General features: G+C 70.1%; 54 protein-coding genes, 1 pseudogene and 1 riboswitch (1 of these 56 running past the window's edge). Of the genes and pseudogenes, 33 read left to right on the top strand and 22 right to left on the bottom strand.

Annotated features, from left to right (window positions below):
* The 11 genes from ACY0MJ_RS20440 to ACY0MJ_RS20390 form a co-directional block, all read right to left on the bottom strand.
* Positions 1-452, bottom strand: partial view of a transporter substrate-binding domain-containing protein gene (locus tag ACY0MJ_RS20440; protein WP_462640387.1) — the 5' portion only. It extends 352 nt beyond the left edge of the window; only the first 452 of its 804 coding nucleotides appear in the window; it begins with the start codon at positions 450-452; its stop codon lies off the left edge, out of view.
* Between the two features lie 31 nt (positions 453-483).
* Positions 484-1,209 (bottom strand): amino acid ABC transporter ATP-binding protein, encoded by a 726-nt coding sequence (locus ACY0MJ_RS20435; protein ID WP_462640386.1) that lies wholly within the window; start codon positions 1,207-1,209, stop codon positions 484-486.
* A complete protein-coding gene (locus ACY0MJ_RS20430; protein ID WP_462640385.1) occupies positions 1,206-1,877 on the bottom strand; it encodes an amino acid ABC transporter permease in 672 nt (223 codons plus the stop codon). The genes ACY0MJ_RS20435 and ACY0MJ_RS20430 overlap by 4 nt, the downstream gene beginning before the upstream one ends.
* The gene (locus tag ACY0MJ_RS20425) at positions 1,874-2,557 is read right to left on the bottom strand and encodes an amino acid ABC transporter permease (RefSeq protein WP_462640384.1); all 684 of its coding nucleotides are present in this window, start codon (positions 2,555-2,557) and stop codon (positions 1,874-1,876) included. Before ACY0MJ_RS20425 ends, ACY0MJ_RS20430 begins: the two co-directional genes overlap by 4 nt.
* Positions 2,554-3,477, bottom strand: coding sequence for a ribokinase (rbsK, locus tag ACY0MJ_RS20420; protein WP_462640383.1), 924 nt, complete (start codon positions 3,475-3,477; stop codon positions 2,554-2,556). Before rbsK ends, ACY0MJ_RS20425 begins: the two co-directional genes overlap by 4 nt.
* Positions 3,474-4,244: a FadR/GntR family transcriptional regulator gene (locus ACY0MJ_RS20415; protein ID WP_462640382.1), complete on the bottom strand. Its 771-nt coding sequence runs from the start codon at positions 4,242-4,244 to the stop codon at positions 3,474-3,476. Before ACY0MJ_RS20415 ends, rbsK begins: the two co-directional genes overlap by 4 nt.
* Positions 4,245-4,257: 13 nt before the next feature.
* Complete coding sequence (locus tag ACY0MJ_RS20410; protein WP_462640381.1) at positions 4,258-4,788, bottom strand: RpiB/LacA/LacB family sugar-phosphate isomerase; 531 nt, start codon at positions 4,786-4,788, stop codon at positions 4,258-4,260.
* A gap of 124 nt (positions 4,789-4,912) precedes the next feature.
* On the bottom strand, positions 4,913-5,374 hold the full coding sequence (locus tag ACY0MJ_RS20405) for a carboxymuconolactone decarboxylase family protein (RefSeq protein ID WP_462640380.1): 462 nt from the start codon (positions 5,372-5,374) through the stop codon (positions 4,913-4,915).
* A gap of 80 nt (positions 5,375-5,454) precedes the next feature.
* Positions 5,455-6,327, bottom strand: coding sequence for an RNA polymerase sigma-70 factor (locus tag ACY0MJ_RS20400; RefSeq protein ID WP_462640379.1), 873 nt, complete (start codon positions 6,325-6,327; stop codon positions 5,455-5,457).
* Between the two features lie 159 nt (positions 6,328-6,486).
* A complete protein-coding gene (locus tag ACY0MJ_RS20395; protein ID WP_462640378.1) occupies positions 6,487-7,710 on the bottom strand; it encodes an MFS transporter in 1,224 nt (407 codons plus the stop codon).
* A gap of 47 nt (positions 7,711-7,757) precedes the next feature.
* Positions 7,758-8,783, bottom strand: coding sequence for an AraC family transcriptional regulator ligand-binding domain-containing protein (locus ACY0MJ_RS20390; protein ID WP_462640377.1), 1,026 nt, complete (start codon positions 8,781-8,783; stop codon positions 7,758-7,760).
* 79 nt (positions 8,784-8,862) lie between these two features.
* Between ACY0MJ_RS20390 and ACY0MJ_RS20385 the strand changes: the two genes are divergently transcribed.
* The 10 genes from ACY0MJ_RS20385 (at position 8,863) to ACY0MJ_RS20340 (ending at position 18,377) form a co-directional block, all read left to right on the top strand.
* Positions 8,863-10,485, top strand: a complete 1,623-nt coding sequence (locus ACY0MJ_RS20385; RefSeq protein ID WP_462640376.1) for a carboxyl transferase domain-containing protein — start codon at positions 8,863-8,865, stop codon at positions 10,483-10,485.
* Between the two features lie 4 nt (positions 10,486-10,489).
* Complete coding sequence (locus ACY0MJ_RS20380; protein WP_462640375.1) at positions 10,490-11,626, top strand: acyl-CoA dehydrogenase family protein; 1,137 nt, start codon at positions 10,490-10,492, stop codon at positions 11,624-11,626.
* A 31-nt stretch (positions 11,627-11,657) separates the two neighbouring features.
* Complete coding sequence (locus ACY0MJ_RS20375; RefSeq protein ID WP_462640374.1) at positions 11,658-12,437, top strand: enoyl-CoA hydratase/isomerase family protein; 780 nt, start codon at positions 11,658-11,660, stop codon at positions 12,435-12,437.
* Between the two features lies 1 nt (position 12,438).
* Positions 12,439-13,080, top strand: coding sequence for a DUF4126 domain-containing protein (locus ACY0MJ_RS20370; protein WP_462640373.1), 642 nt, complete (start codon positions 12,439-12,441; stop codon positions 13,078-13,080).
* On the top strand, positions 13,080-15,071 hold the full coding sequence (locus ACY0MJ_RS20365; protein ID WP_462640372.1) for an acetyl/propionyl/methylcrotonyl-CoA carboxylase subunit alpha: 1,992 nt from the start codon (positions 13,080-13,082) through the stop codon (positions 15,069-15,071). The genes ACY0MJ_RS20370 and ACY0MJ_RS20365 overlap by 1 nt, the downstream gene beginning before the upstream one ends.
* Positions 15,072-15,181: 110 nt before the next feature.
* Complete coding sequence (locus ACY0MJ_RS20360) at positions 15,182-16,102, top strand: 2-hydroxyacid dehydrogenase (RefSeq protein WP_462640371.1); 921 nt, start codon at positions 15,182-15,184, stop codon at positions 16,100-16,102.
* 4 nt (positions 16,103-16,106) lie between these two features.
* Complete coding sequence (locus ACY0MJ_RS20355; RefSeq protein ID WP_462640370.1) at positions 16,107-17,015, top strand: hydroxymethylglutaryl-CoA lyase; 909 nt, start codon at positions 16,107-16,109, stop codon at positions 17,013-17,015.
* Positions 17,016-17,017: 2 nt separating this feature from the next.
* Entirely contained in the window at positions 17,018-17,521 is a 504-nt protein-coding gene (locus ACY0MJ_RS20350) for a YbaK/EbsC family protein (RefSeq protein WP_462640369.1), read from the top strand.
* A complete protein-coding gene (locus ACY0MJ_RS20345) occupies positions 17,518-17,739 on the top strand; it encodes a DUF1289 domain-containing protein (RefSeq protein WP_462640368.1) in 222 nt (73 codons plus the stop codon). The genes ACY0MJ_RS20350 and ACY0MJ_RS20345 overlap by 4 nt, the downstream gene beginning before the upstream one ends.
* The gene (locus tag ACY0MJ_RS20340; RefSeq protein WP_462640367.1) at positions 17,736-18,377 is read left to right on the top strand and encodes a 2-hydroxychromene-2-carboxylate isomerase; all 642 of its coding nucleotides are present in this window, start codon (positions 17,736-17,738) and stop codon (positions 18,375-18,377) included. The genes ACY0MJ_RS20345 and ACY0MJ_RS20340 overlap by 4 nt, the downstream gene beginning before the upstream one ends.
* A 107-nt stretch (positions 18,378-18,484) precedes the next feature.
* Here ACY0MJ_RS20340 and ACY0MJ_RS20335 read toward each other — a convergent pair whose 3' ends face one another.
* On the bottom strand, positions 18,485-19,585 hold the full coding sequence (locus ACY0MJ_RS20335; RefSeq protein ID WP_462640366.1) for an ABC transporter substrate-binding protein: 1,101 nt from the start codon (positions 19,583-19,585) through the stop codon (positions 18,485-18,487).
* A gap of 224 nt (positions 19,586-19,809) precedes the next feature.
* Here ACY0MJ_RS20335 and uvrA point away from each other — a divergent pair, with 224 nt between their 5' ends.
* The 6 genes from uvrA to ACY0MJ_RS20305 all read left to right on the top strand — a co-directional run bounded on the left by uvrA (position 19,810) and on the right by ACY0MJ_RS20305 (position 30,141).
* Positions 19,810-25,680 carry an excinuclease ABC subunit UvrA gene (gene uvrA, locus ACY0MJ_RS20330; protein ID WP_462640365.1) on the top strand — a complete coding sequence of 1,957 codons (5,871 nt, stop codon included), beginning with the start codon at positions 19,810-19,812 and terminating at the stop codon, positions 25,678-25,680.
* A 121-nt stretch (positions 25,681-25,801) separates the two neighbouring features.
* Positions 25,802-26,848 (top strand): histone deacetylase family protein, encoded by a 1,047-nt coding sequence (locus ACY0MJ_RS20325; RefSeq protein ID WP_462640364.1) that lies wholly within the window; start codon positions 25,802-25,804, stop codon positions 26,846-26,848.
* A 32-nt stretch (positions 26,849-26,880) separates the two neighbouring features.
* Positions 26,881-27,423, top strand: coding sequence for a hypothetical protein (locus tag ACY0MJ_RS20320; protein ID WP_462640363.1), 543 nt, complete (start codon positions 26,881-26,883; stop codon positions 27,421-27,423).
* 100 nt (positions 27,424-27,523) lie between these two features.
* Positions 27,524-28,486, top strand: a complete 963-nt coding sequence (locus ACY0MJ_RS20315) for a tripartite tricarboxylate transporter substrate binding protein (RefSeq protein WP_462640362.1) — start codon at positions 27,524-27,526, stop codon at positions 28,484-28,486.
* A 78-nt stretch (positions 28,487-28,564) separates the two neighbouring features.
* The gene (locus ACY0MJ_RS20310; protein ID WP_462640361.1) at positions 28,565-29,332 is read left to right on the top strand and encodes a gamma-glutamyl-gamma-aminobutyrate hydrolase family protein; all 768 of its coding nucleotides are present in this window, start codon (positions 28,565-28,567) and stop codon (positions 29,330-29,332) included.
* Between the two features lie 2 nt (positions 29,333-29,334).
* On the top strand, positions 29,335-30,141 hold the full coding sequence (locus tag ACY0MJ_RS20305; protein ID WP_462640360.1) for a gamma-glutamyl-gamma-aminobutyrate hydrolase family protein: 807 nt from the start codon (positions 29,335-29,337) through the stop codon (positions 30,139-30,141).
* Between the two features lie 7 nt (positions 30,142-30,148).
* On the opposite strand, the gene ACY0MJ_RS20300 is transcribed toward ACY0MJ_RS20305, so the two are convergent.
* From ACY0MJ_RS20300 to ACY0MJ_RS20290, 3 genes are read right to left on the bottom strand one after another with little or no spacing between them, the layout of a single operon-like run.
* A complete protein-coding gene (locus tag ACY0MJ_RS20300) occupies positions 30,149-30,934 on the bottom strand; it encodes an HAD family hydrolase (protein WP_462640394.1) in 786 nt (261 codons plus the stop codon).
* Positions 30,935-30,948: 14 nt separating this feature from the next.
* Positions 30,949-32,151, bottom strand: coding sequence for a S41 family peptidase (locus ACY0MJ_RS20295; RefSeq protein WP_462640359.1), 1,203 nt, complete (start codon positions 32,149-32,151; stop codon positions 30,949-30,951).
* 59 nt (positions 32,152-32,210) lie between these two features.
* A complete protein-coding gene (locus ACY0MJ_RS20290; RefSeq protein WP_462640358.1) occupies positions 32,211-33,851 on the bottom strand; it encodes a peptide chain release factor 3 in 1,641 nt (546 codons plus the stop codon).
* Between the two features lie 84 nt (positions 33,852-33,935).
* Here ACY0MJ_RS20290 and ligD point away from each other — a divergent pair, with 84 nt between their 5' ends.
* The 3 genes from ligD (at position 33,936) to ACY0MJ_RS20275 (ending at position 37,454) form a co-directional block, all read left to right on the top strand.
* Positions 33,936-35,165: a non-homologous end-joining DNA ligase gene (gene ligD, locus ACY0MJ_RS20285; protein ID WP_462640357.1), complete on the top strand. Its 1,230-nt coding sequence runs from the start codon at positions 33,936-33,938 to the stop codon at positions 35,163-35,165.
* A 28-nt stretch (positions 35,166-35,193) separates the two neighbouring features.
* A complete protein-coding gene (locus ACY0MJ_RS20280) occupies positions 35,194-36,639 on the top strand; it encodes an MFS transporter (protein ID WP_462640356.1) in 1,446 nt (481 codons plus the stop codon).
* Positions 36,640-36,782: 143 nt separating this feature from the next.
* Positions 36,783-37,454, top strand: a complete 672-nt coding sequence (locus tag ACY0MJ_RS20275; protein WP_462640355.1) for a hypothetical protein — start codon at positions 36,783-36,785, stop codon at positions 37,452-37,454.
* Positions 37,455-37,496: 42 nt separating this feature from the next.
* On the opposite strand, the gene ACY0MJ_RS20270 is transcribed toward ACY0MJ_RS20275, so the two are convergent.
* Together ACY0MJ_RS20270 and ACY0MJ_RS20265 are read right to left on the bottom strand one after the other, a co-directional pair.
* Positions 37,497-38,573: an ATP-dependent DNA ligase gene (locus tag ACY0MJ_RS20270; RefSeq protein WP_462640354.1), complete on the bottom strand. Its 1,077-nt coding sequence runs from the start codon at positions 38,571-38,573 to the stop codon at positions 37,497-37,499.
* A gap of 405 nt (positions 38,574-38,978) precedes the next feature.
* Positions 38,979-39,087: pseudogene (locus tag ACY0MJ_RS20265) on the bottom strand (6-hydroxy-3-succinoylpyridine hydroxylase); the annotation flags it as partial.
* A gap of 220 nt (positions 39,088-39,307) precedes the next feature.
* A riboswitch (S-adenosyl-L-homocysteine riboswitch) is annotated at positions 39,308-39,380 on the top strand.
* 62 nt (positions 39,381-39,442) lie between these two features.
* Here ACY0MJ_RS20265 and ahcY point away from each other — a divergent pair.
* From ahcY to metF, 3 genes are all read left to right on the top strand, one after another.
* Positions 39,443-40,876: an adenosylhomocysteinase gene (gene ahcY, locus ACY0MJ_RS20260; protein ID WP_462640353.1), complete on the top strand. Its 1,434-nt coding sequence runs from the start codon at positions 39,443-39,445 to the stop codon at positions 40,874-40,876.
* 106 nt (positions 40,877-40,982) lie between these two features.
* Positions 40,983-41,726: a TlyA family RNA methyltransferase gene (locus ACY0MJ_RS20255; protein ID WP_462640352.1), complete on the top strand. Its 744-nt coding sequence runs from the start codon at positions 40,983-40,985 to the stop codon at positions 41,724-41,726.
* A complete protein-coding gene (gene metF / locus ACY0MJ_RS20250; RefSeq protein ID WP_462640393.1) occupies positions 41,723-42,550 on the top strand; it encodes a methylenetetrahydrofolate reductase [NAD(P)H] in 828 nt (275 codons plus the stop codon). Before ACY0MJ_RS20255 ends, metF begins: the two co-directional genes overlap by 4 nt.
* Here the strand turns inward: metF and ACY0MJ_RS20245 are convergent.
* A complete protein-coding gene (locus ACY0MJ_RS20245) occupies positions 42,540-43,133 on the bottom strand; it encodes an ATP-dependent Clp protease proteolytic subunit (protein ID WP_462640351.1) in 594 nt (197 codons plus the stop codon). The two genes, metF and ACY0MJ_RS20245, sit on opposite strands and share 11 nt — an antisense overlap.
* 50 nt (positions 43,134-43,183) lie before the next feature.
* A complete protein-coding gene (locus ACY0MJ_RS20240) occupies positions 43,184-44,068 on the bottom strand; it encodes a fructosamine kinase family protein (protein WP_462640350.1) in 885 nt (294 codons plus the stop codon).
* A 130-nt stretch (positions 44,069-44,198) separates the two neighbouring features.
* Here ACY0MJ_RS20240 and ACY0MJ_RS20235 point away from each other — a divergent pair, with 130 nt between their 5' ends.
* On the top strand, positions 44,199-44,807 hold the full coding sequence (locus ACY0MJ_RS20235) for a CAP domain-containing protein (protein ID WP_462640349.1): 609 nt from the start codon (positions 44,199-44,201) through the stop codon (positions 44,805-44,807).
* A 42-nt stretch (positions 44,808-44,849) separates the two neighbouring features.
* Here the strand turns inward: ACY0MJ_RS20235 and ACY0MJ_RS20230 are convergent, their stop codons facing one another.
* On the bottom strand, positions 44,850-45,755 hold the full coding sequence (locus tag ACY0MJ_RS20230) for a 23S rRNA (adenine(2030)-N(6))-methyltransferase RlmJ (RefSeq protein WP_462640348.1): 906 nt from the start codon (positions 45,753-45,755) through the stop codon (positions 44,850-44,852).
* Positions 45,756-45,991: 236 nt separating this feature from the next.
* On the opposite strand from ACY0MJ_RS20230, the gene rplM reads away from it, so the two are divergent.
* From rplM to erpA, 5 genes are all read left to right on the top strand, one after another.
* A complete protein-coding gene (rplM, locus tag ACY0MJ_RS20225) occupies positions 45,992-46,429 on the top strand; it encodes a 50S ribosomal protein L13 (protein ID WP_462640347.1) in 438 nt (145 codons plus the stop codon).
* The gene (rpsI, locus tag ACY0MJ_RS20220) at positions 46,426-46,818 is read left to right on the top strand and encodes a 30S ribosomal protein S9 (RefSeq protein WP_201166276.1); all 393 of its coding nucleotides are present in this window, start codon (positions 46,426-46,428) and stop codon (positions 46,816-46,818) included. The genes rplM and rpsI overlap by 4 nt, the downstream gene beginning before the upstream one ends.
* A gap of 139 nt (positions 46,819-46,957) precedes the next feature.
* Positions 46,958-47,680 carry a DUF6776 family protein gene (locus ACY0MJ_RS20215; protein ID WP_462640346.1) on the top strand — a complete coding sequence of 241 codons (723 nt, stop codon included), beginning with the start codon at positions 46,958-46,960 and terminating at the stop codon, positions 47,678-47,680.
* A 37-nt stretch (positions 47,681-47,717) separates the two neighbouring features.
* The gene (locus tag ACY0MJ_RS20210) at positions 47,718-48,128 is read left to right on the top strand and encodes a bactofilin family protein (RefSeq protein WP_462640345.1); all 411 of its coding nucleotides are present in this window, start codon (positions 47,718-47,720) and stop codon (positions 48,126-48,128) included.
* A gap of 60 nt (positions 48,129-48,188) precedes the next feature.
* On the top strand, positions 48,189-48,563 hold the full coding sequence (erpA, locus tag ACY0MJ_RS20205; RefSeq protein ID WP_462640344.1) for an iron-sulfur cluster insertion protein ErpA: 375 nt from the start codon (positions 48,189-48,191) through the stop codon (positions 48,561-48,563).
* Here the strand turns inward: erpA and ACY0MJ_RS20200 are convergent.
* Positions 48,560-49,666, bottom strand: coding sequence for an anhydro-N-acetylmuramic acid kinase (locus ACY0MJ_RS20200; RefSeq protein WP_462640343.1), 1,107 nt, complete (start codon positions 49,664-49,666; stop codon positions 48,560-48,562). The two genes, erpA and ACY0MJ_RS20200, sit on opposite strands and share 4 nt — an antisense overlap.
* Positions 49,667-49,694: 28 nt before the next feature.
* The gene (locus ACY0MJ_RS20195) at positions 49,695-51,038 is read right to left on the bottom strand and encodes a peptidoglycan DD-metalloendopeptidase family protein (RefSeq protein ID WP_462640392.1); all 1,344 of its coding nucleotides are present in this window, start codon (positions 51,036-51,038) and stop codon (positions 49,695-49,697) included.
* A 196-nt stretch (positions 51,039-51,234) separates the two neighbouring features.
* Here ACY0MJ_RS20195 and tyrS point away from each other — a divergent pair, with 196 nt between their 5' ends.
* The 5 genes from tyrS to dtd are packed head-to-tail and all read left to right on the top strand — an operon-like array spanning position 51,235 to position 54,598.
* On the top strand, positions 51,235-52,470 hold the full coding sequence (gene tyrS / locus ACY0MJ_RS20190) for a tyrosine--tRNA ligase (protein ID WP_462640342.1): 1,236 nt from the start codon (positions 51,235-51,237) through the stop codon (positions 52,468-52,470).
* Positions 52,471-52,511: 41 nt separating this feature from the next.
* Entirely contained in the window at positions 52,512-52,802 is a 291-nt protein-coding gene (locus ACY0MJ_RS20185) for a type II toxin-antitoxin system VapB family antitoxin (protein ID WP_462640341.1), read from the top strand.
* Positions 52,802-53,209, top strand: coding sequence for a type II toxin-antitoxin system VapC family toxin (vapC, locus tag ACY0MJ_RS20180; RefSeq protein WP_462640340.1), 408 nt, complete (start codon positions 52,802-52,804; stop codon positions 53,207-53,209). Before ACY0MJ_RS20185 ends, vapC begins: the two co-directional genes overlap by 1 nt.
* 31 nt (positions 53,210-53,240) lie before the next feature.
* Complete coding sequence (locus ACY0MJ_RS20175) at positions 53,241-54,158, top strand: cation diffusion facilitator family transporter (RefSeq protein WP_462640339.1); 918 nt, start codon at positions 53,241-53,243, stop codon at positions 54,156-54,158.
* The gene (gene dtd, locus ACY0MJ_RS20170; RefSeq protein WP_462640338.1) at positions 54,158-54,598 is read left to right on the top strand and encodes a D-aminoacyl-tRNA deacylase; all 441 of its coding nucleotides are present in this window, start codon (positions 54,158-54,160) and stop codon (positions 54,596-54,598) included. Before ACY0MJ_RS20175 ends, dtd begins: the two co-directional genes overlap by 1 nt.
* Positions 54,599-54,812: the final 214 nt, after the last annotated feature.

The following is a 54,812-nucleotide window of genomic DNA, read 5'->3' as shown; positions in this document are numbered from 1 at the left end:
GTGGTGCTGCGGTTGACGGCGATGCTCTTGCCGGCGAGGTCCGCCATGCTCTTGACATTGATGCTCTTGATGCCGCCCACCACCGAGAGCTGGGGCGCGTAGGGGATCGAGTAGTCGACGACCTTGGCCCGCTCGGGCGTCCAGGCCAGCGTGGAGATGATGATGTCCGCCTTGCCGGTCTGCAGGTTCGGGATGCGGGTGGCGCCGACCGTGGGCACGATTTCGAGGGCGACGCCGAGGTCATGGGCCAGGAGCACCGCCACGTCGTAGTCCGAGCCCGTCGGCTTCATGTTCGCGTCGGTCATGCCCGAGGGCGGCACGGCCAGGTCGATGGACACGCGGATCTTCTTGGCCGCGCGGATGTTGTCCAGCGTGTCGGCGTGGGCGCCGACGAACGCCATGGACAGGGATGCCAGCAGCAGTGCGCGGCGGAACAGGTTCTTCGGGCTCATGGTGTCTCCAGTGGTTGCGGACAGGGAAAGCTCAGAGGCCGGTGCCGAGGAACTCTTGCAGTTCCGCCGTCTCCGGCCGGTCGAACATGCCGGGGCCGCCCTGTTCCCAGACGCGGCCCTTGTGCATGAAGAGGGTGGTGTTGGCGACGTTGCGCGCGAAGGCCATCTCGTGGGTGACCAGCACCATGGTCATTCCGCCGGCGGCCAGGTCGGCCATCACCTTCAGGACTTCGCCCGTGAGCTGCGGGTCGAGCGCGGACGTGACTTCGTCGAACAGCATGACCTTCGGCTCCATCGCCAGCGAGCGCGCGATCGCCACGCGCTGCTGCTGGCCGCCCGACAGCTGCTCCGGGTAGCTGTCGGCCTTGTCGGACAGGCCCACCTGCGCGAGCACGCGCTCGGTCAGCTCCCTGGCCTCGGCGCGCGTCTTGCCCCGGCTGTGGCGCGGCGCCAGCGCGATGTTCTCCGCGGCGGTGAGGTGCGGGAACAGGTTGTAGCTCTGGAACACGATGCCCACGTCGAGCCGCAGCTGGCGCAGGTCCAGCTTGGGGCTGCTCACGTCGTGGCCGCACACCTGGATGCGTCCCTGGTCGATGCGCTCCAGCCGGTCGATGCAGCGCAGCGCCGTGCTCTTGCCGGAGCCGCTGCGGCCGATGATGGCGAACACCTCGCCCTTGTCCACGCTGAAGCTCACGCCGTCGAGCACCTTCAGGGCGCCGAAGCTTTTATGGACGTTCTCGAGCTCGATCATGCTCATGTCGCCGCCACCTCCACGCGATGGGCCACCAGCAGGCGGCGTTCGAGTTGCCGGCTCCACCACGACAAGGGGAAGCAGAGCAGGAAGTAGAGGCCGGCGACGAGCATGTAGACCAGGAAGGGTTGGAAGATGGAGTTGTTCACCACCTGGCCGCCGCGGGCCAGCTCGACGAAGCCGACCACCGAGGCCAGGGAGGTGTTCTTGACGATCTGCACCATGAAGCCCACCGTGGGCGGCGTGGCGATGCGCAGGGCCTGCGGCAGCACCACGAGGCGCATGCGCTGCGCCTTCGACAGCGCGAGGCACTCGGCGGCTTCCCACTGCGTGCGCGGCACCGACTGGATGCAGCCGCGCCAGATCTCGCCGATGTAGGCGCTGACGAAGATCGTCATCGCGAGGCCGGCCGCCACCAGGGCGGGCAGCGTCAGGCCGGCGATGCTCAGGCCGAAGTACGCCAGGAACATCAGGATCAGCAGCGGCGTGCCTTGCACCAGTTGCACGTAGCCCATGGACAGCCAGCGCAGCCAGCGCAGCGGCGAGATGCGGCACAGGGCCACGACGAAGCCCACCAGCCCGCCGCCCACGAAGGCCATGAGCGAAAGCACGAGGGTCCAGCCCGCCGCCTGCAGCAGGAACACGAAGTGGTTCGCGTTGAAGGCGCCGTTCACAGCGGCGTCCCCAGCTTGCGGCGGCGCGTGAACAGCGCCTGGCCGGCGGCCCAGAAGGCCGTCCGCATCACGAGCGACAGCAGCAGGTAGAACACCGCCACGACGGCGTAGGTCTCGAAGGACCGGAACGTGTCCGACTGGATCCGGTTGGCGATGGCCGTCAGCTCCTCGGCCGAGATCACGGACGTGATCGACGTGGCCAGCATCAGCAGCACGAACTGGCTGGTGAGCGCGGGATAGACGCGCTCCATCGCCGGCCGCAGGATCACGTGCCAGTAGATCTGCACGCGCGAAAGCGCCAGGCATTCCGCGGCTTCGATCTGGCTGCGGTGGATCGACTCGATGCCGGCGCGCATGATCTCGGTGGTGTAGGCGCCGACGTTGATGACCATCGCCAGCACGGCGGCGACGAAGGCGGGCACCTTCAGGCCGATGCTGGCGAGCCCGAAGTACACCAGGAAGATCTGCACCAGCAGGGGCGTGTTGCGGATCGCCTCGACGTAGGCCGTGCAGGCGCGCGCCACGAAGGCGTTGCGGCTGCCCCGGCCGATGGCGCACAGCGTCCCGAGCAGCAGGCCGAGCAGCGTCGCGGCCGCCGACAGCTTGAGCGTCAGCCACGCGCCGTGCAGGAACAGGGGCCAGTACGCGAGCACGCTGCTGAAGTCGAACTTGTAGGTCATCGCGATGGCAGGGAGGAAGGGCCGGCCACCGCCTGCACGGCCTCCAGCTCGTGGCGGCGCGGGATCGACGCCTGCGCACCGGCCCGGGTGACGCACAGCGTGGCCGCCTGGATGCCGCGCATCACGGCGGCGTCCGTCGACTCGCCGGCGACGCGCGCCGCGCACATGGCGCCGATGAAGGTGTCGCCCGCGGCCGTGGTGTCGACCACCGGCACGGACAGCGCGGGGAAGTGGCGGCAGCCGGCCTCGTCGGCCACGACCACGCCCTGGGGGCCCAGCGTCACGATGGCCGTCGCCGGCCCGCGCCGCTGCAGCGAATACGCGGCCGCCGCCGCGCTGGCGGGATCGGTCACCTCACGTCCGGCCAGCTCGGCGGCCTCGATCTCGTTCGTCACGATGATGTCGACCAGCGACCAGAGCGCCTCCGGCAGCTGGCAGACCGGCGCCGGGTTCATCACCACTGTCGCCCCTTTCGCGCGCATGATGCGGGCTGCCGTCACCACTTCGTCCATCGGCACTTCGCACTGCAGGAGCAGGTACTGGCCGGCGAGCGCCTCCGGGTCCGCCTTCAGCAGGGCGTTGGCGCCGGGGATGATGGTGATGCGGTTCTCGCCCGCGTCGTCGACCATCACGACGGCCACGCCGGTGCTGCCGGGGGCGGTGCGGATGTTCGCGGTGTCTATCCCGTCGTCGGCGAGCGCCTGGCGCAAGGTCCTGCCGAAATCGTCCTCGCCGACGCATCCCGCCATGGCGACGCGCGCGCCCTGGCGGGCGCAGGCGACGGCCTGGTTCGCCCCCTTGCCGCCGGGGTTGGCGAGGAAGGAGAGGCCTTGCAGCGTCTCGCCGCCGCGCGGTGCGCGTGCCACACGGACCATCAGGTCCATGTTCATGCTGCCGAAGACGACGATCTCCGGGGTCATGCCCGTTGGGCGCTGCGCCTGGCGCCGCGCGCTTTCTCTTGCGCCGCCTCCGCATCCGCGCGCAGGTTCGCGCCGATCTCGAAGTGCTCCGCCAGCAGCCGGTCCGCCTCGTCCGGGTTCCGGCGCTGGATCGCCATCAGGACCGACTCGTGGTGGTCGATCAGGTACGCATCGACCTGCGGCACGCCCGCGATCACTTTCCTGCGCTCCAGGTGCGAGGCCTGGAGCAGCTTGGCGACGGCGGCGTAGACGCTGGAGAGCGCCGGCGAGTGGGCCGCCTCCACGATCATCGAGTGGAAGTGGAAGTCCGCCGTACCGCCTTGCGCCGGGTCGTCGATGGTTTCCTTGATCGCCTGCAGGGCCTGCGACAGCCGTTCCAGGTCCGGCGCGAGCGCACGCACGCACGCGAGGCGGATCGCCTGGCGCTCGATGGCGATGCGGGCCTGCATCACGTCGTCCACGGCGCCCGGTTGCTGGGCGAGGACCAGGCTGAAGTAGTCCGCGAGCGCCGTGAAGTTCGGCTCGCGCACCACCGTTCCGTAGCCGCGCCGCGTCTCGACCGCGCCGAGCGTGGACAGCGCCGTGAGCGCCTCGCGGATGACCGGCCGGCTGACGCCGAGCGCGCCGGCGAGGTCGCGTTCCGGCAGCAGGCGGTCGCCGGCCTTCAGGCGGCCGGACATCAGCTCGTCGCGCAGGAAGGACAGCACGCGGTCGTACCCGTCCTCGTGCTCGTCGGCCTGCTGGGTGATCCGGATCGGCTGGGTCATCGCGGCGACCGGTTCACGCCTTCGGCGTGCCCTGCAGCAGGGCGCGCGCGGATTCCCGCTCCAGGTCGCCCAGCTTTTCGACGCGGCGGCGGAAGTGTTCTTCCGTGCTGAATTCCGAGGCCAGGAAAGTCTCGATGACGTCGCGCGCCACCTGCGGCCCGATGATCCAGGCGCCCAGGCACATCACGTTGACGTCGTCGTGTTCGACGGCCTGGCGCGCCACGAAGGTGTCGTGGCAGACCGCTGCCCGGATGCCGGGGATCTTGTTGGCGGCGATGCAGGCGCCCGCCCCGGTGCCGCAGACGAGGATCACGCGCCTGACCTTGCCTTGGCGAATGAGGTCGATCGCCTGGCGGGTGACGTCCGGGAAATCGACCGGCGCATCGGAATTCGGGCCGACGTCGATCACCTGGTCGCAGTGCTGCGCGAGGACGTCCTTGACGAAGCCCTTCAGGAGGAATCCAGCGTGGTCGTTCGCGAGGCCGATCGCCGGCCATCGTGGCACCGCGATCGCGTGCGGTGAGCGTGATTCGTCCCGTGACATGCAGCTGGCCCCCTTGTGGCACGGCGCAGCCCGCTCGCGGGGCTGCCTGACCGTGGTCTTACCAAGGGTAGGCCACCGAGGCGTGGCTTGTCAACAGTGGATGTCCCGGGGAGACGCCCGCGCCTCAGCCCCCCGTGTACGGCGTTTCGGGCACCGGCATGTGGAAGCTCGCATTGAGCATGTTCCAGTTCCGGATCGCGCCGACGGAGAAGGTGAGGTCGGCGATCTGTTCGTCCGTCAGGTGGCCCTTCACGGCCTCGAAGTCGGCGTCGCTGGGCGTGCGGTGCGGCACGGCGTTCACCGCTTCGGCCCAGTTCAGCGCGGCGCGCTCGGCCTCGGAGAAGAAGCGCGTGGCCTCGCGCCAGCCGGCGACGGCGTTGACGTGGCGCGGGTCCATGCCCTGCTTCAGCAGGTCGGCCCAGTGCATGTCGATGCAGAAGGCGCAGCCGTTGATCTGGCTGATGCGCAGGTTCACCAGTTCCTTCAGGCGCTTGTCCAGCGAGCTGCCGGCGGCATGCGAGAACTGGCTGGCGGCGCGGGCGGCCTTGGGCGCGAGGGCGTGGTAGTTCAGTCGGGGTGCGGTCATCGTGGGCTCCATGTCATTGGAAGGTTGTGGGAATACCTCCTAGACGACGCGGGCCAGCCGCTTGTGACAGCCCGCGTGCGTCAGGCCTGGATGTTCGCGAGCTTGTCGGGGTTGCGCACCACGTAGATGGAGACGATGCGCTCGCCGTCGGTCACGACGGCCTGGGCCGATTCGAGCCGGCCGTCGATGTAGCGCAGGAGCCCCGGCTCGCCGTTGACGGTGGCGATGCGGTAGGTGATGCGCGGGCCGAACTTCAGCGCATGGGCCCAGTACAGGTTGGTGACCCGCTCCGCGCCGTGCATGCCGCCCGGCACCGAAGGCACCTTGCCGCCGCCGTCGCCGATGGTCTGTGCGTTCTCGGCCAGCAGCGCGCGGATCGCGTTGCGCTCGCCGCTGCGCGCCGCCTGCACGAACTTCTCCAGCAGGCGCAGGTGCGTTTCCGCCGGCACCTGGAAGCGCGGCCGCTCGGCGCGCACGCGCTCGCCCGCGCGATGCACGCTCTGCCGCACGGCGGCTTCGCTCTTGTCGAGGATCGCGGCGATCTCGTCATAGTCGTAGTCGAACACCTGCCGCAGCAGGAAGGCCGCGCGCTCCTCGGGCGCGAGGCGCTCCAGCATGTGCAGGAAGGCCACCGAGAGGTCGCCCGCGAGCTCCGCCGCCGATTCGGGTGTGCGCTCGTCCACTTCCACCAGCGGCTCGGGCAGCCACCAGCCGACGTAGGCCTCGCGCTCGGCCTTGGCGGCGCGCAGCCGGTCGATGGCCAGCCGCGTGGTCACGGTGACGAGCCACGCCTCGGCCGACTGCAGGCCGGCCGTGTCCGCGGCCTGCCACCGCAGCCAGGCCTCCTGCACCACGTCCTCCGCGTCCGCGCGCACGCCGAGCATGCGGTAGGCGATGCCGAAGAGCCGCGGGCGCAGGGATTGGAAGGTGTCGTGGGTGGCGGTGGCGGACATGGGGGCTCCGGTGGGGACGATCTCATCCCAAGACGGATGGATAGTGCAACTTGTGACACGCGGCTGGGCGACATCGCATGCTACGTCCAGCGCCAGGATCGGGCCTGCTCCCTCTCCCAGAGGGAGAGGGAGGAAGACCGGGTTGTGCCGCGCCGGCGCCTACGTCGGCTTCTTCGCCATCAGGAACAGCACCGACCCCGACCCCGCCACCAGCGCCAGCAGCGTGAAGCCCATGCGGTAGTTCCCCGTCGCGTCCGCGAACGCCCCCGCGATCAGCGGCCCGGCGACCTGGCCGATGGAGACCAGGATCCCGGACAGCCCCAGGATCATCCCGATCGCCTGCAGGCCGAAGTAGTCCGCCCGCAGCGCCTGCATGAAGGGCCCGCGCAGGCCCCAGGCCACGCCGTGGAAGATGGCGAAGCCGCCCAGCATCAGCGGGTGCACGGCCCACGTGAGCATCAGCAGGCCCACCATGTGCGACAGCATGCAGCCGGCGGCCACGTAGCGCTTGTTCCAGCGGTCGCCCATCGCGGCGCCGAGCAGCACGCCGCAGGCCTGCGAGAGCGTCATCAGCGTGATCACGAAGCCGGCCTGCGCGAGCGAGTAGCCCAGGCCTTCCTTGATGTGCGAGATCGCGTGCACGTTCACCGAGGTCACCACCAGCAGCGCGAACGCATGGCCCAGCCCCAGCAGCCAGAAGGCGCGCGTGCGCAGCGCTTCGCCCGCCGTGAACGAGCGTTCGGCCGGCGGCAGGCTGCCGCCCAGCGTGGGCTCGGGCGCCGGCGCGGGCGGCACGCCGTCGATGGTCTCGCCGATCTCGGCCGGGTTGCGCCGCACGACGCGCACGAGCGGCAGGCCGGCGACGAGCAGGATCAGCCCCGAGCAGAACGCCACCGGCCGCCAGCCGTAGTTCTGCATCGCCCAGCCCACCAGCGGGGCGGAGATGCCGCCGAAGGCGAGGCCCAGCCCCATGAGCGACAGCGCCCGCGCGCGCCGGCGCCGGAACCAGTGCACCAGGGTGACCGAGAAGGGAAAGTAGCCGCACAGGCTGCCGCCGATCACGATCAGCAGCACCGAGCCGTAGAAGCCGGGAAGCGAATCGAGCTGGCTGAAGCAGAAGAAGCCGAGCGACAGCACGAACACGCCGATCTGCATCATCGAGCGGGGCCCGAGGCGGTCCACCATCCAGCCGAGCGCCGGCCCCAGCACCGCGCCTTCCACCGACTGCAGCGCGGCGCCCGCGGCGAGCACCGTCTTGCTCCAGCCTTTCTGCTCCGACAGCACGGCGACGTAGGCGCCGAAGGCCTGCACCAGGAACGACGAAAGCAGGAACTGCATCGCCGCACCGGCGAGGGAGATGCGCCAGCCGTAGAAGATTTTCAAGAGCGGACCGCGGGGGAAAAACGCCCGCCAGTGTAGCGGCGGGGCGCTCAGCGCGCTTCGCGGAAGGCCGCCGGCGTCACGCCCGCCCATTGCCGGAAGGCGCGGCCGAAGCTCTTCTCGTTGCGGAAGCCCACGGCGGCGGCCACCTGCTTGAGCGGCCGGTCGGTGCGATAGAGCAGGTCGCGGGCGCGCTCCAGCCGCACTTCGTCCTTCAGCTGCTGCAGGCTGGCGCCTTCCTCCTTCAGCTGCCGGTGCAGCGTGCGGGCCGACACGTGCAGCAACTGCGCCAGCGCCTCGGCGCTGTGGCTGCGCTCCGGGTGCGCGGCCAGCGCCTGGCGCACCTGCGGCACCAGCAGGCGGTCGCGCCGGTACTGCAGCACGGTGATGGCGAGCGCCCGCTGCAGCATCTGCGCCAGCGCCTTCTCGTCGCGGCGCAGCGGCAGCTTCAGGTAGCGCGCGTCGAAGGCGATGCCGGCTGCGGGCGCGCCGAACTGCAGCGGACCGGGGAACATGTGGCGGTAGGCGTCGGCGTGCGGCGGCGCCGGGTAGGGGAAGCGCGCGCCCTGCAGCGGGATGCGCGAATCGACGTACCAGCAGGCGAGGCCGTGGATGTTGCGCAGGATGAAGGCGATGCCCAGCTCGCGCACCTCGGGCGGCAGCGGCATGTGCTCCTGCAGGCTGATGATGGCGCTGCTGCCCTCGACCTGCAGCGCGAGCTGCACGTCGTCGGTGAGCAGCCCGTGGTGGCGGCACCAGCGCTTGAGCGCCACTTCGAGGTCGGGCGCGGTGAGCGAGGCGCGGGCCAGCATGCCGTAGCTGCCCCAGGGCAGGCGGCGGCGGAAGGCGCCGAGGCCCTCGTCGTCCAGTTCCTGCATGGCGGCGGCCGAGAGGATCTCCATCTGGCGCGAGGTCATGCGCGCGTCCGGTTTCGCCAGTTGCGCTGGCGTGATCTGTGCCAGTTCCAGCGCCTGTTCGGGGCTGCGCCCGTGGCGCCGGTAGGCCGCCGCGATGGCTCGGGCGAAAGCCATGGGCGTGGCGGCGGCCGGGGTGGCGCTGCGGCGGGGCGCGGACATGGCGCCAAGTGTAGCTGGCTGGCAGGATTTGCAACTCGCCGGGCAAGCGCTGGGCGGAGGGAGTGGCTAAGCTCGCCCCATGACGATCCTGGAGACCCAGCTCAATCCCCGGTCCGCCGAGTTCCAGGCCAACGCGGCCGCGATGCAGGCGCTCGTGGAGGACCTGAGCGCGCAGGTGGCGCTGCACGCGGCCGGCGGCGGCGAGGCGGCGCGGCGCAAGCACGAGGCGCGCGGCAAGCTGCCGCCGCGCGAACGCGTGCAGTTGCTGCTCGACCCCGGCACGCCCTTCCTGGAGATCGCGCCGCTGGCCGCGCACGGCATGTACCTGGAAAAGGGCGGCACGATGGCCGCGCCTTGCGCCGGCATGATCGCGGGCATCGGCCGGGTGAGCGGCGTCGACTGCATGATCGTCTGCAACGACGCCACGGTGAAGGGCGGCACCTACTACCCGATGACGGTGAAGAAGCACCTGCGGGCCCAGGAGATCGCCGCGCAGAACCGGCTGCCCTGCATCTACCTCGTGGATTCCGGCGGCGCCAACCTGCCGAACCAGGACGAGGTGTTCCCCGACCGCGAGCACTTCGGCCGCATCTTCTACAACCAGGCCAACCTGTCGGCGCAGGGGATTGCGCAGATCGCGGTGGTGATGGGCTCGTGCACGGCGGGCGGCGCCTACGTGCCGGCGATGAGCGACGAGACGATCATCGTCAAGGAGCAGGGCACCATCTTCCTGGGCGGCCCGCCGCTGGTGAAGGCGGCCACCGGCGAGGTGGTGAGCGCCGAGGACCTGGGCGGCGGCGACGTGCACACGCGGCTCTCGGGCGTGGCCGACCACCTGGCGATGAACGACGCGCACGCGCTGGCGCTGGCGCGCCAGGCCGTGGCCACGCTCAACCGCGGCAAGGTGCCCCCGGTGGAACTGCGCAAGCCGGTCGCGCCGAAGTACGATGGCCGCGAGCTGTACGGCGTCATCCCGACGGACGCGCGCAAGCCCTTCGACGTGCGCGAGATCATCGCCCGCATCGTCGACGGCTCCGAGTTCCACGAGTTCAAGGCGCGGTACGGCACCACGCTGGTCTGCGGCTTCGCCCACCTCGAGGGCATGCCGGTGGGCATCATCGCCAACAACGGGATCCTGTTCTCCGAGTCGGCGCAGAAGGGCGCGCACTTCATCGAGCTGTGCTGCCAGCGCAAGGTGCCGCTGGTGTTCCTGCAGAACATCACCGGCTTCATGGTGGGCCGCAAGTACGAGAGCGAGGGCATCGCCCGCCACGGCGCCAAGCTGGTGACGGCGGTCGCCACGGCCAGCGTTCCCAAGTTCACGATCATCATCGGCGGCAGCTACGGCGCCGGCAACTACGGCATGTGCGGCCGCGCCTATTCGCCGCGCTTCCTGTGGATGTGGCCCAGCGCGCGCATCTGCGTGATGGGCGCCGAGCAGGCGGCCAGCGTGCTGGCGACCGTCAAGCGCGACGGGATCGAGTCGCGCGGCGGCCAGTGGAGCGCCGAGGAGGAGGCGGCGTTCAAGCAGCCGATCCTCGACCAGTTCGGCCGCCAGTCGCATCCCTATTACTCCAGCGCGCGCCTGTGGGACGACGGCGTGATCGACCCGGCCGACACCCGCCGCGTGCTGGCGCTGGGGCTCTCCGCGTCCATGAACGCGCCCATCGGCGAGCCGAAGTTCGGCGTCTTCAGGATGTAGCCCCATGCAGCATTCGATCTACGACACCCCCGAGCACGAGCTCCTGCGCGACCAGGTCGCGCGCTTCATCGCGCGCGAGGTCGAGCCGCACGCCGACCGCTGGGAAGAGCAGGGCTTCGTTCCCCGCGAGGTGCTGCGCCGCATGGGTGCGGCCGGGATGCTGGGCCTCATGTTCGAGCCGGAATACGGCGGCGGCGGCGCCGACGCGCTGACCAACCTGGTGTTCGCGGAAGCCTTGTCGCAGTCCACCTACGCCGGCTTCATCATCACGGTGCTGGTCCACACCGACATGGCCGGGCCGCACCTGCACCATGCCGGCAACGCGGCGCAGAAGGACAGGTATTTGCGCAAGGTCTGCGCGGGCGAAGCCATCACCGCCGTGGCCATCACCGAGCCGGGCGCCGGCTCCGACGTGGCGGGCATCCGCACGAGCGCGAAGCGCGATGGCGACCACTGGGTGCTGAACGGCACCAAGATGTTCATCACCAACGGCGTGCACGCCGACCTGTACTTCGTCGCGGCGAAGACCGGGCCGGGCAAGCGCGAGGTGTCGATGTTCATCGTCGAGAAGGGCACGCCCGGCTTCAGCGTCGGCCGCGCGCTCAAGAAGACGGGCTGGCTCTCCTCCGACACGGCCGAACTGGTGTTCGACAACGTGCGCATTCCCGCCGCCAACCTGCTGGGCGAGGAGGGCAAGGGCTTCTACTCGGTCATGAAGAACTTCCAGACCGAGCGGATCGCATTGGCCGCGATGGCCGTGGGCCACTGCCAGCAGGCGCTGAAGCACACGCTGGACCACGTGCGCCAGCGGCAGGCCTTCGGCGGGCCGCTGTGGGACCGGCAGGTGATCCGCCAGCGCCTGGCCATGCTCGACGCGAAGACGCGCGCCGCGCGCCAGTTCATGTACCACTGCGCCTGGCGCGTGACCCGGGGCGACGACATCGTGCAGGACGTGTCGATGCTCAAGGCGCTCACGGGCGAGCTGGTCAACGAGGTGGTGCAGGCCTGCCAGCAGTTCCACGGCGGCATGGGCTTCATCCGCGAGACCGCCGTCGAGCGGCTCTGGCGCGACGCCCGCGTGCTGGCCATCGGCGGCGGCGCCACCGAGGTCATGCTGGAAGAAGCGGCCAAGCGCTACTGAAGCGCGCAACGACACACAAGGAGACCATCGCATGCTGCAGCAATCCATCGCCGGGGGCGTCGCCACCGTCACGCTCGACCGGCCCGAAGTCCGCAACGCCTTCAACGACGAACTGATCGCGCGGCTCACGCTCGCATTCCACGAGCTCGGCGAGCGCGACGACGTGCGCTGCATCGTGCTGGCGGGCAACGGCCCGGCCTTCTGCGCGGGCGCCGACCTGAACTGGATGAAGCGCATCGCCAGCTACACGCGCGAGGAGAACATCGAGGACGCATCCAAGCTGGCCCGCCTGCTGGAGATCATCTTCCGCTGCCCCAAGCCGACGGTCGCGCGCGTCCACGGCGACGCCTATGCGGGCGGCACCGGGCTGGTGGCGGTCTGCGACATGGCGGTGGCGGCGGACACGGCGCAGTTCTGCCTGAGCGAAGTGCGGCTGGGCCTGATCCCCGCGACCATCAGCCCCTACGTGATCCGCGCCATGGGCGCTCGCGCCGCGCACCGCTGGTTCCTGACCGCGGAGCGCTTCAGCGCGGCGGAGGCGCTGCGCCTCGGCTTCGTGCACGAAGCGGTGCCGGCCGTCGACCTGGACACCCGGGTAGGCCTGCTCACGCAGGCGCTCGTGGGTGCCGGCCCGCAGGCGGTCAAGGCCTGCAAGAAGCTGCTGCACGACGTGGCGGGCCACGAGATCACGGCGGGCCTGGTGCGGCGCACGGTGGAAGGCATCGCCGACATCCGCGCCAGCGAGGAAGGCCGCGAAGGCATCCAGTCCTTCCTGGGCAAGCGCAAGCCGAACTGGTTGTCGGGAAGCTGAGATGCCGGAGTCGCTGGCCCACCTGCTCGACACGCCGCAGCTGCTGGCGCTGGCGGCGGCGCTCGGCTGGGCGAGCGGCTTCCGCCTCTATGCGGCGGTGTTCCTGGCGGGGCTGGCCGGCTGGCTGGGATGGGTGGAGCTGCCGCCGGGTCTGCACATCCTGCAGCATCCCGCGCTGCTGATCGCGAGCGGCTCGATGCTGCTGGCGGAGTTCTTCGCCGACAAGATCCCGCTGCTGGATTCCATGTGGGATGCGGTGCACACGTTCATCCGCATCCCGGCCGGCGCGGCGCTGGCCGCGGGCGCGCTGGGCGCCGACGGCGAGGCGATCACCTGGATCGCGGCGCTGGCGGGCGGCAGCCTCGCGGCGACCAGCCACGCGACCAAGATGACGACGCGCGCGGCCGTCAACCTCTCGCCCGAGCCCTTCTCCAACACGGCGGTGTCGCTGGCGGAGGACGGGCTCGTCGTGTTCATGCTGTGGCTGTCGGCCACGCATCCGGTGGCCTTCGCCATCGTCCTGGCGGTGAGCATCGTGCTCGCCGTGGTCCTGCTGGTCGTGCTCGTGAAGGTGCTGCGCACCGTCCTGCGCGGCCTCGGTCAATTTTTCAAGGGGCGGCCATGGCCGCGGGAGTTGGGCTGATGTTCCGCAAGATCCTCATTGCGAACCGGGGAGAGATCGCGTGCCGCGTGGCCGCGACGGCGCGCCGCATGGCGATCCGCACGGTGGCGGTGTATTCCGATGCCGACGCGCACGCGAAGCACGTGCAGGCCTGCGACGAGGCGGTGCACATCGGCGGCAGCGCGCCCAAGGACAGCTACCTGCGCTGGGAGCGGATCATCGAGGCCGCGAAGGCGACCGGCGCCGAGGCGATCCACCCGGGCTACGGCTTCCTGAGCGAGAACGAGGCCTTCGCCGCCGCCTGCGCGGAGGCCGGGCTGGTCTTCATCGGCCCGCCGCCTTCGGCGATCCAGGCCATGGGGCTCAAGGCCGAATCGAAGCAGCTGATGGAGAAGGCCGGCGTGCCGCTGGTGCCGGGCTACCACGGCGCCGCGCAGGATCCGGAGCTGCTGAAGCGCGAGGCCGACCGCATCGGCTACCCCGTGCTGATCAAGGCGAGCGCCGGCGGCGGCGGCAAGGGCATGCGGGCCGTGGAGAAGGCGTCGGACTTCGCCGCCGCGCTCGCGTCCTGCCAGCGCGAGGCGCGCAACAGCTTCGGGGACGAGGCCGTGCTGGTGGAGAAGTACGTCACCCGCCCGCGCCACATCGAGATCCAGGTGTTCGGCGACACCCAGGGCAACTACGTCTACCTGTTCGAGCGCGACTGCTCCGTGCAGCGGCGCCACCAGAAGGTGCTGGAGGAAGCGCCGGCGCCCGGCATGACCGAGGCGATGCGCAAGCGCATGGGCGAAGCCGCCGTCGCGGCCGCGCGTGCCGTGAACTACGTCGGCGCCGGCACGGTGGAGTTCATCGTGGAGCAGAAGGGCCGCGAGATGAACTTCTTCTTCATGGAGATGAACACGCGCCTGCAGGTGGAGCATCCGGTGACGGAGGCGATCACGGGCCTGGACCTGGTGGAGTGGCAGCTGCGCGTCGCCGCCGGCGAACCGCTGCCGCTCAAGCAGGAAGACCTGCGCATCCAGGGCCACGCGATCGAGGCGCGGATCTGCGCCGAGAACCCGGACAACAACTTCCTGCCCGCCACCGGCACGCTGCACGTCTATCGCAAGCCGCAGGCGACGGCCTTCACGCGCGGCGCGGTGCGGGTGGACGACGGCGTGCGCGAAGGCGACGCCATCTCGCCCTTCTACGACTCGATGATCGCCAAGCTGATCGTCCACGGCGCGACCCGCGAGGAAGCGCTGGCCCGCCTGGACGAGGCGCTCGCCGCCACGCACATCGTCGGCCTGAGCACCAACGTGCAGTTCCTGCGCCACGTGCTGCGCAGCCGCTCCTTCGCGAAGGCGGACCTGGACACGGCGCTGATCCAGCGCGAGGCCGAAGTGCTGTTCAACCAGCAGCCGGTGGGGCTGGAGCTCGCGGCTGCGGCCGCGGTGGCGAAGACGCTCGCCGACGAACAGGCGCTGGCGGGCGACGACCCCTTCAGCCGCCGCGACGGCTGGCGCTCGCACGGCGTGGCGCTGCGCCGCTTCGCGTTCGATTTCGGCGGCGAGCACACCCAGGCCGTCCTGGCCACGCTGCACGACGGCGCCCGGCAACTGGCGGTGAACGGCGCGGCGGCAGCGCCGCTTGCGTATCGCGTGGAAGGCGAGACGCTCGTGCTGCGCTTCGGCGAGCGCGAGGCGCGCGCCGTGGTGTACACGCTGGGCGAGACGGACCACGTGTTCACGCCGGCCGGCGCCGCGCAGATCACGTCGATCGACCTGCTGGCGCACGCGGGCGAGGGCGCGGCCGAAGGCGGGCGGCTCACGGCACCGATGCCGGGCAAGGTGGTGTCCTTCGCCGTGAAGGCCGGCGACAAGGTCAGCAAGGGCCAGGCGCTGGCGGTGATGGAGGCCATGAAGATGGAGCACACCATCGCCGCGCCGGCGGACGGGACGGTGGCGGAGCTGCTGTACGCGCCGGGGGACCAGGTGGCCGAGGGGGCGGAGCTGCTGAAGCTCGGCGCCTGAGAGTTGCTGGGGTTCGCTGCGCTCACCGCCAGCCTACGAGACCCGCCACGGCCCCGTAGGCTGGCGGTGAGCGCCAGCGAACCCCAGCATCCTTCCCGCACAATGGCAAGATGCGCCTCACCGTCTGCTGCACCGACACCAAGACCGCCCCCTGGATCGAAGGCCTGCGCGCCGGCCTGCCCGGCGCGGAGGTCGAGGATTGGCGCCCCGGCGCCGCGCCGGCGGACCACGCCGTCGTGTGGGCGCCGCCGCAGCAGTTCCTGGACGAACAGCCGCAGCTGAAGGGCATCTTCAACATCGGCGCCGGCGTGGACGCGCTGATGAAGCTGCGCCTGCCGCCGAACGCGCTGGTCGTGCGACTGGACGACGCCGGCATGTCGGTGCAGATGGCGGAGTTCGTCTGCCATGCGGTGATCCGGCACTTCCGCGAGCTCGATGCCTACGAGCGCGAGGCCGCGGCCGGACGCTGGGCCTTCCGCAAGCCGCGCTCTCGCGCCGAGTTCCCCGTCGGCGTGCTGGGCCTGGGCGTGCTGGGGCAGCGGGTCGCGCAGGCGCTGGCCGGCTTCGAGTTCCCGGTGCGCGGCTGGAGCCGCAGCGCCAAGGACCTGCCCGGCGTGCAGTGCTTCGCCGGCGAGGCGCAGTTCGCCGAATTCCTGGCCGGCACGCGCGTGCTGGTCAACCTGCTGCCGCTGACGCCGGAGACCGAGAACCTCCTGGACCGGCGCACGCTGTCGCAGCTGCAGCCGGGCGGCTACCTGGTCAACGTGGCGCGCGGCGCGCACCTGGTCGACGAGGACCTGCTGGCCCTGCTGGACAGCGGCCATCTGGCCGGGGCGGCGCTGGACGTGTTCCGCAGCGAGCCGCTGCCGGCGGAGCATCCCTTCTGGCGGCACCCGAAGATCACGGTGACGCCGCACACCTCGGCGCGAACCCTGCGCGACGAGAGCATCGCGCAGATCGTGCGCAAGATCCGCGCGCTGGAGCGGGGAGAACCCATCGCCGGCGTGGTCGACCGGCAGAGAGGATACTGACGCCATGAAATACCCCAGCAAGGTCAAGCTCGTCGACGTGGGCCCGCGCGACGGCCTGCAGAACGAGAAGGAGCCGGTGCCCGCCGAAGTGAAGGTGGAACTGGTGCACCGGCTGCAGGACGCGGGCCTCACCGAGATCGAGGTCACCAGCTTCGTCTCGCCCAAGTGGGTGCCGCAGATGGCCGACGCCGCGCAGGTGATGGCGGGCATCCGCCGCAAGCCGGGCGTGCGCTACTCGGTGCTCACGCCCAACATGAAGGGCTTCGAGGGCGCCCTCGCGGCCGGGGCGGACGAGATCGTCGTGTTCGGCGCGGCCAGCGAGGCCTTCAGCCAGCGCAACATCAACTGCTCCATCGCCGAGAGCATCGAGCGCTTCGCGCCCGTGGTGGAGGCGGCGCGCGCGAAGGGCATCCACGTGCGCGGCGCGATCTCGGTCGCGGTCGGCTGCCCGTACCAGGGCGAGGTGAAGCCCGAGGACGTGGAGCTGGTCGCCCGGCTGATGAAGCAGATCGGCGTGCAGCACTGCGGCGTGGCGGACACCATCGGCGTCGGCACGCCGCGCAAGGTGCAGGCCGCGATGGAAGCGGCGCTGAAGCACTATGCGATCGACGACGTCTCCGGCCACTTCCACGACACCTACGGCCAGGCGCTCGCCAACACGCTGGCCTGCCTGGACATGGGCATCTGGCAGTTCGACGCCTCGGTGGCGGGCCTGGGCGGCTGCCCCTATGCCAAGGGCGCGACGGGCAACGTGGCGACCGAGGACGTGGTGTTCATGCTGCGCGGCATGGACATAGCCACCGGCATCGACCTCGACAAGTTGATCGACGCCGGCAAGTACATCAGCGACTACCTGGGCCGCAAGCCCAACTCGCGCGCCGCCACGGCCATCCTGACCAAGCGGGCGGCCTAGTCATGTGCGGTTCCGAACTCCACTCCCTCCCCGACGGCGTGCAGCGCGTGGCCCGCGCCTTGCAGGACGCGGGCCATCCGCATGCGCCCGTGATGCTGGACGACGCCGCGCGCACGGCGCAGCAGGCGGCCGACGCGCTGGGCATCGCCGTGGGCCAGATCGCCAAGAGCATCATCTTCCGGCGCAAGGCGGACGACGCCGCGGTGCTGGTGATCACCTCGGGCGACCGGCGCGTGGACGAGAAGAAGGTCGACGCGCTGGTTGGCAAGACCGGCCGCGCCGACGCCGACTTCGTCAAGAGCCGCACCGGCTTCTCCATCGGCGGCGTGTCGCCGATCGCGCACGCGCAGCCGCCGGTGACGCTGATCGACCGCGAGCTGTTCCGCTTCGCCGAGATCTGGGCCGCCGCGGGCCATCCGCACGGCGTGTTCAAGCTGCGGCCGCAGGACCTGGAGCGCCTGACCGGCGCGCCGGTGGCCGACGTGGTGCAGCCGCCGGCGGCATGAATTCCGCGCGCGAGCTGCTGCTGGAAAGGGCGCGCGCGCTCGACCCCGCCGAGCCGGTGCCTTCGCCCTGCATCTCGGTCTGCCGCATGGACCCGGCGACGGGCCTGTGCGAAGGCTGCTTCCGCACGCTGGACGAGGTCGCGGGCTGGGGCCTCGCCTCCGACGAGGAGAAGCGGGCCGTGTGGCGACTGCTGGCCGAAAGGGCGCGCGCATCATGAAGCACATCACCTTCCATTTCGATTTCATCTCGCCCTACGCGTACCTGGCGTTCGAGCGCCTGCCCGAGGCGCTGAAGGGACTGAGCTACGAAGTCGACTACCGCCCGGTGCTGTTCGCCGGCTTCCTGAAACACCACGGCCAGCTCGGCCCGGCGGAGATCGCACCCAAGCGCGACTGGACGTACCGGCAGGTGCTGTGGCTCGCGCACGCCGCGGGGATTCCCATGCAGATGCCTGCGGCGCATCCGTTCAATCCGCTGGGTCTGCTGCGGCTGGCGCTGGCTTGCGGACGGGACGGGCTGGTGAACCGCTACGTCGCGGAGACGGTGTTCCGGCACGTGTGGCGTGGCGGGGCGGATGCGGCGGACGCGAAGCGGCTGGAGGAATTGCGCGCGCTGCTGCAGCCCCAGCGGGATCCCTCCGGGGAGGAAGTGAAGGCCGAATTGAAGGCCAACACCGACGCGGCGATCGCGCGCGGCTTGTTCGGGGTGCCGACCTGCGAGGTGGACGGGAAGCTGTTCTGGGGGTACGACGGGCTTGCGATGCTGCGCGGCTACCTGGAAGGCGACCCGTGGTTCACGTCCGGGGCGTGGGAGAAGGCGGCTGCGCTGCCGGCGGGGCAGACGCGGAGGGGGTAGGCGCGCGGAGATGGATTGCGGCTCAAGGCCGCAATGACAAGTCCTCTCCTTGTGGTCTAAAAGAGCTTGTCATCCCGGGCTCGACCCGGGATCCATGCCCCCCGACCTCAGCGCTTGAACTTCCCGTCCGCCCCGATGATCGACAGGTCCGCGAAGTCCAGTCCCGTGTGGTCGTCCGGGCCGTAGCTGACTTCCAGTCCGCCGATGTCGAATTTCTTGATGCCTTCCAGCGCCGCGAGCAGTTTCGCGCGCGTCGGGTTCGGGCCGGCGCGGCGCAGGCCTTCCACCAGGACCTTGGCGGCGGCGAAGCCTTCCAGCATCGCGGGGCTCAGTTCCATGTTCTTTTCCTTGGCCAGGACCATGCCCTCCTTGACCAGGCCATAGGCGATCGAGCGCTCCGAAGGGAACACCTGCGTGACGATCACGCCGCGGGCGTCCTTGCCCAGGCTCTTCACGAAGCCGGACGAGGCGTTGTTGGACAGCGTGACCACCTGGGCCGCCGAGCCGGCCGCGCGCAGCGCCTTGATGCCTTCGGCCACGGCGTTGCCCGAGCCGATCCAAACCACGGCCTGCGACTCCTTGCCCGTGATGCCGGAGATGATCGCCGGGTAGTCCGGCTTCAGGCGGTGCGCCTTGATCACCACCACCGGCTCCATCCTGGCCTTGGCGAAGCCGTTGTGGGCGCCCTGCAGGCCGTCGGTGCCGAAGGAGTCGTCCGCGTACACCACGGCGATGCGCGTGATGCCCAGCGTGTGCAGGTGCGTCACCGCCTTCTCGGCCTCGCGCTGGTAGGTCGCGCGCACGTTGAAGATGTTCTTCTGCACCGGCTTGCGCAGCGACATCGCGCCCGTGGAAGGCGCGATCAGCGCCACGCCGTTGGCGTCCAGCAGCGGGATGATGGCCTCGCTGTGCGGCGTGCCGCGATTGAGGAACAGCGCCAGCACGTTCTTCTGCTCCACCAGCACCTTGGCGTTGGCCGCGGCCAGCTTCGGGTCGAACTTGTCGTCCAGGGAGAGCAGCTCGATCTTCTGGCCGTGCACGCCGCCCTTGGCGTTCACGTGGTCGATCCAGAGCTTGGCGCCGTCGGTGGTCTCCTTCACCCCCGTGGCGACGATGCCGGTGATGCCGGCCGTCTGGCCGATGACGATCTGCGAGAGGGCCCAGGCGGGCGCGAGGGCGGCGAGCACCGCCACGATGGCTTTCTTCACGATCCACTCCTCAACGTGCGCGTGTCCGCGCCTCTGCGCGAGTGTAGTGAGGCGCGCGTGATTGTTGAAGTTTGTTACACCCATTCGTGACGGAAAACACGCACTCGCTTTTCCGGATGGCGCTCCCCGGCATGGCCGCGGTACCACAAGGGTATGCAGGCGCCCCGCCGGCGCGCGGGGCACCCCCTCCCTAGAATGTCGGGCCTCGTTTGAAAAGAGCCTCCATGTCCCAGGGATCGATCCGCATCCGCGGCGCCAGACAGCACAACCTCAAGAACCTCGACCTCGACCTGCACACCGGCGAGCTGACGGTGGTGACCGGTCCCAGCGGATCCGGCAAGTCCAGCCTGGTGTTCGACACCCTCTACGCCGAGGGCCAGCGCCGCTATGTCGAGACCTTCTCGGCCTACGCCCGCCAGTTCCTGGACCGCATGGACAAGCCCGCGGTCGACCGGGTCGAAGGCGTGCCGCCCGCGATCGCGATCGACCAGACCAACCCGGTGCGATCCTCGCGCTCCACGGTCGGCACGATGACCGAGCTGAACGACCACCTGAAGCTGCTGTTCGCCCGGGCCGCGCAGCTGTTCGACCGGCAGACGGCGCTGCAGGTGCGGCACGACTCGCCCGAGACGATCTACGAGCAGCTGATGGAACGCACGAAGGAAGGCGATCCGCGGCTGGTGGTGACCTTCCCGGTGGAACTGCCCGCGGGCACGACGCCCGAGGAAGTGGAGCAGTGGCTGGCGGCCAGCGGCTTCACCCGCGTGCAGGCCGAACGCGAGGTGGCCACGCCCACGGGCCCGCGCAAGGTGCTGGACGTGGTGGCCGACCGCTTCCGGATCCAGGGCGTGGAAAAGGTCCGCGCGATCGAGGCGATCGAGGTGGCGCTCAAGCGCGGCAGCGGCCGGCTGGCGGTGTATGTCGGCGAGGGCGAGGAGGTGTGGAAGTTCTCCACCGGCCTGCACTGCCCCGACTCCGACATCCGCTACGGCGATCCGGTGCCGTCGATGTTCTCGTTCAACTCGCCGGTGGGCGCCTGCGAGACCTGCCGCGGCTTCGGCCGCGTGATCGGCGTCGACTACGGCCTGGTCATCCCCAACGACAAGCTCACGCTGCGCGCCGGCGCGGTGAAGACCTTCCAGACGCCCGCCTGGAAGGAATGCCAGGACGACATGATGCGGCACGCCGAATCCGCCGGCATCCCGCGCGACACGCCCTGGTACAAGCTCACGCCCGAACAGAAGCACTGGGTCATCCACGGCGCCCCGAACTACCGCGAGGGCAACTGGAACCGCCAGTGGTATGGCGTGAAGCGCTTCTTCGAATACCTGGAGAGCAAGGCGTACAAGATGCACATCCGCGTGCTCTTGTCCAAGTACCGCAGCTACACGCCCTGCGAGACCTGCGGCGGCGCCCGCCTGAAGCTCGAGTCGCTGCTGTGGCGCCTGGGCAGCAAGGAAGACGCGGACGCCGTGCTGGAGCCGTCGCAGCGCTTCCTGCCCGTCGGCGTGCAGTGGACGCGCGAGCAGCTGGAGGCGCTGCCGGGCCTGTGCCTGCACGACCTGATGCTGATGCCCATTGACCGGCTGCGCCGCTTCTTCGACCGCGTCGAGCCCGCGGCGGAAGCGCACGCCGGCACCGGCGAGCTGCAGGCGCTGAAGCTGCTGTTCGAGGAGATCACCACGCGCCTGAAGTACCTGGTGGACGTGGGCATCGGCTACCTCACGCTGGACCGCCAGAGCCGCACGCTCTCCGGCGGCGAGGTGCAGCGGATCAACCTCACCACGGCGCTCGGCACCTCGCTGGTCAACACGCTGTTCGTGCTCGACGAGCCCAGCATCGGCCTGCACCCGCGCGACATGAACCGCATCACCCAGGCCATGCATCGCCTGCGCGATGCCGGCAACACGCTGGTGGTGGTGGAACACGACCCGGCCGTGATGGTCGCGGCCGACCGCATCATCGACATGGGCCCGGGCCCCGGCGAGCGCGGCGGCCAGATCGTCTTCGACGGCACGACGGCGGACCTGCGCAGCGCCGACACGCTCACCGGCGCCTACCTCGGCGCGCGCAAGCACGTGGGCATGGGGCTCAAGCGCGCCGTCACCGAATCGACGCCGCGCCTGGTGCTGGAAGGCGCGCGCGAGCACAACCTGCGGGACCTGTCGGTCGAGTTCCCGCTGCAGCGCCTGGTGGTCGTGACCGGCGTGTCCGGCTCCGGCAAGTCCAGCCTGATCCAGGACATCCTGGCGCCCGCGCTGCTGCGCCACTTCGGCCGCAGCACCGAGACGCCCGGCGCGCACGACCGCCTGCTGGGCGCCGACCACCTCTCCGACGTCGTCTTCGTCGACCAGTCGCCGATCGGCAAGACGGCGCGCTCCAATCCGGTCAGCTACGTCGGCGCCTGGGACTGCATCCGCGAGATCTTCGCCAACGCGCCGCTCGCGAAGCAGCGCGGCTACACCGCCGCCAAGTTCTCCTTCAACTCCGGCGACGGCCGCTGCCCCACCTGCGGCGGCTCCGGCTACGAGCACGTCGAGATGCAGTTCCTCTCCGACGTCTACCTGCGCTGCCCCGATTGCGACGGCAAGCGCTACCGGCCGGAGATCCTGGAAGTCTCCATCGAACGCAAATTGGGGTCAGATTCCAATTTCCGTACGCTGAATGTCGCCGACGTGCTGGAACTGACGGTGAGCGAGGCCGCGGCGCTGTTCGCCAACGACCGCGACGTGATCCGTTCGCTGCAGCCGATCGTGGACGTCGGCCTGGAGTACGTGAAGCTGGGCCAGCCGGTGCCGACGCTCTCCGGCGGCGAGTCGCAGCGCCTGAAGCTTGCCGGCTTCCTGGCCGAGGCGGCGCGCACGTCGACGCACACGCGCCAGGGCGTCGCGAAAAAGGGCACGCTGTTCCTGTTCGACGAGCCGACCACCGGCCTGCACTTCGACGACATCGCCAAGCTGATGCGGGCGCTGCGCAAGCTGCTCGAAGGCGGCAACTCGCTGATCGTGATCGAGCACAACCTCGACGTGATCCGCGCGGCCGACTGGCTGATCGACCTGGGCCCGGAAGGCGGCGACGGCGGCGGCCTCCTGGTCGCCGAAGGCCCGCCCGAGGAAGTGAAGCTGCATCCCACCTCGCACACGGCGAAGGCCTTGCGCGAGTACGACGGCACCCTCGGCGTCGCCGAGTCCCTGCCCGACTCCCTCTCCCGCGAGCGGGAGAGGGCAGGGGTGAGGGCCGCCGCCAGGCCGAACGCCATCCAGATCGTCAACGCGAAGGAACACAACCTCAAGAACCTCTCCGTCGACATCCCGCACAACAAGTTCAGCGTGATCACCGGGGTGTCGGGCTCGGGCAAGTCCACGCTCGCCTTCGACATCCTGTTCAACGAAGGCCAGCGGCGCTACCTGGAATCGCTCAACGCCTATGCGCGTTCGATCGTGCAGCCGGCGGGCCGTCCCGAGGTCGACGCGGTGTACGGCATCCCGCCGACGGTCGCCATCGAACAGCGCCTTTCGCGCGGCGGCCGCAAGTCCACGGTGGGCACGACCACCGAGGTCTGGCACTTCCTGCGCCTGCTGTACGTGAAGCTGGGCGTGCAGCACTGCGTGAACGACGGCGCCGAGGTCCGCCCGCAGACGCCCGACAGCATCGTCGCCCAGGTGATGAAGCGCTACCGCGGCCAGCACGTCGGCGTGCTGGCGCCGCTGGTGGTGAACCGCAAGGGCGTGTACACCGAGCTCGCCGACTGGGCGCGCCCGCGCGGCTACACGCACCTGCGCGTGGACGGCAACTTCCTGCCGACCACGGGCTTCCCGCGCATCGACCGCTTCAAGGAGCACACGATCGAGCTGCCGGTGTGCGACCTCGACGTGACGCCCGCGAACGAAGCCCTGCTGCGCGAGAAGCTCGCCGTGGCGCTGGAGCACGGCAAGGGCGTGGTCCACGTCCTGGCGCCGCTGGACGGATTGCGCACGGCCTTCAGCCAGGGCGTCGCCAAGCACGACGGCATCGGCCAGGTCGAGGTGTTCTCCACCCTGCGCGCCTGCCCCGAGTGCGGCACCAGCTATCCCGAGCTGGATCCGCGCCTGTTCTCCTACAACAGCAAGCACGGCTGGTGTCCCGACTGCGTGGGCACCGGCGTGCGCCTCACGCGCGAGCAGCGCAAGGCGCTGGACGACACCGTGCTGGCCGGCGAGGAGAAAGGCCGCGAGCAGACCTTCGCCGAAGCCGAAGTGGAGGACGTCTCCGACGAGGCCTGCCCCACCTGCCAGGGCACGCGCCTCAATCCGCAGGCGCGCGCCGTGCGCTTCGACGCCACGGCCATCTCCGACATCGCGGCGCTGTCCGTGCGCGACGTCCGCCGCTGGGTCGAGAGCCTGCAGCAGCGCGACGTGCTGAGCGCGCGCGAGCAGGGCATCGCGCGCGACCTGATTCCCGAGATCAAGTCGCGGCTGGAATTCCTGGAGGAAGTCGGCCTGGGCTACCTCACGCTGGACCGCGGCGCGCCGACGCTTTCGGGCGGCGAGGCGCAGCGCATCCGGCTGGCCGCGCAGCTCGGTTCCAACCTGCAGGGCGTCTGCTACGTGCTGGACGAGCCCACCATCGGCCTGCACGCGCGCGACAACCAGATCCTGCTGGACGCGCTGCACAAGCTGGGCGACAAGGGCAACACGCTGGTGGTGGTGGAGCACGACGAGGACACGATCCGCCGCGCCGACCACATCATCGACATCGGCCCCAGCGCCGGCAAGCGCGGCGGCCGCGTGGTCGCGCAGGGCACGGCGGAGGAAGTGACGCAGGAAGACGGCTCGCTGACGGGCCGCTACCTGCTGCACGCGATGAAGCACCCGCTGAAGCCGCGCCGTGAAGTGGATTTCACGAAGCCGGTGGGCGTGCCCGTCGCCGAAGTGGCCACGCCCGCCATCAAGCCGAAGAAGCCGCGCTCGCTGCTCGCCCAGATCGCTTCCGCGCTCCCCACGTCGGTGGGCGAAAGCGGGGGCACCCCCTTCCTGAAGCTCCGCGGCGCCGACCTCCACAACCTCGATGACTTGGATGTCGACGTGCCCCTGAAGCGCCTGGTCGTCGTCACCGGCGTCTCGGGCTCCGGCAAGTCCACGCTGGCCCGCGACGTGCTGCTGGCCAACGTGCAGGCGGCCGTGCAGCAGCGCTCCACCAAGGCCGGCCGCGACGCCGACGCCGCCGGCAAGCACCCGAAGTGGGTGGGCTGCAAGTCGCTGTCCGGCTACGAGTCGATCGACCGCGTGCTGGAAGTGGACCAGACGCCCATCGGCAAGACGCCCCGTTCCTGCCCGGCCACCTACATCGGCTTCTGGGACACGATCCGCAAGCTGTTCGCCGACACGCTGGAGGCGCGTGCCCGCGGCTACGGCCCGGGCCGCTTCTCGTTCAACACGGGCGAGGGCCGCTGTCCGCTGTGCGAAGGCCAGGGCGTGCGCACCATCGCGATGAGCTTCCTGCCGGACGTGAAGGTGCCCTGCGAGGCCTGCCACGGCGCCCGCTTCAACCCGGAGACGCTGGCCGTCACCTGGCGCGGCAAGAACATCGGCGACGTGCTGCGCATGGAAGTGGACGAGGCGGTGGAGTTCTTCGCGTCCATGCCCAACATCAGCCACCCGCTGCAGCTGCTGCGCGACGTGGGGCTCGGCTACCTGACGCTGGGCCAGCCTTCGCCCACGCTTTCGGGCGGCGAGGCGCAGCGGATCAAGCTGGTGACCGAGCTGTCGAAGGTGCGCGACGACGTCACGCGCCGCGGCCAGAAGGCACCGCACACCTTGTACGTGCTGGACGAACCGACCGTGGGCCTGCACATGGCGGACGTGGAAAAGCTGATCCGCGTGCTGCACCGCCTGGTGGACGGCGGCCACAGCGTGGTGGTGATCGAGCACGACCTCGACGTGATCGCCGAAGCCGACTGGATCATCGACCTCGGCCCCGACGGCGGCTCCGCCGGCGGCAGGATCGTCGCCGCCGCGCCGCCGGAGGCGGTGGTGGCGAAGGGCACGCACACGGGGAAGGTGCTGGCGCCGGTGCTGGCGCGAGGCGAAGGCGAGACCGTGCCCCTGCGGGCCTGAGCCGGAAGAAGACTTGTCATCCCGGGCTCGACCCGGGATCCACGGTTGCGTGTCGACACGCCGCCAATGGATTGCGGCTCAAGGCCGCAATGACATGTCTCCAAGATGCCATCATCCCCCCATGCGCACCTTCTTCAACGCCCGCCACGCCCTCCACCACGGCCGCCACGAGATGTTCCGCGGGCAGCTGGTGCCCTGTTTCGAGGTGCCGGCGCGCGCGGACTTCGTGTTGCAGGAGCTGCGCGCCCGCGCCCTCGGCGAGATCGTCGAAGCGCCTGAAGTCGACCTCGCGCCGCTCCAGCGCGTCCACGCCCCCCGCTACCTCGATTTCCTCTCCACCGCCTGGGACGAGTGGATCGCCATCGACCCAGCCAATGCGGAGCGGGACGCGCTGCCTTCCTATTGGCCGATCCGCACCTTCCGCAGCGACGTCCTGCCGGCGAGCTTCCCCGCCCGCATGGGCCTGTTCTCCTTCGATGCCGGCTCGCCGATCACGGCGGGCACCTGGCAGGCGGCGCGCCAGGGCGGCGCCTGCGCCGTCGCCGGCGCGCGCCACCTGCTGCAAGGGCAGCGCAGCGCCTTCGTCCTCACCCGCCCGCCCGGCCACCACGCCGGCCCCGACTTCTTCGGCGGCTACTGCTTCGTCAACAACGCCGCCGTGGCCGCCCAGTGCCTGCGCGACGGCGGCGTGGAGAAGGTCGCGATCCTCGACATCGACTTCCACCACGGCAACGGCACGCAGGCGATCTTCCACGACCGCCCGGACGTGTTCTTCGCCAGCGTCCACGGCGACCCGCACACCGAGTACCCCTACTACCTGGGCTACGCCGACGAGCGCGGCGCCGGCGCCGGCCTCGACTGCAACCTGAACCTCCCGCTGCCGCGCGGCACCGGCTTCGCCCGCTGGCGCGAGGCGCTGGCCCATGCCCTGCAGCGCATCGCCGCCTTCGGCGCCGGCGCCCTCGTGGTGTCGCTGGGCGTCGACACCTTCGAGGGCGACCCCATCGCCGGCTTCGGCCTGCGCAGCGACGACTACCTGCGCGTCGGCGAGGACATCGCGGCGGCCGGCCTGCCCACGCTGTTCGTGTTCGAAGGCGGCTACGCCGTGAAGGAAGTCGGCATCAACGCGGTGAACGTGCTGCAAGGCTTCGAACAGCGCGGCGCCTGAATTAGGATCGCGGCATCACTCCGGGATTCGCCATGCATTCTGTGGTCCGCTCCCTGCTCGCGCCGGCGCTGTGCGCCAGCTTCCTGGCCGCCTGCGGCGGCGGCATCAGCATCGGCTTCGGCGATGACGACTTCGACCCCGACTTCGGCGAGCTCGATCCCTACCCAAGCGGCCGCAGCGCCACCCTCACAGTGAGCGAGGCGAATCCCTCGCCCCTGGACGGCACCTACCGCTCCACCAACGTGATGCTGGGCGACGTGCTGTTCTTCTTCGCCACCAGCCGCGACCCCGAGACCTGCCGCTTCCGCTTCGACGGCCTGATCCAGTCGCCCGGCGACAGGCGCATGGACGGCGAGATCCGCTACCTGCCCGGCACCAGCGAGCTGCGCACCACCTTCGTCTTCATCGACGGCATCGAATACCGCCTCGACGGAAGCGCCGGCGCCTCCGTGGACCGCGACACGGGCCGCGTGCGCTACACCGGCGCCGTGCTGCGGACGCCCGGCAGCACCGTGCAGCAGCTCACGCTCGACGGCACGCTGCAGATGCGCGGCTCGCGCCCCAGCGGCTGCTGACGCTGTCGCCTGCGTTACTCCTGCCGGGTTCCGCCCGATGGCCGCGTGCCGATGCCCGGGCTTCAATGCGGCCTTTGTCCCGCAACCCACAGGAGTCCCGATGCTTCGCCGTCACTTCGTCCAGCTCGCCGCCGCCACCCTCGCGGCGGCCGGCATGGGCGCCCATGCCGAGTCCTTCCCCGCCAAGCCGATCCGGCTGGTGATCGCCTTCCCGGCGGGAGGGCCCACCGACATCACCATGCGCCAGCTCGCCGAGAACGCCGGCAAGATCCTGGGCCAGCCGGTGATCGTCGAGAACAAGCCGGGCGCCGGCGGCACGCTGCCCGCGCAGCTGCTGCAGACCACGCCGGCCGACGGCTACACCGTGGCGCAGATCCCGCTGGGCGTGTTCCGCCTGCCGTACACGACGAAGATCAGCTGGGATCCGGTCAAGGACATCAGCTACGTCATCAACGTCACCGGCTACGCCTTCGGCATCGTGGTGCCGGCCGACAGCCCGCTCAAGGACTGGAAGGACTTCGTCGCCTACGCGAAGGCGAACCCCGGCAAGCTGAGCTACGGCTCCACCGGCACGCTCACCAGCCCGCACCTCACCACCGAACTGGTGGCGCAGAAGCTGGGCATCCAGCTGAACCACATCCCGTACAAGGGCAGCGCCGACCTCGCCCTCGCCATCACGGGCGGGCACATCATGGCGGCCGCCGATTCCACCGGCTTCGCGCCGCTGGTGCAGGCCGGCAAGATCCGCGTGCTGAACACCTGGGGCGAGAAGCGCCTGGAGAAATTCCCCGACGTGCCCACGCTGAAGGAACTGGGCGTGGACGTGGTGCAGAACTCGCCCTTCGGCATCGGCGCGCCGCGCGGCACGCCGCCGGAGGTGGTGAAGAAGCTGCACGACGCCTTCAAGAAGGCGATGGAGGAACCCAGCTACGTGCAGGCGCTGGCCCGCTACGACATGCTGCCGATCTACATGGATTCGGCGCAGTACACCCGCTTCGCGCAGGAGACCTTCCGCAGCGAGAAGGCGCTGGTGGAGAAGCTGGGCCTGGCCAAGGCCAACTGAGCGTAGTCGGATTCCGACGCCGCAAGGCGCGCCGGCGGCCAGCGCGGCCGCCGGCAGCTTGGCAGGATGGCGCAAGCCATGGCCAAGATCCCGCACAAGCCGCTGGTGTGGCTGCCCGCCTGCCACCGCCACCTGGACCTCGACGATCCCGGCGGCTACACGGTGCTGGCGGACCGCTACGCGATGGCGGTGACGGAACTGGGGATGCAGCCGGTGCTGTTCCCCATGGCGGAGGCGGAGGACATCCGCTGCCTGCTGCCGCTGGTGGACGGCGTGCTGCTCACCGGCTCGCCGTCGAACGTGGAGGCCACGCACTTCGGCGCGACGGCGCTGCCCACCGACCTGCTCGATCCGCGCCGCGACCAGCTGACCATGCACCTGGTGCGCGAGGCGCTGGTGAAGGCGGTGCCGCTGTTCGGCGTCTGCCGCGGGCTGCAGGAGATCAACGTCGCGCTGGGCGGCAGCCTGTACCAGGTGCTGCACGAGGAGCCCGGCATGCTGGACCACCGCGAGCCGCGCGACGCGGAGCTGGCCGTGCAGTTCGCCGAACGCCACGAGGTGATCCTGGAACCCGGGAGCGCCCTGGCCCAGTGGGCGGGCGGCACCCGCGCGATGGTCAACTCGCTGCACGGCCAGGGCATCAAGCGGCTGGGCGAGGGCCTCGTCGCGGAAGCGCATGCGCCCGACGGCCTGGTGGAAGGCGTGCGGGTGCGGGGCGCGGACGCCTTCGCCTACGGCGTGCAGTGGCACCCCGAATGGCAGCACGCGCAGCATCCGTTCTACCGGCGCACGCTGGAAGCCTTCGCCGACGCGTGCCGCGCGCACCGCGAGGCGCGGGAGGACTGAGGGTGGGCGGCACGCGCGTCCCGAACGTCTGGGTGGTGGCGAGCCACCGCCTGCTCACCGGCCCTTCCGGCCACACGCAGCTCTACACCGTGATGGACGAAGCGGGCCAGCGCACGCTGCTGAACATGGGCGTGCAGCCGGTCTGCTACCCGCGCGTGCCGCCGGAGCGGCTGGAGGCGCTCCTCGGCACGGTCGACGGCATCCTGCTGGGCGGCTCCGACACGAACGTGCACCCGCGCCTGTGGGGCGAGGAGCCGCTGCGCCCCGAGTTCCAGTTCGATACGGAGCGCGACGATCTCGCGCATCCGCTGATCCGCCTGGCGATCGCGCGGCGGGTTCCGGTGATCGGCTTCTGCCACGGCTCGCACGACATCAACGTGGCGCTGGGCGGCAGCCTGCACCAGTGGCTGCGCGACCGCCCGGGCGGGGTGCAGCACTGGGAAGAGCCCGAGGAGTCGATCGACGAGCAGTACGTGGAACGCCACTTCGTCACCTGCCTGCCCGGTGGCGAACTGGAACGCATGGCGGGCATGGGCCGCTTCCCCGTGAGCTCGCTGCATTCGCAGGGCGCGAACCGGCTGGGCGAAGGCCTGGTGGCGGAAGCGCACGCCGACGACGGACTGGTGGAGGCCTTCCGCTGGCGCGACGCCAGCCTGTTCGTGTGGGGCTTCCAGTTCCACCCGGAATGGGGCTGGCGCTGGCACCCGGCCTACGGCCGCATCATGAACGCCTTCGTGCGGGCGTGCTGGGAGCGGCTGGCGGAACGCACGACGGCGCGGGAGCTGCCGCTGCAGCCGATCGTGGCCTGACCCTCGTTCAGGCGTGGAGAATCGCCTGCGCCACCTCCGCGAACCCGGCCCCTCGTTCCCCTTCCGTCACATACCTCGGCTTGAACGCCAGCTGGCTCTCGAACCTCCGGATGTTCGCCACGCCCACGCTGTGCGGGAAGTGCTGGAACATCAGCACGTCGTTGGTCGAGTCGCCGATGTAGACCCACCGGTCCAGCTCCGCCTCGAGATCCCGCCCCAGCAGCTCGCGCACGATCCAGCGGGCGCCGACCAGCTTGTTGTGGTCGCCGTACCAGCCGTTGATGTGGATCGAGCTGACCGTGGCGTGCATGCCCTCGGAGCGCATCACCGCCACCACCTCGTCGATCCGCTCCTGGGGCAGGTGCGTGAACTCGCTGTGGTCGATCGCGATGTCGGTCTCGCGGCCGCCGCTGTCGCGCGAGATGGTCGCGCCCGGCACCTCGCGCACGACGCGCTGCGCCACCCGCTGCATGCGCGCGTGGTTCGCCTCCCGCTCGGCCGCGGGTTGCATGTAGATCTTGCGCAGCGCGCCGCCCTCGCCGCGCGTCAGCGCCACCGCGCCGTTCTCCGCCACGATCGCATCGACCGGCCACTGCAGCGCGAAGGGCTCGCTCCAGCCGACCGGCCGCCCGGTGATCGGGATGACGTGCAGCCCGGCGCGCGCCAGCGCATCCAGCGCCTGCAGCACGTCGGGCGTGACGGCGCCTTCGGTGGTGAGCGTGTCGTCGATGTCGGTCAGCACGCCGGCGATGCGCGCGCGCGCGGCCGCCGGCCACGTGCGCAGCGGCTGCATGGAGGCGGCGGCGCTCAACGGGGCAGCATCCCGGGGGACAGCCGGCGCGTGGCGGCCAGCGGCGGCGGCTTGCGCGCCGGGCTCACGATCGGCCGCGCGGCGCTCTGCACGCCCGAGACCGTGGTGCCGGCCGGGCAGGCGCCGGCGTCGACGTAGTGCAGCGCGCCCTCGTACACCGGGTCCGAGCTCGTGCCGCGATTGGCGAAGGGCACCTCGTCCGAAATCCGGCACATCGGCTCGAAGCCGTTGGCGTAGTCGCCGAAGCCCTTCGCGTTGAAGCCCTGGAACTCGATCGCGTAGAACGAGTAGCCGCAATTGACCTTCTCGCTGAAGCCGTAGGGCTTGCCGCAGGTCGTCTCGCCCACGCGGATCACCTGCACGCCGACGCCGCGCAGGCTGTTGATGATGGATTCCGCGGCCGAGCAGGTGACGGCGCCCGTCTCCGTGTCGCCGCCGGTCAGGATGAACACGCGATCGAGCGACAGGCGCGGCAAGGCCGTGCCCACCGGGAAGCGCGGCGCGCTGCCGTCGGTGAACTGCACCTGCCCCGAGAAGAACAGGCTGCTGGTCCCGCGCTTGTCGTTGAAGACCAGGCGCTCGAAGATCTTGCCGTCGTTGGCCGGCCCCGTGATCATCGACGCCGCCGTCAGCGCCGAGTAGACGAAGCCGCCGAGGTTGTCGCGCAGGTCCAGCACGAGGTCCTGCACGGCGCCATGCGCCTGGATCTGCCGGAAGGCCGCGATCAGCTCGTCCTGCGAACCCTCGTCCTCGTTGCGCAGCTGCAGGTAGGCGATCTCCCGGCCGCCGGGCGTCGTGGCGAACTTCGGACCGGTGGGAACCGAGTGGGTCGCGAGCAGGTCGCCCAGGTCGAGCTGCTGCGAGGCCTCCACGGAACTCGCATGCTTGTCCGTGAACAGCGCCGTGCTGAACCGGTCCTGCGGCAGGTCGGTCAGCGCGTCGAAGTAGTCGTCGATCTGCCCCGTGGTCGTGTACCTGGAGGCGTCCACCTCCGGGATCTCGCGGTACCAGAGGTAGACGTCGTCCAGGTAGGCGCGCACGAACTTCTTCTGCGTCGCCACCGAACAGCCGGCCACCGGCTCGGAGAACTGCACGTGGGTGCTGGCCGCGTCGCCGCCGCCACCCCCGCCGCCGCAGCCGGCCAGCAGCAGGGCCGCGGCGCCCAGGATGCCCAAGGAACGGAGGGAGTGCTTTTTCATGGTGTGGGGTTCACTTCCGACAGCGGCGATTATTGCCGGGCCCCACGCGGCCATGGGGCTCAGGCCGCTTTTTGTAACGCGAGCCCCGCATGCTCCCGCAGCAGGTGGAAGTGGATCTTCGGGAAGCGCTCCTGCGCCAGCCGCACGTCGTACGGCGAAGTGCACAGGAAGGCCAGCGCGTCGGCCGCGTCGAGCGCCAGCCGCTGCGGATAGGCGTCCGTGAAGGCCTTGAGCTCGGCCGGCGTGTCCGCCGTGATCCAGCGCGCGCCCGTGTAGGGGCAGCCTTCCAGGCGCACGTCGCAGTCGTATTCGGTCTTCAGGCGGTGCTGCACCACCTCGAACTGCAGCTGGCCGACCGCGCCCAGCAGCATGGGGCCGCCGATCTCGGGCCGGAACACCTGGATCGCGCCTTCCTCGCCCAGCTGCTCCAGGCCTTGCTGCAGCTGCTTGGTGCGCAGCGGGTTCCTGAGCACCACCACCTGGAACAGCTCGGGCGCGAAGAAGGGCAGCCCGGTGTACTGCAGGTTCACGCTGCCGTCGGTGATGGTGTCGCCCAGCTGCACGCCGCCGTGGGTGGTGAAGCCGATGATGTCGCCGGCGTAGGCCTCGTCCACGGCCTCGCGCCGCTGCGACAGGAAGGTCACGACGGAGGTCGGACGCAGCTCCTTGCCGGTGCGCTGCACCTTCAGCTTCATGCCCGGCGTGTACTTGCCCGAGGCCATGCGCACGAAGGCGATGCGGTCGCGGTGCGAGGGATCCATGTTGGCCTGCACCTTGAACACCACGCCGGAGAAGGCCGGGTCTTCCGGCTTCACGATCTTCTCCTGCGTCTGGCGGTTGACGATCACGTGGCTGGTGCGCGGCTGCGGCGAGGGCGCCAGGTCGACCAGCGCGTCCAGCACTTCCATGACGCCGAAGTTGTTGACGGCCGAGCCGAAGAACACGGGTGTCTGCTTCGCGGCCAGGAAGGCGGCGTGGTCCCAGCTCGGCGAGGCGCCGGCGGCCAGTTCCATGCTCTCGGCGGCGGCTTCGTACTCGCCGCCGAAGCGCTTGCGCAGTTCTTCCGCGTCCGCCAGCGGGATGGTGTCGAAGTCCTGCGGGCGGCGCTCGCTGCCCGACTCGAACACCGTCATGGCCTGCGTGCGCAGGTTCATGATCCCGCCGAAGCTCTTGCCCTTGCCCACCGGCCAGGTCATCGGCACGCAGGGCATGCCCAGCTCGCGCTCCACCTCGTCCAGGATGTCCAGCGGCTCGCGCACCTCGCGGTCCATCTTGTTGACGAAGGTGATGATGGGCGTGTCGCGCTGGCGGCAGACCTCGATCAGCCGCCGCGTCTGCGCTTCCACGCCGTTGGCCGCGTCGATCACCATCAGGGCCGCGTCCACGGCCGTGAGCACGCGGTAGGTGTCTTCCGAGAAGTCCTTGTGGCCGGGCGTGTCGAGCAGGTTCACCACGTGGTCGCGGTAGAGCATCTGCATCACGGACGAGGCGACCGAGATGCCGCGCTGCTTCTCGATCTCCATCCAGTCGCTGGTGGCGTGGCGCGAGGCCTTGCGGCCCTTCACGGCGCCGGCGATCTGGATCGCGCCGGAGAACAGCAGCAGCTTTTCCGTCAGCGTGGTCTTGCCGGCGTCCGGGTGGGAAATGATGGCGAAGGTGCGGCGGCGCTTCGTTTCGGCGGCCAGTGGCGAGGCGGACAAGGAGAGCTCCAATAGGAAACGGCCGCGCTGCGTCACGGCCGTGTCTGACCTCGTATTGTCCCACGGCGGTGTAGCGTGGGTGGCATGGCCACGGCAAAGGACGAGACGACGCTGGAGATTGGCGGCCGCGAGGTCGTGATCACCCATCCCGGCAAGCTGCTGGTTCCGGCGGCGGGCGTGACCAAGCTCGACCTCGTGAACTATTACCTGGCCGTCGCCGAGGGGGCGCTGCGCGGCGCGGGCGGCCGGCCCTGCGTGCTGGTGCGCTACCCCAATGGTGTCGACGACGAGTTCTTCTTCCAGAAGCGGGCGCCCGCGAAGCGTCCGCACTGGCTGGAGGTGGCGGAGATCCGCTTCCCGTCCGGGCGCAGCGCCGAGGAGGTCGTGCCGCGCCATCCGGCCGACCTGGCCTGGATGGCCAACCTGGCCTGCCTGGAACTGCATCCGCATCCGGTGCGGGCGGAGGACCTGGAGCATCCGGACGAGCTTCGCGTGGACCTGGACCCGGTGCCCGGCGTGGAATGGCCGCAGATCGTGCAGGTGGCGGGCATGGTCCACGAGGTCCTGGCCGAACTGGGCCTGAAGGGCTGGCCCAAGACTTCGGGCTCGCGCGGGATCCACGTGCTGGTGCGGATCCAGCCGAAGTGGGGCTTCGACGAGGTGCGGCGCGCCGCGCTGGCGCTCGCGCGCGAGGTCGAGCGGCGCGCACCCGGCCTGGCCACGAGCCGCTGGTGGAAGGAGGAGCGGCGCGGCGTCTTCGTGGACTACAACCAGAACGCGAAGGACCGCACCGTGACGTCCGCCTACTCGGTGCGGCCGAAGCCCGATGCGCGGGTGTCGGCGCCGGTCAGCTGGAAGGAGCTGGACGCCTGCGATCCGGCGGACTTCACGCTGCACACGATGCCCAAGCGCTTCCGGAAGATCGGCGACCCGCACGCGGGCATCGATGCGCACCCCTGTTCGCTGGAGCCGCTGCTGGAGCTGTCGCGCCGGCAGGAAGCCGAAGGGCAGGGCGATGCGCCCTGGCCGCCGCACTACCGCAAGGCGGCAGGCGAGCCGAGGCGGGCGCCGCCCTCGACGGCGGCGCGCCAGAAGAAGCCGCTGATCGAGGTGGCGCGCGCCGACCGCGAAGCCGAGGCGGTCGCGGCGGCGGAAGCGTGGAAGGCGAAGCACCCGAAGGCCGCGGCGCACCTCGAACCCGCCGACGTGCTGGTGGACCGCATGCGGGGGAGTTCGTCGCTGTGGTACCGCGTGCGCATCAACCTGGAGCACGTGCCGGCGCGGTTGCGGCCGAAGGGCGAGAAGCCGAAATAGCGGACAGCGGGGTTCGTATCATCCCCCGATGCAGGAACAACAAGCGGCCCCGCGCGGCGACATCCCCGCGCGCCTGGACCGGCTGCCCTGGTCCGCCTGGCACTGGCGCGTCGTGCTCGCGCTGGGCATCGCCTGGATCCTGGACGGCCTGGAAGTCACCATCGTCGGCTCCGTCGCCAGCGTGCTGGAACGTCCCGATACGCTGGGGCTCACGGCCACCCAGGTCGGCTGGACCGGTTCGCTCTACGTCGGCGGCGCCGTGCTGGGCGCGCTGTTCTTCGGCCGCCTCGCCGACCGGCTGGGGCGCAAGCGCCTGTTCCTGCTGACGCTCGCCGTCTACATGGTGGCGACGGTGGCCACGGCCCTGTCGGTCGGCTTCACCAGCTTCGCGCTGTGCCGCTTCCTCACCGGGATCGGCATCGGCGGCGAGTACGCGGCGATCAATTCCGCCATCGACGAACTGATCCCGGCGCGCGTGCGCGGCCGCGTCAGCCTGGCCATCAACGGCAGCTTCTGGGTCGGCGCGGCGCTCGGCGCGCTGCTGAGCCTGGTGCTGCTGGACGCGCAGGTCCTCGGGCCGGAGCTGGGGTGGCGCGCCGGTTTCCTGCTCGGCGCCGTGCTGGCCCTGGCCATCCTGGTCGTGCGCCGCCACGTGCCCGAGAGCCCGCGCTGGCTGGTGGCGCACGGCCGCGCCGAAGAGGCGGAGCGCATCGTGGCCGCCATCGAGGCGCGCGTGGAGGCACAGCACGGCGCGCTGCCGGAGCCGGCCTGCGCCGCGCGGCCCGGCTTCCGGCGCCCGCACGTGCCGACGATGCGCGAGGTCGCGCACGTGCTGCTGCGCCGCTACCCCAAGCGCAGCGCCGTCGTGCTGGCGCTGATGATCTCCCAGGCCTTCTTCTACAACGCGATCTTCTTCACCTACGCGCTGGTGCTCACGCGCTTCTACGGCGTGGCGGCGGAGCAGGTGGGGCTGTTCATCCTGCCCTTCGCGCTGGGCAACTTCCTCGGGCCGCTGCTGCTGGGCCCGCTGTTCGACCACTGGGGACGGCGGCAGATGATCGCCGCGACCTATGCGCTCTCGGGCGTGACGCTCGCGCTCACCGGCGTGGGCTTCGTGCAGGGGTGGCTGGACGCAACGACGATGACGCTGTGCTGGTCGGCCGTGTTCTTCCTCGCCTCGGCGGCCGCCAGTTCCGCGTACCTGACCGTGAGCGAGGTGTTCCCGCTGGAGATGCGGGCGCTGGCGATCTCGATCTTCTACGCGGTCGGCACCGGCGTCGGCGGCTTTGCGGCGCCGGCGCTGTTCGGCGCGCTGATCGCGAGCGGCAGCCGCGCGAACGTGTTCGCCGGCTACCTGCTCGGCGCGGTGCTGGTGGTGATCGCCGCGGCCATCGCCTGGCGCTGGGCCGTCGCCGCGGAACGCCGCTCGCTGGAGGACATCGCGCCGCCGCTGGCGGACCACCCGGTGCCCTGATCAGAGGCCGGATCCGACCCGGAGTGTCGGATGAGGCACGGGTGGGCCCGTAGGAAAAGGCCGTCGACCGTTCCGTCCCGCAACCGACACCTCCGGCCGCGCAGGCCCCCAAACATTGGTCATCCAACCTAGGAGCATGACCCATGAACAAATCCAAACTCGGCCTCATCGCTGCTGCAGTCTTCGCCGTCTCCGGCGGCTCGGTCCTGGCGCAAACCGGCAACACGGCCACGAGCGGCACCAGCACGCTGTCCACCCAGTCGGTGGCCCCCAGTGCGAGCACCTCGGTCGACACCGACGCGACCTTCCGGGCCCTGCCGCACAGCACCGTGACCATCAGCCCCAGCGGCACGACCAACCAGACCACGTCGGCCACGCAGAACACCGCGACGACGAGCAACACCCAGGTGGGCGACAGCGGTAGCACGACCGGCACGGCCGGCAGCACCACCAGCACCACCGCCGCCCAGTCGGTGGCTCCCACGGCCAGCACGTCGGTGGACACGGATGCCACGTTCAGGGCGCTGCCGCACAGCAACGTCGTCATCAGCCCGAGCGGGACGACCAACCAGACCACGTCGGCCACGCAGAACACCGCCACGACGAGCAACACCACGGCAGGCGCCAGCGGGTCCGGCAGCACGACCACGACCCTCGGCGGCGTTGCCGCTGCGGGCGCAGGCGCCGGCGGCAACGCCGCGATCAGCGCCGGCTCCGTCGCCAGCCAGATCAATGCGGACGGCCCGGGCAAGCACGGCAAGGGCAAGGCCAAGGGCCACGACAAGGACAACAAGGGCAGGAAGAACGTCGACTGAGCGCAGGACCGGCAACAAGGGGCTTCGGCCCCTTTTTCCGCTTCAGGCCCCGAACACCTTCGCCAGCTCGAACGGGGTCGTCACCTCCAGCTGGTCGTAGCGGCAGTCCTGGGGCGGCTTGTCGGGACGCCAGCGCAGGAACACGGCGGCGTGGCGGAAGCGGTTGCCCTGCAGGTGGTCGTACTTGACCTCGCAGACGCGCTCGGGCCGCAGCGGCTCCCAGCTCAGGTCCTTGCCGCCGCTCCAGCGGCTCTGCGCGCCGGGCATGCGCTGCGCATCGCCGACGCTGGCGCCGGCCCATTCGCGCCAGGGGTGGTTCTCCAGCGCGCCCTTGCGCAGCGGCTCCAGCTCCTTCGCCAGCTCCTGCCGCATCGCCATCGTGAAGGACGAGGTCACGCCGACGTGCTGCAGCACGCCGCCGTCGTCGTAGAGGCCCAGCAGCAGCGAGCCGACGGCGTCGTCGCGGTCCTTGTACCAGCGGAAGCCGGCGACCACGCAGTCGGCGCTGCGCACGTGCTTGATCTTGAGCATCGCCCGCTTGCCCGGCTGGTAGGTCGCGGACTCCAGCTTGGCGATCACGCCGTCGAGTCCGGCGCCCTCGAACTCCTGCAGCCATTTCTCCGCCTCGGCGCGGTCGCGCGTGACGGGCGTCAGGTGCAGCGGCGGCTTGGCCTGCCCGAGCAGCCGCTCCAGCCGCGTTCGCCGCTCGCCCTGCGTCAGCGCCATGGTCGACTTGCCGCCCGCGGCCAGCAGGTCGAAGGCGACGAAGCTGGCGGGCGTCTCCTTGGAGAGCTTCGCCACGCGCGACGCGGCGGGATGCAGGCGCATCTGCAGCGCGTCGAAGTCCAGGCCCGAGGGCGTGGCGACGACGATCTCGCCATCGAGCACGCAGCCTTTCGGCAGCGCCTCGTGCAGGGCCTTCTCCAGCTCCGGGAAGTAGCGGTTGAGCGGCCGCAGGTCGCGGCTTTGCAGGTAGGTCTGCTCGGCGCCGCGGAAGACGAGGGCGCGGAAGCCGTCCCACTTGGGCTCGAACAGGAAGCCGGCCTCGGTGGGCAGCGCATCGGCGATCTTTGCGAGCATGGGCTCGATGGGGGGCGTGGGGGGTCCGGCGGCGGCCATGCGCGTTTGTAACGGTTCCCGGGCGCGCCGTGGGGCGGCGAGAGCACCAACGGCGAAGCGGAGCGGGTCGAAAACCTGCCGGGGCCAGAGATGGGCGTGGAACCTCTTGCGGGCTTCTCTTCCGTCACCAGCCTTCACCAACTCGCCGGCTTGGTGATCCTTGTGCCGGGAACGGGCGAGGGGAGCTGACTCTCCTGCAATGCAGCGAGGCGAATCGGCCGGACGAAGTCCGCGTACTGCTTCAACTGCGTGGACGTCTTGCGCACAGGTGCACCGGGCGTGATCAGCCCCAGCACCGATAGGTGTCTTGCCGTGTGTGGACCCGGGGATTCGCTGGAGATGGTTGCACCCGGGCGGTGAAGTACTTGATGGCGACCACCTGGTTCCGTTCGCTCAGCACCCTGCGAAACAGCACCTGGAGATCGAGCCACTTGTACGGGGTACCCTTGAGCAGCCCGTAGTAGAAGTTGAAGCCGTCGATGTAGACGATGGTCCGGAGCCGCTTCTCGTTCATTTCTCCGCCCCAAAAAGCAACGGCCCCGTGAGGGGCCGTGCGCCTGGCAGCCGAAGCCACCAGGGAAGTCGTGCCCGAAAGTTTACTGCAAACGGTACAGTGCTGCCGGCTCCAGCCCCAGCGACAGCTGACGGTACGAGCTGTATTTTTTCTCACCGGGAGAGCTCGGCATGACGGCGCCCGGGGAGGAGCGCGCGGGGGGCAATCGCTATAATTCGCCCCAACCGAGGAGCGTTGCAGCGTCCGCCCAGGACGCGAGGCTCGGCAATCCATTGCAACGACGCTCACCCACGCTGTCCGTGCGGTGAGACCTCCGGCGAGCGTGGGCCATCCACCATCAGATCCCGGAGCCACCATGAACGCCGTTCTCAAGCCCGTCCCCGCCCAGGACTGCGCCATCACCGACCTGTCGCTCGCCGACTGGGGCCGCAAGGAAATCCGCATTGCCGAGACCGAGATGCCCGGCCTCATGGCGATCCGCGAGGAGTTCGCGAAGAGCCAGCCGCTGAAGGGCGCCCGCATCACCGGCAGCCTGCACATGACGATCCAGACGGCCGTGCTGATCGAGACGCTGCAGGCGCTCGGCGCCCAGGTCCGCTGGGCCTCCTGCAACATCTTCTCCACCCAGGACCACGCCGCCGCCGCCATCGCCGCGGGCGGCACGCCCGTGTTCGCCAAGAAGGGCGAGTCGCTGGAGGAGTACTGGGACTACACGCACCGCATCTTCGACTTCGGCCCCAAGGGCAGCGAGGGCGAGGGCCCCAACATGATCCTGGACGACGGCGGCGACGCGACGCTGCTGATGCACCTGGGGCAGCGCTGCGAGAAGGACATCTCCCTGATCGACACGCACTCCTCCGAGGAAGAGCGCATCCTGCACGCGGCCATCCGCAAGAAGCTGGCCGAGGACCCGACCTGGTACAGCCGCAAGTCGGCGCAGATCATCGGCGTGACCGAGGAGACCACCACCGGCGTGCACCGCCTGCAGGACATGGCCAGGAAGGGCCTGCTGAAGTTCCGCGCGATCAACGTCAACGACTCGGTCACCAAGAGCAAGTTCGACAACCTCTACGGCTGCCGCGAGTCGCTGGTCGACGGCATCAAGCGCGCGACCGACGTGATGGTCGCCGGCAAGGTGGCCCTGGTGGCCGGCTACGGCGACGTGGGCAAGGGCTCGGCGCAGGCGCTGCGCGCGCTGTCGGCGCAGGTGTGGGTGACGGAGATCGACCCGATCAACGCGCTGCAGGCCGCCATGGAAGGCTACCGCGTGGTGACCATGGAGTACGCGGCCGACAAGGCCGACATCTTCGTGACCACGACGGGCAACCGCGACGTGATCCGCCACGAGCACATGGTGAAGATGAAGGACCAGGCGATCGTCTGCAACATCGGCCACTTCGACAACGAGATCGACGTCGCGTCGCTCGAGAAGTACCAGTGGGAGGAGATCAAGCCGCAGGTCGACCACATCATCTTCCCGGACGGCAAGCGCATCATCCTGCTGGCCAAGGGCCGCCTGGTGAACCTGGGCTGCGGCACCGGCCACCCGAGCTACGTGATGTCCTCGTCCTTCGCCAACCAGACGCTGGCGCAGATCGAGCTGTTCACGAAGCCCGGCGACTACGAAGTGGGCCAGGTCTACGTGCTGCCCAAGCTGCTGGACGAGAAGGTCGCGCGGCTGCAGCTTTCGAAGCTGGGCGCGCAGCTGACGGAATTGACGGACGCGCAGGCGGCGTACATCGGGGTGGACAAGGCCGGTCCGTACAAGCCCGACACGTATCGGTATTGACGGGGACCATGTCATTGCGGCCCTGAGCCGCAATCCACGGCGGCGCCTCGCCACGGTGGATCCCGGGTCAAGCCCGGGATGATAACATTCCTGACAGGCCTACGCCATGCGTGCCGACCAATTGCTCGTCGAACGCGGCCTTGCCGCCTCCCGCTCGCAGGCGCAGCGCCTCATCGCGGCTGGCGTGCAGTGGTTCGACGGCGCGGCCTGGAAGCGTGTCGCCAAGAACGGCGACGAGCTGCCGCAAGCCGCCCCGCTGGAACTGCTGGACGCGGCCGAGTCGCGCTACGTCTCGCGCGGCGGGCTGAAGCTGGAAGGCGCCCTGCGCGCGGCCGGGCTCGATGTCACCGGCTGGACCTGCCTCGACGTGGGCCAGTCCACCGGCGGCTTCACCGATTGCCTGCTGCAGCACGGCGCCGCGCGCGTGACGGGCGTGGACGTCGGCCACGGGCAGCTGCACGAGAGGCTGCGGCGCGATCCGCGCGTCATCGCCATCGAGAAGCTGAACGCCCGTGAACTCACGGCGCAGCAGGTCGGTGGCGACTTCGACCTGGTGACTGGCGACCTCTCCTTCATCTCGCTCACGCTCGTGCTGCCCGCGCTCGTCCCGCTGCTGAAGCCGGGCGGGCACCTGCTGATGCTCGCCAAGCCGCAGTTCGAACTGCAGCCGGCGCAGGTCGGCAAGGGCGGCCTCGTGCGCGACCCCGCGCTCCACCGGCAGGTGGAGCAGCGGCTGCGCGATTGCTGCGCGCCGCTCGGGCTGGCTGTCACCGGCTGGTTCGACAGCCCCATCGCGGGCGGCGACGGCAACCGCGAATTCTTCATCCATGCACAGCCGAGGAGCCACTGATGCTTCCCATCAGCCTGGAATTCTTCCCCCCGAAAACCCCGGAAGGCAGCGAGAAGCTGCGCGCGGCGCGCCAGCAGCTCTATGCGCTGAAACCGGAGTTCTGTTCCGTCACCTATGGCGCCGGCGGCTCGACCCATGCCGGCACCTTCGCCACCGTCGGCGAGATCCTCGCCGAGGGCGTGGACGCGGCGTCCCACTTCTCCTGCATCGGCGCCACGCGCTCGCGGGTGCGCGACCAGCTGGCGCAGCTGAAGTCCATGGGCGTGAAGCGCCTCGTCGCGCTGCGCGGGGACCTGCCCAGCGGCTACGGCATGGGCGGCGAGTTCCAGTACGCGAGCGAGCTGGTCGCCTTCATCCGCGAGGAGACCGGCGACGCCTTCCGCATCGAGGTGGCCTGCTATCCCGAGGTCCACCCGCAGGCGAAGTCGCCGCAGTCCGACCTGGACGCCTTCGTGCGCAAGGTGCGCGCGGGCGCCGATTCGGCGATCACGCAGTACTTCTACAACGCGGACTCCTACTTCCGCTTCGTCGACGAGGCGCGCAGGCAGGGGGTGGACGTGCCGATCGTGCCGGGCATCATGCCCATCACCAACTCGAGCCAGCTGCTGCGCTTCTCCGACAGCTGCGGTGCCGAGGTGCCGCGCTGGGTCCGGCTGCGCCTGCAGAGCTTCGGCGACGACGCGGCCTCGATCAAGGCCTTCGGCCACGACGTGGTCGCGGACCTGTGCCACCGCCTGGCGCGCGGGGGCGCGCCGGGGCTGCACTTCTACACGATGAACCAGGCGCCGGCGGTCCTCGCCTTGTGCCGCGCGTTCAGCGCTTGATGTCGCTCTTGCTCTGGATGATGCGGCCCACCAGGCCGTAGTCGATCGCTTCCTCGGCCGACAGCCAGCGGTCGCGTTCGATGTCTTCCAGCACGCTGTCGTAGGGGCGGCCGGTCTCGCGGGCGATCGTGCGCGCCACCCGCTCGCGGGCCTTGATGATCTCCTGCGCGTGGATGGCGATGTCGCTCGCCGGCCCGCCGGCGCCGCCGGACGGCTGGTGGATCAGGAAGCGCGTGTTGGGCGTGCAGAAGCGCCGCTCCTTGGGCACCGACAGGTACAGGTGCGTCGCGGCGCTGCCCACCCAGCCGGTGCCGATCATGTTCACCGGCGCGGCGATGAAGCGGATGATGTCGTGGATGGCGTCGCCCGACTCCAGGTGGCCGCCGGGCGAGCTCACCAGCATGTCGATGGGGGCGATGGAATCGGCGTCCAGCGCGATCAGGCGGCGGGCGATCTCGCTGGCGGAGCCGTCGGTGATCGCGCCGAACAGCAGGACCGTGCGGGACTTGAAGGCCTTCTCTTCCAGGAAGGCGTTGCGGGGTTCGGCCGTGGCGGCCGGGGTTTCGGGATCGGGGTGCTCCATGCGGTCTCCTTGCCGTCCAATGATGCCGCAAACCACGGGCGCCGGCCGCGTCAGGCCAGCGACCGCGCGACCCGCAGGGCCTGCGTGGCATAGCCGCCGCCGAACAGCACCACGTGGTTGAGCAGGTGGTACAGCTGGTACAGGCGCATGCGCTGCGGCGCCGGCCAGTGGCCGCCCGCTTCCTCGTAGCCGGCGCGGAAGCCGGCCGGCGCGCTGCCGAACAGCTCCATCATCGCGATCTCCGCCTCCGGCGCCGAGCAGGACACGGCCGGATCGAAGATCACCGGGGAGCCGTCGGCCAGCATGTCCCAGTTGCCCTGCCAGAGGTCGCCGTGGATCAGCGCCGGGCGCGGCGCCGGCGCGTCGGCCAGCAGCACCGGCAGCGCCTCCACCACGGCATCCACCGCCTCGCGCAGCGCCGAGGCCGAAGGCGCGAGCCGGTCGCGCATGCAGCACAGCCGCGAGCGCCCGTAGAAGGCCAGCCAGCCGGCGCGGGTGGCGGGCTGCAGCGGCGTGTTGCGCTGGGGCGTGGCGCCGATGTAGTTGTCGGCGCGCCAGCCGAAGGAGGGCGGCTCCAGCGGGCAGGGCTGCGCGTGCAGCGCGGCCAGCGCGCGGCCGAAGCGCCGGCCGAAGTCCGCGTCGGGGCGGGCGAAGTCCAGCCATTCCAGCACCAGCACGGCGCCGCCGCCGGGCAGGTCGCGCAGCGCGTCCACGGCCGGCACGCGGATGGTGCCCGTGGCGGCGAGCGCGCGCAGCCCGTCGGCTTCGGCGCGCAGCATGCCGGCGCCGCCGTGGCCGGCACTCTTGACGAACAGTTTCGTGCGCCCGTCGCGCGCCAGCCAGGTGTCGCAGAAGGCGCTGGCCCCCAGGGGCTGCAGCTCCCAGCGTCCGCCGAGCACGCCCGCGAGGGGCACCTGCGTTGCGATCGCTTCCATGACCGGATTCTGGCCGCTGGAAGGGCGGCGGCGCGGCCGAATGTATCTCCGGCGCGGCTTTGTGTCGGCGCCCCCGCCATGCGTTGCCAACCTACACAATGGCTGTGCGCGGCCGTGGCAACCTGCGGCCATGCACGCCTCCTCCTTCCGCGCGGCGCCCTGGGCGGCCGCCGCGTTCTCGCTGGCCCTGCTGTCCGCCTGCGGCGAGCGGGACGTCACCACGCCGCCGCCCCTGGGGCATCGCCACGCGGCCGAGAGCCCGTCGCCGCTCGCCGGCGCGCCGGACACGCAGTCCATGGGCGCGGGGCCCGTGGCCAGCTGCGGCATGCGCAGCGAGGAGGCCTTGCAGCGCATCAATGCCGCGCGGGCGGCGGGCCACCGCTGCGGCGCGCGCAGCATGCCGCCGGCGCCGCCCCTGCGCTGGGACGCGCAGCTGCAGTCGGCCGCCGAAGGGCACTCGCAGGACATGGCGCGCCGCAACTACTTCGAGCACCGCAGCCCGGAAGGGCGGGAGGTGAGCCAGCGGGTCTCGGCCAGCCACTACCGGTGGAAGAGCGTGGGGGAGAACCTCGCCGGCGGGGACCGCAGCATCGCGGAGGCGGTGCAGGGCTGGCTGAACAGCCCGGACCACTGCGAGAACCTGATGGATCCGAAGTTCGTGGATGTCGCGGTGGCCTGCGTGGCGCAGCCGGGGACGGAGTGGGGGACTTACTGGACGATGGTGCTGGGGAGGAAGTGAGCTGGGGTTCGCTGGCGCTCACCGCCAGCCTACGACCGCCAACTACCCTCCGGCTTCGACGAACTGCGCCTGGCCCTTGCCGCGGCCCAGCACTTCGAGCAGCGGCGGCAAGGTCTCCTGCAGAGCCGCCTTGAGCGTGTGCGGTGGATTCACCAGGAACACGCCGCTGGCCGTGAGCCCCGGGCGGGGCGGCGCTTCGCCGGGCGTGTGCGTGGGCGCCTTGGCCGGCGACTGGCCGATGTTCAGCGTGGCGTGCAGCCAGGGCTTGCCGGCCTGGTTCGCGAGGGTCTTCAGTCGGCGTGGCAGTTCGTGCGCCTCGGGCCGCGGGATCACCGGGTACCAGACCATGTAGGTGCCGGTGGCGAACTTCTTCAGCGATTCCTGGATGCACGCCGGCACGCGGGCGTAGTCGCTCTTGATCTCGTAGCTGGGATCGATCAGGACCAGCCCGCGGCGCGAAGGCGGCGGCAGCAGCGCCCGCAGGCCCTCGAAGCCGTCCTCGCGCTTCTGCACGACCTGCCGCTTGTTGGGAAGCTGGTCGACGTGGCCGGAGAGCGCCTTGCTGTCGGTGGGGTGCAGCTCGAACAGCCAGAGCTTGTCCTTGGCGTCGGGCCTCAGCAGGGCCTGCGTGACGAAGGGCGAGCCGGGGTAGATCTTCGTGCGGCCGGAGGGGTTGAAGCTGGCCAGCAACTCCAGGTAGTCGGCCAGCAGCGGCGGCGGCTCGGCGGCCAGCGGGCTGGCCAGGAGCTTGAGGATGCCGTCCTGCGCCTCGCCCGAGGTCCCGGCAAAATCGCTGTCCAGACGGTAAAGGCCGGCCCCGGCATGGGTGTCGACCACCGTGATCGCGGTGGGCTTGGCCACCAGGTGCTTCAGGACCGCGACCAGCACCATGTGCTTGAGGACGTCGGCGTGGTTGCCGGCATGGAAGCCGTGGCGGTAGCTGAACATAGGGGGCGGATCGTAGCTGGGGTTCGCTGGCGCTCACCGCCAGCCTACATGAACGGCGCCCATCCAACCCGTAGGCTGGCGGTGAGCGCAGCGAACCCCAGCTCCACCCGCTATAATGCCGGGTTCCGTAGCGCAATTGGGTCCCGCGACGGAAGCTTTCTTCACCACCTAAGAGGTCCCCGCCAGAGGGACACCGACCGTGGAAAAGGGCCCGCCAAACCTAACTCGAGAGTCTTATGACCACCACTGTCAGCGCCAAGCCCGCTGACGTGAAGCACGAGTGGTTTGTGATTGACGCCACCGACAAGGTGCTCGGCCGGGTAGCCAGCGAAGCTGCCCTCCGACTGCGCGGCAAGCACAAGGCCATCTACACGCCTCACGTCGACACCGGCGACTTCATCGTCGTCATCAACGCATCCAAGCTGCGTGTCACCGGCGCCAAGGAGACCGACAAGGTCTACTACCGGCACACCGGCTACCCGGGCGGCATCCGCGCCCAGACCTTCAAGGAAATGCAGGCCAAGCACCCCGGCCGCGCGCTCGAGAAGGCCGTGAAGGGCATGCTGCCCAAGGGCCCGCTGGGCTACGCGATGATCAAGAAGCTGAAGGTCTACGGGGGCGCCGAGCACCCGCACTCCGCCCAGCAACCGAAGCCCCTGGAGATCCGAGCATGATCGGTGAATGGAACAACGGCACCGGCCGTCGCAAGTCGAGCGTGGCCCGGGTCTTCCTGAAGAAGGGCTCCGGCAAGATCACGGTCAACGGCAAGGACATCCAGGAGTTCTTCGGCCGCGAGACCTCGATCATGATCGCCAAGCAGCCGCTGGTGCTGACCGGCAACGTGGAAGCGTTCGACATCCAGTGCAACGTGCACGGCGGTGGCGAATCCGGCCAGGCCGGCGCGGTGCGCCACGGCATCACGCGCGCCCTGATCGACTACGACGCGGCCCTGAAGCCCCAGCTGTCCGCCGCCGGCTTCGTCACCCGCGACGCCCGCGAAGTGGAACGCAAGAAGGTCGGCCTGCACTCCGCCCGCCGCCGCAAGCAGTTCAGCAAGCGCTGAGCGCCCGCTGCTGCCAAGGAAAAGCCCGGCTCCGCCGGGCTTTTTCATGCCCGTCACCCAGCCACAAGGCTCCGTCCGACACAAAGCCGCACAACAAGGCACTTGCCCCGGCGCCGCGGTTTGGGCAGCATCCTCATCCATGCGTCGTTGGAAGCTGATCAGGCGGAGGCTCACCGTCACCGCGCCCCGGATGAAGGTGCGCAGCGCCATGCCCTGGCCCCTGCAATGGGCCGCCGCCGCACTGGTCCTGGGTTTCTGCGGCGCCATCAGCCTCTGGGCCTTCGAACGCGGCAAGGAAATCGCCGGTGTCGACAGCGGGGCGCGCGAGGAACTGCTGCGCCTGCGCGAGGACGTCGCCGCCTTGCGCGCCGAGCGCGACCGCATCCAGTCGGTGCTGAACACCTCCGGCAGCGCCATAACGGTGGAGCGCGCCGCGCAGGAGCGGCTGGCGCAGCAGATCCGCACGCTCGAAAGCGAGAACCGCGCCCTGCGCGAGGACCTCGGCTTCTTCGAGAAGCTCACCGCCGCCAACGGCACCGAAGCCGTCGCCATCCGCGGCCTGCAGGCCGAAGTGCTGGGCGGTGCCCAGCTGAAGTGGCAGGTGCTGGTGATGCAGCCGGTGAAGAACGCTCCCGAATTCAAGGGCAAGCTGGAAGTGAGCTTTTCCGGCACCCGCGACGGCAAGCCCTGGGCCATGACCCTGCCCAACGGGCCCCAACCGTTGCAATTCCGCCAATACCGCCGGCTCGAAGGACTGGTGGTCCTGCCGCCGCAGGTTGTCGTGAAGAATGTCTCGGCCCGCGTGATGGAGGGCACGGTCAACCGCGCCGTCCAGAATGCCGTGGTGACCCAGGCCTTGTAGAAGAGTCGTTGTCAGTGAAGTCGTTGAGGAGCATCCCATGTTTGGCAAGAAAACCCAGCCGCCCATCAAGAGCCTGATCGCCCAGGGCACGCGCATCGAGGGCAACATGAAGTTCACCGAGGGCCTGCGGGTCGACGGGGAGGTCTTCGGGGACATCCAGGCCATGGCGGAGGACTCCGGCAGCATGCTGGTGATCTCCGAGGCCTCGGTGGTCCAGGGCGCCATCGAGGCCGACCACGTGATCATCAACGGCACCGTGCGCGGCCCCGTCCACGCCCGCGAGCTGCTGGAGCTGCAGCCCAAGGCCCGGATCGAGGGCGACGTGTCCTATGTCGCGCTTGAGATGCACCAGGGCGCCACCATCTGCGGACAGTTGCGGCCGCTGGTCGCCTCCGCCGCCGGCGAGGAGGAAAAGCCCTTACTCAAGCTGGCAGCAAAGAGCGCCTGATCGACGGGCCCCCCGGGGCCCGCGTAATATGATGATGCCGCACCTGACGAAAGAGAGCCCATGAGCGCTGTTGCCGAGAACGTTACCGCCGAAATGCCCGCCCCGCTGCTGTTCACGGACAGCGCCGCGGCCAAGGTCGCCGACCTGATCGCGGAAGAGGGCAACCCCGACCTGAAGCTGCGCGTGTTCGTGCAGGGTGGGGGCTGCTCGGGGTTCCAGTACGGCTTCACCTTCGACGAGATCGCCAACGAGGACGATACCGTCATGACCAAGAACGGGGTGCAGCTGCTGATCGACGCGATGAGCTTCCAGTACCTGGTGGGCGCCGAGATCGACTACAAGGAAGACCTGCAGGGCGCCCAGTTCGTCATCAAGAACCCGAACGCGCAGACCACCTGCGGCTGCGGCTCGAGCTTCTCGCCGGCCGACCATTAAGCCGGGTAGATTCCCCCCAGCACACGGGCGCCTCTGGCGCCCGTGGTGCTTTCCAGGTCCAGCTTTTCGTTGCGCAGGCACTTCATGGCCAGCCAGGCGAAGGCGGCCGCCTCCACCTGCAGCGGCGGCAGTCCCGCGTCGGCGCTCGAAAGGACCCGGGCGCCGGGCGACAGCGCCTGCAGGCGCCGCATGAGGTGGCCGTTGAGGGCGCCGCCGCCACAGACGATCAGCCGCTGCAGGCCGGGCGCATGGCGGGTGACGTCGCCGGCGCAGGCCCGCGCCGTGAGCTCCGTGAGCGTCGCCTGCACGTCCCGCGGGGCGGCGCCGGCGAAGCCCTGCAGGTGGGCGGCCAGCCACGGCCGGTTGAACAGGTCGCGGCCCGTGCTCTTGGGCGGGGGCTGGTCGAAATAGGGCTCGGCGAGCAGCGAAGCCAGCAGGTCCGGCAGCACGCGCCCGCCGGCGGCCCACCGGCCGTCGTCGTCGTAGGGCTGGCCGGTGTGCTCGGCGCACCAGGCGTCCATCAGCGCGTTCCCGGGGCCGCAGTCGAAGCCCTGCATGGCGCCGTCGGCCCGCAGCAGGGTGACGTTGGAGATGCCGCCGATGTTCAGCACGCCCACGGTCTCGCCGGGCCGCGCGAAGACGGCCTGGTGGAAGAAGGGCGCGAGCGGGGCGCCCTGGCCGCCCGCGGCGACGTCGCGGCTGCGGAAGTCGGCCACCACGCGGATGCCCGTGAGCTCCGCCAGCAGGGCGGGCTGGGCGAGCTGGATGGTGTAGCCGGTGCCGTCGAAGAGTTGCGGGCGGTGGCGCACGGTCTGGCCGTGGGCGCCGATCGCCGCGACCTGCGCGGCCGGGCAGCCGGACTGCGCCAGCAGCCGGCCCACGACCTCCGCGTAGACGCGCATCAAGGCATTGCCAGCCAGCCAGGCGCGGTGCAGTTCGTCCGGGCCGGAGGCGTTGAGCGCCATCAGTTCGGCGCGCAGGGCATCGGGGAAGGGCGCGCTGGCGTGCTGCAGGACCCGCACGCCCGAGGAGAAGTCGGCGACGACGCCGTCCACCCCGTCCATCGAGGTGCCCGACATCAGGCCGATGAAGAGATCCTGCATGGGGCGCATCCTAGCGCCCCGGGAAGGCTCAGCGCGCGGTGGCGACCATGTTGGCCGTCGCGGCCACGGCCAGCTGGGTGCGCATGCTGCGCGCCAGCTGGTCGAACTGGACACGGGCCTGGGCGGTCAGCTCGGCGCGCGGCGCCTGGCGCTTGGCGACCTCGATCGGGTCGCGCTGGACGCCCTTCTCGTGGAACTCGAAGTGCAGGTGCGGGCCGGTCGCCCAGCCGGTGGAGCCCACCGCGCCGATGCGCTCGCCGCGCTCGACCACCTGGCCCTTGTGCACGTAGATGCGGCTCAGGTGCGCATAGAGCGTGGTGTCGCCCTTGCCGTGGTCGATGTAGATGACGTTGCCGAAGCCGTTCTGCTGGCCGGCGAATTCCACCTTGCCGTCACCCACCGTGCGCACCGGCGTGCCGGTGGGCGCGCCGTAGTCCACGCCCTTGTGGGCGCGCCACTTGTGCAGGATCGGGTGGAAGCGCATGGAGAAGCCGCTGGTGATGCGGGTGATCTCCATCGGCGAGGCGAGGAAGGCGCGCTCGAGGCTGTGGCCTTCGAAGTCGTAGTAGCCGGGGCGTTCGCCGGGCGGCGTGAACCACAGGGCTTCGAGCGTGCGGCCGGCGTTGATGAACTGCGCGGAAACCACGCGGCCGGTGCGCATCGGCTCGCCGTCGGCCTCCAGCGTCTCGTACACCACGGCGAAGCGGTCGCCCACGCGCAGCTGGCGGTGGAAGTCGATCTCGCCGGAATAGATGTCGACCATCTGGTTGGTCACGGCGTCCGGCAGGCCCGCCTCGTCCACGGCCGCGAACAGCGAGCTGCGGATCGTGCCGCTGCCCACGCGCAGCGAGGCGACCAGGGGCGCCGTCTCGATGCGGCTGGCGAACTGGCCGGAGGGCTGGCGCTCGACGACCAGGCGCTGGAAGCTCTTGTCGTCCACCGCCCAGCGCACCGACAGGCGCAGGAGGTTGCGGGAATCGCTCGCCTCGGCGCTGACCGTGCGGCCGGCGATGCCCAGCACCTGGCGGCGCGCCTGCGGGTCCTGGCGCAGGAAGGCGGCGGCGGCCGGGTCGTTGATGCCCAGGCGGCCGAGCAGGGATTCCGCGGTGTCGCTGGAACGCACCGCCTCGGCCGTGAACAGGCTGAAATGGTGGGCGTCGAGCGCGTCGGCCTGCTGTTCGATGGGCAGGGGCTGGACGGATTCCAGGATCTCCCGCACCGGCAGGGCGGACGGGTCCGGACCGAGGGAGGCGACGGCGAAGGCGCCGCCGCCGGTGGTGATCATCAGGGCTGCGACGGCGGCCGTCACCCGGCGGGGATGCTTCTGCAGCACATCCGTCGTGCGCGCGACAAGCTGCTCCCCCAGGCTCATCCAAGTTTGCTTCAATTCTTGTCCTTTGCCTGCGGCGTAGGCTCTTGTCCTACGGCTCGATCAGGTGGTCCCCTGCACACTGGCGCGGCGCGCGCCGATGGCGGCAGGGTCGAAAAAAGGGCCGGAACTAGAATCCAGCGGGAAAACGAGCCGGAGTATAGCCAGCCCAGCCGGAAGTTCCCCTGCAAAACCCCTTATGAATCAAGACGTTGTTACAAAAAAATTCCCGGTCACCGAGCGGGTGCGGGAAGCGCTGGCCGTGAGCCTGCGGGGCGCGGAGGAACTGATCCCGCAGGAGGACTGGCAGGCGAAGCTCGCGCGGTCGGAGGCGACGGGCGTGCCCTTGCGCATCAAGCTGGGGCTGGACCCCACGGCGCCGGACATCCACATCGGCCACACCGTGGTGCTGAACAAGATGCGCCAGCTGCAGGACCTGGGCCACCAGGTGATCTTCCTGATCGGCGACTTCACCTCGATGATCGGCGACCCCTCGGGGCGCAACACGACCCGGCCGCCGCTCACGGCCGAACAGATCAAGGCCAACGCCGAGACCTACCGCGCCCAGGCCGACAAGATCCTGGACCCGGCGCGCACCGAGCTTCGCTACAACAGCGAGTGGAGCGACCCGCTGGGGGCGCGCGGCATGATCCAGCTGGCCGCGAAGTACACCGTGGCGCGGATGATGGAGCGCGACGACTTCCACAAGCGCTTCAGCGAAGGCCGGCCGATCTCCATCCACGAATTCCTCTACCCGCTGATGCAGGGCTACGACTCCGTGGCGCTGAAGGCGGACCTGGAGCTCGGGGGCACGGACCAGAAGTTCAACCTGCTCATGGGCCGCCACCTGCAGGCGGAGTACGGGCAGGAGCCGCAGTGCATCCTGACCATGCCGCTGCTGGAAGGCCTCGACGGCGTCGAGAAGATGTCCAAGAGCAAGAACAACTACATCGGCGTCACCGAGGAGCCGAACACCATGTTCGCCAAGGTGATGTCGATCTCGGACACGCTGATGTGGCGCTGGTACACGCTCCTGAGCTTCCGCAGCGCCGCCGAGATCGAGAAGCTCAAGGCCGAAGTCGCGGGCGGACGCAACCCGCGCGACGCCAAGGTGCTGCTGGCCAAGGAGATCACGGCGCGCTTCCACAGCGCCGCCGCGGCGGAAGCGGCGGAGCAGGACTTCGTGAACCGCAGCAAGGGCGGCATCCCGGACGAGATCCCGGAGGTGACGCTCTCCGGCGCGCCGCTCGGGATCGCGCAGCTGCTGAAGCAGGCGGGGCTGGCGCCTTCCACCTCGGAAGCCAACCGTCTGATCGAGGGCGGCGGCGTGCGGGTGGATTCGTCCACGGTCGGCGACAAGGGCCTCAAGCTCGGCGCGGGGACGTACGTCGTGCAGGTCGGGAAGCGGAAGTTCGCGCGGGTGACGGTCGGATAGGTGGTGTGGCGTATTTGTATGTGCCATGTACAATACGCCCCATGATCACCAACATCGACATCGACGAAAACCTCGTCGCCGACGCGATGAAGGTGTCTGGCGCGCGCACCAAGCGCGAGGTGGTCGACCGCGCCCTGCGCGAGATGGTGGCCCGCGCCCGCCGCCCCCGGTTCCGGGACTTCCAGGGCATCGGCGACATCGATCCGGCCTACGACCCGAAGGCCGAAACCCCGGAGGAAGCAGGCAAGTACCGCGTCGAGCAGCCGCGGGCTTCGTACCGGGTTCCCGTGCCGCCGCCGGAGCAACCGCCTTCGAAGAAGCGGAAGCGCTGATGCTGCTGCTCGACTCTTCGGTCTGGATCGACCGCTCGCGCGGGGCCGAAACGCAGGCCACCCGCTACGTGGACATGCACGAGGACCGGGAAGAGATCGCGGTCACCGGCATCGTCTACCAGGAAGTGCTGCAGGGCGCGCGCAGCGAGCGCGGCTTCGAGCAGCTCCGGGAGATGCTCTCGGCCATGCTGCTCCTCGAGCCGCGGGAATGGTCCACGTACGAGATCGCCGCCATCCTGTACCGGCGCGCGCGCAGTGCCGGCCTGACGGTGCGCAAGCCCAACGACTGCCTGATCGCGGCGATCGCCCTGGAGCACGGGGCCCTGCTGGTGCACAACGACCGCGATTTCTTCGCGCTGGCGCAGGCCGAACCGGCGCTCATGATCTATCCCAGCGGGCCCCACTGAGCTTGCGCGGCGGCTGCCGCACAATCGCCGCATGTCCCTGGCCGCCGCCGCGCAACGCATCCCCCCGCAGGTCCTGCTGCGCTGGTCCATCGCGGTGGCGGTGGTCACGATCGCCCTGAAGACGCTCGCCTGGTGGCTGACCGACTCGGTCGGCCTGCTGTCGGACGCGATGGAGTCGCTCGTCAACCTGGCGAGCGCCGCCTTCGCGCTGCTGATGGTGAAGATCGCGCTGCGCCCGGCCGACGCCGACCATCCCTACGGCCACCACAAGGCCGAATACTTCTCCTCGGGCTTCGAGGGGCTGATGATCATCATCGCCGCCGCCGGCATCCTGTGGGCGGCGCTGCTGCGGCTGCGCAACCCGCAGCCGCTGGAGCAGCTGGGCATCGGCCTAGTGCTGTCGGTCCTCAGCTCCGCCATCAACGGCGCGCTGGCCTGGGCGATGCTGCAGTCCGCGCGCACGCACCGGTCGATGGCGCTGGAGGGCGACGGCCGCCACCTGCTGACCGACGTCTGGACTTCGGCGGGCGTCGTGGTGGGCGTGGGGCTGGTCGCCACCACCGGCTGGCTGTGGCTGGACCCGGTGGTGGCGATCGCGGTGGCGGCCAACATCCTGCGCGAAGGCGTGCACCTGATGTGGAAGTCCGCCGGCGGGCTGATGGACGAGGCGCTGGAGCCGGAGGTGATCGCCCAGATCGAGAAGACGCTGGCGGAGTTCCAGCACCACACGATCCGCTTCGACCACGTGTCGACGCGGCGCTCGGGCAAGCGGCGCTTCGTGGACCTGCACATGCACATGCCGGCCGACTGGACGCTCGGCCGCGCCGCCGCCGTGCGCGCCGCGGTGGAGCAGGCGCTCATGAGCGCCGTGCCGGGCCTGCGCGCCACGATCCAGCTGCTGCCCAGCGACGTGGAGGCGCACACGAGCGACGAGGAGGACCTGATCTGATGCTGGCCGTGGTGCAGCGGGTGCGCGAGGCGCGCGTGGAAGTGGCGGGCAAGGTGATCGGCGCGATCGGGCCAGGCCTGCTGGTGCTGGTGTGCGCCGAGCGCGGCGACGGCGAGGGGCAGGCGGACCGGCTGCTGGCGAAGCTGCTGAAGCTGCGGATCTTCAGCGACGAGGCGGGGAAGATGAACCGCAGCGTGCAGGATGTCGGCGGTGGCTTGCTGGTGGTGAGCCAGTTCACGCTCGCGGCGGACCTGGGCGGCGGGAACCGGCCGAGCTTCACGAACGCGGCGCCGCCGGAGGAGGGGCGCAGGCTCTACGAGTATTTCGTGGAGAAGGCGCGGGCGGCGCATCCGGTGGTGCAGACGGGGGAGTTCGCGGCGGACATGCAGGTGCACCTGGTGAATGATGGGCCGGTGACGATTCCGGTCACGATGCGGTGAGGTGCTGGGGTTCGCTGGCGCTCACCGCCAGCCTACGGAAGGCGAGGCGCGGGCGTTCGTAGGCTGGTGGTGAGCCGCAGGCGGACCCCAGCGGGAGTGTCCGAATTTCCGTGTGTGAGGCGCTGAGACTTTTCCACGGCGGCGGTCGGCGCTTGCGACGAACCGACCGACGCGGTGGGAAAGTCGGTCCTCGATCTTACGAGACCCCTCTGGT

The organism is Ramlibacter sp. bp-362 (assembly GCF_054956735.1).
The sequence above is the reverse complement of the archived record's forward strand: the minus strand, read 5'-3'. Positions and strand labels throughout refer to the sequence as shown.

Coding starts and splice junctions, on each gene's coding strand:
- ACY0MJ_RS20435 (WP_462640386.1), bottom strand. CDS start 1,209: ATGAGCATGATCGAGCTCGAGAACGTCCATAAAAGCTTCGGCGCCCTG.
- ACY0MJ_RS20425 (WP_462640384.1), bottom strand. CDS start 2,557: ATGACCTACAAGTTCGACTTCAGCAGCGTGCTCGCGTACTGGCCCCTG.
- rbsK (WP_462640383.1), bottom strand. CDS start 3,477: ATGACCCCGGAGATCGTCGTCTTCGGCAGCATGAACATGGACCTGATG.
- ACY0MJ_RS20415 (WP_462640382.1), bottom strand. CDS start 4,244: ATGACCCAGCCGATCCGGATCACCCAGCAGGCCGACGAGCACGAGGAC.
- ACY0MJ_RS20410 (WP_462640381.1), bottom strand. CDS start 4,788: ATGTCACGGGACGAATCACGCTCACCGCACGCGATCGCGGTGCCACGA.
- ACY0MJ_RS20405 (WP_462640380.1), bottom strand. CDS start 5,374: ATGACCGCACCCCGACTGAACTACCACGCCCTCGCGCCCAAGGCCGCC.
- ACY0MJ_RS20400 (WP_462640379.1), bottom strand. CDS start 6,327: ATGTCCGCCACCGCCACCCACGACACCTTCCAATCCCTGCGCCCGCGG.
- ACY0MJ_RS20390 (WP_462640377.1), bottom strand. CDS start 8,783: ATGTCCGCGCCCCGCCGCAGCGCCACCCCGGCCGCCGCCACGCCCATG.
- ACY0MJ_RS20385 (WP_462640376.1), top strand. CDS start 8,863: ATGACGATCCTGGAGACCCAGCTCAATCCCCGGTCCGCCGAGTTCCAG.
- ACY0MJ_RS20380 (WP_462640375.1), top strand. CDS start 10,490: ATGCAGCATTCGATCTACGACACCCCCGAGCACGAGCTCCTGCGCGAC.
- ACY0MJ_RS20375 (WP_462640374.1), top strand. CDS start 11,658: ATGCTGCAGCAATCCATCGCCGGGGGCGTCGCCACCGTCACGCTCGAC.
- ACY0MJ_RS20370 (WP_462640373.1), top strand. CDS start 12,439: ATGCCGGAGTCGCTGGCCCACCTGCTCGACACGCCGCAGCTGCTGGCG.
- ACY0MJ_RS20365 (WP_462640372.1), top strand. CDS start 13,080: ATGTTCCGCAAGATCCTCATTGCGAACCGGGGAGAGATCGCGTGCCGC.
- ACY0MJ_RS20360 (WP_462640371.1), top strand. CDS start 15,182: ATGCGCCTCACCGTCTGCTGCACCGACACCAAGACCGCCCCCTGGATC.
- ACY0MJ_RS20355 (WP_462640370.1), top strand. CDS start 16,107: ATGAAATACCCCAGCAAGGTCAAGCTCGTCGACGTGGGCCCGCGCGAC.
- ACY0MJ_RS20350 (WP_462640369.1), top strand. CDS start 17,018: ATGTGCGGTTCCGAACTCCACTCCCTCCCCGACGGCGTGCAGCGCGTG.
- ACY0MJ_RS20345 (WP_462640368.1), top strand. CDS start 17,518: ATGAATTCCGCGCGCGAGCTGCTGCTGGAAAGGGCGCGCGCGCTCGAC.
- ACY0MJ_RS20340 (WP_462640367.1), top strand. CDS start 17,736: ATGAAGCACATCACCTTCCATTTCGATTTCATCTCGCCCTACGCGTAC.
- uvrA (WP_462640365.1), top strand. CDS start 19,810: ATGTCCCAGGGATCGATCCGCATCCGCGGCGCCAGACAGCACAACCTC.
- ACY0MJ_RS20325 (WP_462640364.1), top strand. CDS start 25,802: ATGCGCACCTTCTTCAACGCCCGCCACGCCCTCCACCACGGCCGCCAC.
- ACY0MJ_RS20320 (WP_462640363.1), top strand. CDS start 26,881: ATGCATTCTGTGGTCCGCTCCCTGCTCGCGCCGGCGCTGTGCGCCAGC.
- ACY0MJ_RS20315 (WP_462640362.1), top strand. CDS start 27,524: ATGCTTCGCCGTCACTTCGTCCAGCTCGCCGCCGCCACCCTCGCGGCG.
- ACY0MJ_RS20310 (WP_462640361.1), top strand. CDS start 28,565: ATGGCCAAGATCCCGCACAAGCCGCTGGTGTGGCTGCCCGCCTGCCAC.
- ACY0MJ_RS20300 (WP_462640394.1), bottom strand. CDS start 30,934: ATGCAGCCGCTGCGCACGTGGCCGGCGGCCGCGCGCGCGCGCATCGCC.
- ACY0MJ_RS20295 (WP_462640359.1), bottom strand. CDS start 32,151: ATGAAAAAGCACTCCCTCCGTTCCTTGGGCATCCTGGGCGCCGCGGCC.
- ligD (WP_462640357.1), top strand. CDS start 33,936: ATGGCCACGGCAAAGGACGAGACGACGCTGGAGATTGGCGGCCGCGAG.
- ACY0MJ_RS20280 (WP_462640356.1), top strand. CDS start 35,194: ATGCAGGAACAACAAGCGGCCCCGCGCGGCGACATCCCCGCGCGCCTG.
- ACY0MJ_RS20275 (WP_462640355.1), top strand. CDS start 36,783: ATGAACAAATCCAAACTCGGCCTCATCGCTGCTGCAGTCTTCGCCGTC.
- ACY0MJ_RS20270 (WP_462640354.1), bottom strand. CDS start 38,573: ATGGCCGCCGCCGGACCCCCCACGCCCCCCATCGAGCCCATGCTCGCA.
- ahcY (WP_462640353.1), top strand. CDS start 39,443: ATGAACGCCGTTCTCAAGCCCGTCCCCGCCCAGGACTGCGCCATCACC.
- ACY0MJ_RS20255 (WP_462640352.1), top strand. CDS start 40,983: ATGCGTGCCGACCAATTGCTCGTCGAACGCGGCCTTGCCGCCTCCCGC.
- ACY0MJ_RS20245 (WP_462640351.1), bottom strand. CDS start 43,133: ATGGAGCACCCCGATCCCGAAACCCCGGCCGCCACGGCCGAACCCCGC.
- ACY0MJ_RS20240 (WP_462640350.1), bottom strand. CDS start 44,068: ATGGAAGCGATCGCAACGCAGGTGCCCCTCGCGGGCGTGCTCGGCGGA.
- ACY0MJ_RS20235 (WP_462640349.1), top strand. CDS start 44,199: ATGCACGCCTCCTCCTTCCGCGCGGCGCCCTGGGCGGCCGCCGCGTTC.
- ACY0MJ_RS20230 (WP_462640348.1), bottom strand. CDS start 45,755: ATGTTCAGCTACCGCCACGGCTTCCATGCCGGCAACCACGCCGACGTC.
- rplM (WP_462640347.1), top strand. CDS start 45,992: ATGACCACCACTGTCAGCGCCAAGCCCGCTGACGTGAAGCACGAGTGG.
- rpsI (WP_201166276.1), top strand. CDS start 46,426: ATGATCGGTGAATGGAACAACGGCACCGGCCGTCGCAAGTCGAGCGTG.
- ACY0MJ_RS20215 (WP_462640346.1), top strand. CDS start 46,958: ATGCGTCGTTGGAAGCTGATCAGGCGGAGGCTCACCGTCACCGCGCCC.
- ACY0MJ_RS20210 (WP_462640345.1), top strand. CDS start 47,718: ATGTTTGGCAAGAAAACCCAGCCGCCCATCAAGAGCCTGATCGCCCAG.
- erpA (WP_462640344.1), top strand. CDS start 48,189: ATGAGCGCTGTTGCCGAGAACGTTACCGCCGAAATGCCCGCCCCGCTG.
- ACY0MJ_RS20200 (WP_462640343.1), bottom strand. CDS start 49,666: ATGCAGGATCTCTTCATCGGCCTGATGTCGGGCACCTCGATGGACGGG.
- ACY0MJ_RS20195 (WP_462640392.1), bottom strand. CDS start 51,038: ATGAGCCTGGGGGAGCAGCTTGTCGCGCGCACGACGGATGTGCTGCAG.
- tyrS (WP_462640342.1), top strand. CDS start 51,235: ATGAATCAAGACGTTGTTACAAAAAAATTCCCGGTCACCGAGCGGGTG.
- ACY0MJ_RS20185 (WP_462640341.1), top strand. CDS start 52,512: ATGATCACCAACATCGACATCGACGAAAACCTCGTCGCCGACGCGATG.
- vapC (WP_462640340.1), top strand. CDS start 52,802: ATGCTGCTGCTCGACTCTTCGGTCTGGATCGACCGCTCGCGCGGGGCC.
- ACY0MJ_RS20175 (WP_462640339.1), top strand. CDS start 53,241: ATGTCCCTGGCCGCCGCCGCGCAACGCATCCCCCCGCAGGTCCTGCTG.
- dtd (WP_462640338.1), top strand. CDS start 54,158: ATGCTGGCCGTGGTGCAGCGGGTGCGCGAGGCGCGCGTGGAAGTGGCG.